The organism is Maricaulis sp. D1M11, assembly GCF_047308265.1.
Taxonomy (GTDB): domain Bacteria; phylum Pseudomonadota; class Alphaproteobacteria; order Caulobacterales; family Maricaulaceae; genus Maricaulis.
This window is the reverse complement of sequence record NZ_JBKQWY010000003.1, coordinates 173,015-228,775: the sequence shown is the minus strand read 5'-3', so window position 1 is coordinate 228,775 and position 55,761 is coordinate 173,015. Positions and strand designations below refer to the sequence as shown.

The window sequence follows — 55,761 nt, the reverse complement described above, 5'->3', positions numbered from 1 at the left end:
ATATCCGCCACGGCGATGTGCGCCTGCTGGTCATCGCCGTCATTTTCGTCGGCATTATCTCCTTTGCGGGCGAATTGATGTTTCGCAGCCTGTTCATGCGCAGCGTGCGTCGCTCCGGCAGCAATAGACAGGGGCGAAATGGTGCGGCTCTGGTCTTCATTGCGCTCGCCATTGTGGCGGTGGCCTATGGCCTGGCAATCCTGATCCGTTTCTCGCTGTCGCGCCGGCGCGAATACATGGCCGATGCCGGTGCCGTCGAGTTGACCCGCAATCCCGATGCGATGATCTCTGCTTTGATGAAGATCTCCGGCCGGTCCGACGTCGACAAGGCGCCTGACGAGGTGCGAGAGATGTTCATCGACAATCCGCGCACGGGTTTCATGGGCTTTTTTGCCACCCATCCCACCATTGACCAGCGGATCGATGCCCTGGTTGACTATGCCGATGGCCAGAGGCCGACAGCCCCCTCGACGACCAGCGTGCCAGAGGTCTAGTCGCTCTTGGGGTCAGGCGTCTCGCCGGCCTGAGTTGCCGTATCCGCACTTGTCTCGCCGGATGCGATGACCGGTTCGGCCTCGTCGGGATCGATCAGGCCCTCGAAGGTCTCTGCAAAGATATACCAGACAGAGGCAAACAGGGCGGCGATCACCGGGCCAAGAATAATGCCCACAGCGCCAAACAGGCTCAGACCGCCCAGGGTCGACAGGAGCACGGTCAAATCCGACATCTTCGCATCCTGACCGACAAAGATCGGACGCAGGATATTGTCCGAGGACGAGATGACGATCATGCCCCAGGCCGCGAGCCCGATCGCGGGTATCGGTTGACCGGTGGCAAACAGCCAGAGGGCAGCCGGTCCCCAGATCAGCGGAGGTCCGATCATCGGGATGATAGAGAGAAGGGCGGCGATGGCGCCCCAGAATATGGCGCCGGGGACACCAGCGACAAGCAGGCCTAATCCCGTTAGTCCGCCCTGCACGAGCGCAATCAGAAAAGAGCCCTTCACCGTGGCGCGTATCGTGGACACCGCACGTTCGATCAGGAGCACGCGATCCTCGCGGGCCATGGGCAGCATGGACATGGCGCGCTGACCGGTCTTGCGGCCACCCTGCAGGAAAAAGAACAGCGCATAGATCAGGATGAAACCGTTTAGAGCGGCCGCCAGAACGCCGCCGGTGCCGGCCTGAAGCCACTGGACCGCAAAATTCGAGACCGCACGCGCGAGATTTCCCGTCTGGGCGACCAGCTCGTCCTGATGGTCGATAATGGCCTGGCGGAAGGGCAGCCAGTCGGGCAGGCCGACTAGTCCCTCCGCGCGGATCAGATTGATCTGCTCCTGCACCCAGGGTGTCATCATGCCGGCAACATCGATGGCCTGGTCTGCGATCACACTCAGAAGAAGGGAGGCCGGCACAAAAAAGGCCATCAGGGTAAAGATCACCAGCAGCGCCGCAGCCAGACCTTTGCGTCCGCCCAGCCAGCGGGTGAGCACGGCCTGTGGCCGGTCGAGAAACAGGGTGATGACCCCGGCCAGGAACAGGGCGGAAAGATAGTGCCGGATCATCCACAGGAAGATGCCTGAAATGAGCACCGCCAGAACGATGATGAAACCGCGTTCCAGGGTGATCTTGTCTCGCTTGATCACGGGGTTTTCCTATCCGTAGAGCCAGTTGGGCAAGGCGGTTGCAAGCCAGGGGAAGAGGGCAATCATCGTGATAGCCAGGATCTGGATGATCACGAAGGGGATGGCGCCGCGATAAATGGCGGCTGTGCTGACCTCGGGTGGTGCGACACCGCGCAGATAGAAGAGAGCAAATCCAAAGGGCGGGGTGAGAAAACTGGTCTGCAGATTCATCGCCATCATCACGCCCAGCCAAACCGGATCCACGCCCATCATCAACAGGATGGGCGCCACAATCGGCACCACCACAAAGGTGATTTCGATGAAATCGAGGAAAAAGCCGAGGATGAACATCACCAGCATCACCACAACCAGGGCGCCCATGGCACCGCCGGGCACGGCCGTCAGCACGGACTGGACTGTGTCATCGCCCCCCAGTTCACGGAAAATCAGAGAGAAGAGCGAGGCGCCGATCAGGATCACGAAGACCATGGCGGATATTGTCGCAGTGGAGCGCATCACGTCATCGAGCACACCGGTGCGTTTGAGTCGCCATAGGGACAGGCCTGCTCCGATCAGGGCGATCGCCACCATCAACCAGGCCAGAAGGCTGGCGGCGCCCAGATCAGAGACATAGAGGCGGCGTTCAGAGCCGGTATTGACCATGACGATCAACAGGATCAATCCCATGACGGCGGCCAGACCGGCATAACTCAGGGCGCGTCCGATCGCAGGGTTATCTGTGCCGCCGGCATTGCGCGCAGCGGCCAGGAAGGTGGCGCCCATGGCCCCTACGGCCGCCGCTTCAGTGGGCGTGGCGAGCCCGGCCAGGATGGAACCGAGCACCGCAAAGATCAGGAAGAGCGGGGGCAGAAGTGCATTGAGCAGACGTCCCGGCTTCAGCGTGCCGGGTTCGGCCGGGGCGGCCGGGGCTTTTTCCGGCGCGGTGATGGCTACAAAAACCTGGTAACCCACATAAAGCAGGACGAGCATCAGGCCGGGAATGAGCGCACCGGCAAACAGATCGCCCACAGACACCACATCGGGTGAGAAAATCCCCTGGGCCCGCTGGGCTTCCTGATAGGCATTGGAGATCTGGTCACCCAGCAGCACGAGCACGATTGAAGGCGGGATGATCTGTCCCAGCGTACCGGAGGCAGCAATCGAACCGGAGGCGAGGGCGGGGTCATAGCCGCGCTTGAGCATGGTCGGCAGTGATAACAAGCCCATGGTGACCACTGTGGCCCCGACAATGCCGGTCGACGCGGCGAGCAAGGCGCCTACCACAACCACGGAAATGCCCAGTCCGCCGCGCAGGGAGCCAAACAGTGCTCCCATGGCTTCCAATAGTTCCTCGGCGACTTTGGACTTTTCCAGCATCACGCCCATGAAGACAAACAGCGGGACAGCGACCAGGATCTGGCGGTCCATCTCCATCAGATTGCCATAGATGCGCTGCGGGAAGGCCCGGAAATGGATGAGATCGAAATGGCCCAGAGCCAGCCCGATTAGGGCAAAGGCCAGCGCCACTCCGGCCAGGGTGAAGGCGACGGGATAACCTCTGAGCAGGGCTGCAAACGCGGCCATGAACATCAGGAAGGGCAGAAACTCGACAAACCACCCCATGATCAAACCTCCGCCTTGTCCGTCTGGCCCGGCAGATCCGGCGCGGCGCGTCCCGACAGCGTCAAGGCTGCCCGGCACGCCAGGGAGACCCCCTGGAGGATCAGCGTGATGGCAAACACCACGATCGCGGTCTTAAGCAGATAGACAAAGGCCAGACCATCGCTTTCCCGGGAGCGTTCGAGAATACGCCAGCTTGAGCTGAGATAACCCCGGGCGGACCAGATGATCAGCACACTCATGGGCACCAGACACAGATACGTGCCCAGCAGTTCGGTCCAGGCGCGCCCTCTCTCGGTGAGCTTGGCGTAGATGATGTCGACACGCACATGCCCATCATGCAGGGCCGTCGAGGCCGAACTCAGCAGGAATAGCAGGGCGTGCATATAGATCACGGATTCCGCCAGCTTGGTCGACGCAAAGCCGAACACATAGCGCTGGATCACGATCGTGACGGTGGCCAGAACCAGGCCCAGGGCAAACCAGCGCGCCGCGCCGCCCAGCTGTTCGCTAATCGCATCTGCAAGACGCACATAGCCGGTCAGTGCGTTTGCCAGGATGTTGGGCAGGCCGGTAAATCGCCCGATTACGCCGGCAAGCAGGGGCGCGAGCGCCAGTACCAGTAGGGCGTGGCCGATCTGATAGCCCCAATGGCCCGCTGTCAGGGCGAGTGTGGGAAGGGTTTGCTGCGCCCAGCTCGATACGCCGCCCGCACTCAATGTGTCGGCGGCAAGCAGGAGGAGGCTGGCGGCGATGACCGCCAGGATCAGGCCATCACCTTTTTGCATGATTATTGCCCGCCCAACACGCGCTCGCGCTGTGCCATATAGGCGGCCTCGGAGATGCGCCCCCAATTCATCATTTTCTCTCGCGCAGTGAGATAGCTCTCATAGACCCGTGCGGTGAACGGATCGGCACGGCCTGTATCCGCAACGACTTGTTCGGAGATCTCGCCGATACGGTCCCACATTTCAGGGGTGAATTGACGCAGTTGGACATCATGCTCATTGCGCAGCACGTCGAGCGCGATTCCGTTCTGATAGGTAAACTCGGCGAGCGACACATTGTTCGCGGCCCGGCAGGCGGCCTGGACGATGGCCTGGTGGTCGGCATCAAGCCCGTCCCAGACCCCGCGATTCATCCCGACAGACAGACACGATCCCGGTTCGTGGAAACCTGGTCCGTAATAATACTGGGCTTCCTGGTAAAAACCGAACGCCAGATCATTCCACGGGCCGACCCATTCGGTCGCATCGATTGTGCCGTTTTGCAGGGCCGGGAAGATCTCGCCACCCGACAGGGTAACGGCCGCACCGCCCAGCTCGCGCAGCACATTGCCGCCTAGTCCGGGGATACGCATACGCAGACCACGGAAGTCGTCCAGCGTATTGATTTCGCGCTTGAACCAGCCGCCCATCTGATGGCCGGAATTGCCCGCCTGGAAAGGCTTGATGTTGAACTGTCCGGCCAGTTCGTCCCACAGCTGCTGGCCGCCGCCGAATTCGCACCAGCCCATGATTTCCGCGGCGGTCATGCCCAGCGGTACGGCTGTGAAGAAGTTGAAGGCCGGCGATTTGCCCTGCCAATAATATTCGGCGCCGTGATATAGGTCGGCCGTGCCATCGGCGACAGCATCAAACACCTCGAATGCCGAGACAATCTCGCCCGCAGCGTAGACCCGCACCTCCAGTGCCCCGCCCGATGCGGCCGTGATGTATTCCGCGACATTATTGGCCGCCGTGCCCAGACCCGGGAAATTGGCGGGCCAGGTGGTGACCATGCGCAGGCGTTTCACACCGCGATTGATATTGGGGGCGGCCGGACTGGTGCTGGAGCCGGACATGTCTCCGCAGGCCGAGGCCACGGTGCCACCGGCGATGGCCAGTCCACTGATAAAGGTACGACGATCCATGATTTTCCCCTTTGATCCCGGGGTGGCGAGCACCCGGTCGCGGCTGTCCCTCCCCGGACGGGCCGTCAGTCTTGATCTGTATCTTCGATATCGGTTTGGTGGAAGGCCTGCCAGCCCCCCGGATTGAGAACCTGCAGTGGTTGATACTGAGCCTTGTACATCATTTTGCGACTGCCCCGGACCCAATAGCCCAGATAGACAAAGGGAAAACCGTGCAATTCCGCTTGCCGAATGGCGTCCAGGATCATGAAGGCGCCCAGTGAGCGGCGTTCCTGATCGGGGTCGAAATAGCTGTAGACCAGCGAGGGGCCGTCCTTGAGCATGTCGGTAAGCGCGGCCGCCACGAGACGTCCGTCGGCATCGCGGTATTCGGTGACGTGCGTACGCTGTGCGCCTTCCTCGACCATGAGGGCATATTCGCCAAACGTCATGCCCACCATGTCGCCATCCTGGTGGCGAGACTGAAGATAACGGTCGAACAGGTCGTACTGTTCATAGGTGGCTTCATTGCGATCGGTGGAGATGGTCAGATCGGCATTGCGATTGACGAGTTTTCGCCAGCGCCGCGACCAGATGAAATGCGTGGCATCGACACGCACCGAGCGACAGGCATCACAGCCTTCACAGGCGGGACGATAGAGCACGGCTTGGGACCGACGAAATCCCGCATGGGTCAAGGCGTCATTGAGGGCAGGGCCTTCGCCCGGATCGATCCGGGTGAACACCTTGCGTTCCATGCGCCCGGGCAGATAGGGGCAGGGCGATTCCGCCGTCAGGAAAAACGGGATCTGGCGTGTCGGCTGACTATGGGTCAAGTGGGCTCCAAATGTGACTCGCGTAAAAAGCCTAACCCAAGCCCAGGAAAATCGCGAGATAGGCTGTGAAGGCGAGCCAGAAGATCAGCACAAGAGGGGCGCCTGCGCGCAAATAATCCCCGAACCTGTAATGTCCCGGGCTCATGACGAGCAAATTGGTCTGATAGCCGATCGGTGTCGCAAAACACGTATTGGCGGCGAACAGGACTGTCAGGGCAAACAGGGTCGGATCCGCCCCCATCTGCTGGGCCGCGCCCACAGCGATAGGGGTGAACAGGATGGCGGTTGCGCTGTTGGAGAGGACATTCGTCAACACCGCCACCAGCAGGAAGAGCGCGGAGAGCAGGGCGACCGGCCCGTAGGGGGCAAAGATACTCACCACTGTGGAGGCCAGAAGTCCGGCTCCGCCCGTGGTCTGCAGGGCCGTGCCCAGCGCGATCGCAGATCCGATCAGCAGATAGACCCTGACATCAAAAGCGCGTGCGGCCTGGCGCAGGTTCAAACAACCCGCGGCGATCATGGCGACAGCGCCCAGGAAAGAGGCGATGACAATCGGCACCAGGCCCGAGGCCGCGAGGGCAACAACACCGCCAAAAATCAGGCGGGCGGCGGTGGTGCGACGCGGATCCGTGATGGCGGTCTTGGACCATTCCAGGAGGAGGAGATCGCGGTCGGCCCGCAGCGCCCGCATCGCGGAGGAGGTACCAAACAGCAAGAGTGTGTCGCCCGCTTCCAGACGGATCTCGCCCATGCGGGCGCGGATCATGCGACTGCGCCGTTGAATACCCAGCACGATACAGCCCGTGGCGTGACGAAAACCGATCTGCGAAATCGTTCGACCGGTCAGCCGGGAGCCCGGCGCCACCACAGCTTCAGACATGGAGAGCGTATCACCGGGGGTGGGGTCCTCACCTTCACCGGACGAGGAGAGCATGCCCCGCAGGAAGTCTGCACGCTTGGACAGCAGATCGCTGAGTGTTTGGCGGGTTGCCGCCACGATGACCAGATCGCCTTCGCGCAGCTGCGCATCATCAAAGGGGGGCAACAGAGCGTGTTCGCCCCTCTGGATCATGCGCACGGTCATGTCGGGCAGATCGGTGAACATGCCGGCCACCGGTTTTTTGCCCAGCAACGGGTGATCACGGGTGACTTCCAGCTGGGCGATATACTGACGCCCGCCCGATCCACCGGTCATCTCTTCTTCAAGACCACCCCGATTGGGCAGGAAACGGGGCAGGACAAAGAAGATATAGACCACACCGATCGCGGCGAGGAACAGGCCCGGCCCGGTCGGTGTGAAAAAGCCCAGTTCTATCTGCGCGGTCGACATCAGGCTGTCCGCCACGAGCAAATTGGTCGAGGAACCGATCAGGGTCGTCATACCGGCCAGGATGCAGACATAGGACAACGGGATCATCAGCTTGGAGGGGCTTTGCTCCATGCGTTTGGCGATTGCTGCGATGATGGGCACAAACATCACCACGACGGGTGTGTTGTTGATGACCGCAGAAATGACGAACACGAAGGCGAAAATCATCCCCATCGTGGCCCTGGGACGCGTGTCATAGGAGCGCAGAAGGAACTGTGTCGGGCCTTCCATCGCCCCGGTCTGGAAAATGCCCTGACCGACAATCAACAAGGCCAGAATGGTTATGAGCGCGGGATTGGCGAAGCCTTCCAGCAAATCCTTGGGCGTGGGTGAGGATTCGGCCAGCGGGAAGGCGTGGAAGAACACCAACAGCCCGGCCACAACCGTGGCGGACACAATTTCGATCGGGAAATGGTCGAGGCAGTAAAACAGGATGGCCACACCGACACCGGCAAGCACCACCCACATCTGCCAGACTTCTACAGACGTCGTTTCTATCATCGCATTGAAGGAGAAGCTGTGATCCGAATGACCGTAACCCATACGCTAGCACGGTGAGAGTTCGGATGCGAAGCCTTTTACTTCAAGTCCGTGGCTGCATGGAAGCCTGCCCGAAACACACGCAAGGCTCCTGCGTGGTGCCTAGCGCAGGCTGTGGCCCGGCGGCAGGACAGGCGCTTCGCGCAGCAAGACGATCGAGATGCGGCGATTGCCGGACATATAGGGATCATCCGGAAAGAGCGGTTCGGAACCGGCCTTGCCACGCACCTCGTACACCCGGTCATCGCGCACACCATTATCCTGCAGGACGCGGCGGGCGGCATTGGCGCGGTCGGCGGACAATTCCCAGTTGGTATAGCCGTTCATGTTGGACGGTCCGCTATCCGTATGGCCAGAGATCGACAGGCGGTTGGGCAATTGCTGGACAATCTCGGCCACAGCCCGCAGCAGGATGAGGGCGCGCTCATTGGGCTCCACCGATCCGGGCTGGAACATCGGGCGACCTTCCTGGTCGACCAGTTGGATCCGCAGGCCTTCCGGGGTCTGGTCCATGATGATGTGGTTGGATAGCTCGGCCAGTTCCGGCATTTCCTGCATCGCCTGGCGCAGCGACATCTCGGCACTGTAAAGCTCGGCATTCTGGCGGCGTGCTCGTGCCTCGGCGATGGCTGCGGCTAGGGGTTCGGGCTGTTCTTCAGCGGCTTCGGGAGAGCCTTCCGGGTTTTCCTGGTCTGAACGGTCGTTTTCCTGCGGTGCAGAGGGCGCCAGACGCTCGATGGTCGAGCTATCACCACTGCCGCGCACACCATCATCACCCAATGCTGTACCGGCCAGGGGCTCACCCGCACCGGAATTGGAGGGGCTCAATGAGGCGGGTGCGAAATAATCCGCGATACCGCGTTTTTGTTCGGGCGTGGTCGTATTGATCAGCCACATCAGCAGGAAGAACGCCATCATGGCGGTCACGAAATCGGCATAGGCGACTTTCCACGCACCCCCATGGTGTCCGTGTCCGCCACCCTTGACGACTTTCTTGATGATAATTGGCTGTTCAGCCGACATCTCACCCACCTTGTTCTTTTTCTCTGACCCTGCTCTACCTCGAACAGGGTTAAGGTCCGGTTTCTTCTGAGTCGGGGGGAGTATTTCGTGTTCGATCAACGCCAATTCCGCGATTGCCTGTCGCAATACCCGACCGGGGTCGCGATCATCTCGACCTGGCATGATGGACTGCCCCTGGGCGTGACGGTGAATTCTTTTGCCTCTGTCTCCCTCGACCCGCCCTTGATCCTGTGGTCCGTCGAGCGCGGGCGGGATCGTCATGCCCTGTTCGTCCAGGCCGAGCAGTTTGCGGTCAATGTGCTGGCAGCGGATCAGAAACACCTCGCCGAGGCTTGCGCGCGTGATGCCGCCCTGGACCAGATCGGGGGGTCATGGAGCGGTGAACACGCGCCTTGCCTCGATGGCGCCGTGGCGGTGATGGATTGCCGACTGCATGCCATCCATCCCGGCGGTGATCACGATATCATTCTGGGCGAAGTCGTGTCTTTGCACACCAGAAGTGAGGCTCCGGCCCTGGTGTTTCACCGGGGTGGTTATGGCGAAGCGGGATAATTCGCCTGAGTGGCGAATTTTGTCTTGAATTTCTAAGATTTTGGTGCATTCTCCCTTGGCTCAACCACAGGGGGAATGCATGCTTTATCTTCTTCGCCTTCTGGCTCAAAACGTCAAAATCTGTCCGCAATGCAAGGGCCGTGGCACCGAGCCGGTGTTTAATGCCCGGTGCACGCGCTGTAATGGTCGCAAAGTGGTTCCGGCCTAGCCAGCCGGGTCCAGTTCCAGAACCCGCATGCCTGTCGGGACTGTATCGAGATCCCAGTCTGCTGGGATCTCGATAAACTCGCCGCGTCCCCATAGCGGGGCCAGATCATCATAATGGCGAGACATGGGATTGCCGGACTGGCCGGTGGTGATCATGTATTGCGAGCGATCCAGGTCCGACAGATCATACAAGGCGCGGTACGAGGCGCCATGTCCGGCCGAATAATCATCCGCTGAAAAACTGTAATGCGCGACATTGACCGTCGAGCCGTCGCCCGGAATCGGGGTTTCGATGGTGAAGAAGCTGTCGAGCACCGGAAAAGCGCTGAACGGCGTATGGGCATGACGGGCCTGGTGTGCCTCGCCCCAGCGCCAGCGATCCATGTCGGATCCAAACTGTGTCATCAGACCGGCGACGGCCCGGTCCAGCGCGGGCCCGGTGATCTGTGCACATGTCTCGGTGGTTTCGGTGGCGATGTCATCGCACCAGTGGCCCAGGTCACCCGCAAAGACGTCTGTCAGGAAGATCCGTCGATCACTGTTCCAGCGGTCAAACAGATCGCCCAGCTCGTCGGCATAGACGGCGCGTGTGAGTTCTTTTTTCCAGGCTGCAAAAATCAGGGGCTCGGCCAGATCCACAGCCATGTCTGAATTCCAGCCTTGCAGACGCGATAGGGCGGCGCGACCGGCCTCGGTCTCCGGCTGGGCTTCCAGCAGGGCGGGCAATATGCGGCGGGTCATGTCGGAGACCGTATCGATTTGCAGCGCGGCCATCGACGCCATATCGTGCCGGTCCTTCGCCTCGATGCCCTCATAGATGCGGCGGATGCGCGACACGCCATACCAGTCCGAGGTCAGATAGTGAGGATAGCCGTCCGGAACGATCTTGTTATTGGCGGTCGCGACAAAGCCGCGTTCGGGATTGCGGGTATGGGGCAGTTCATCGAAGGGGATGGTGGACACCCAGTCTCCCGTCTCGTCGCGCACGGGGATGCGGGCGGGCGCATAAAACCCAATATCACCGTCGACATGGGCAAAGACAATGCTTTGCTGGGGTGCCACAAAATTGCGGATGGAATCGACAAAATCCTGCCAGTCACGGGCCCGCAAAATGTCATACCCCACACCCGGCGTGCCATCATCGGGCTCGTCGAGCATCCATTGCAGGGCCAGCGCGTCCGCACCCTCCGGCACGGGATAGGGGAAATGGTCCGGGTCGAGCACCGGCCCGGTCTGTGTGGCCCGGCGGGTGAGGGTGATGTCCTCGCCGAAGCGCACGCGGATCACTTCTTCTCGGCTGTCTGTGATTGCATCCTCGGTGATCGCATGCAGATCGCCCACATCCGGCCCGGTATTGGTGAAGCCCCAAGCGATGTGGTCATTGCGTCCCAGGGTCAAGAAGGGTGTGCCGGGAATGCCGACCCCCACAGCCGTTCCATCCGGCGTGGTCAGGCGGGCGAGATACCAGATGGCCGGCGCGCGCAGTGCAAGATGCGGGTCATTGGCAAGGATCGGGGATCCGGTGGTCGTGCGCGATCCGTCCAGAACCCAGTTGTTCGATCCATCCCGGCCCTCATCGTCGGGACCCAAGCCGTTATCCACACGTGGCGGCGTGTCCGTGTCCACGCTTTCGGCCAGAGCCGGATCTGTCAGGCCCGGATCTGTCAGGCCCGGATCCGTCAGGCCCAGATCCGCCATGCTGAGTGATCGCGGCGCATCATCGGGATAACGCCCCAGGAATTCGCGCAGCCGGGCCTCACCGAGATGGTCGAGCAATTCGGCCGTGCGCGGTTCGGAAAAGGCATTGCCAAACAGGTCGAGAGCGATGGCCTTGTAGATCAGGACCGTATCGGCGGGGGTCCAGGGTTCCGGATCGATCATCAGGATTTGGAATTCCGGCGGGTTCATGAAGGCGGGAGACTGGGCGACAGAATTCACACCCTGCGCGTAGGCGTCGAGCGCGTCCTGGACATCGGCCGGCAGGGCCTCCACGGCGGAATGAGCGGCGTCGGCCAGGCCCATTGTGCGGAAGAATACATCGGTCTCCACTCCGGGTTGGCCGATGAGTTCAGCGACCCGTCCGCGCATGGCCCGGCGTGTGATCTCCATCTGCCACAGGCGATCCTGGGCATGGGCCACACCCATAGCGAAAAACGCATCGTGATCGCTGGATGCAAAAATATGGGGCACACCATGCGGGTCACGGATGATATGGGCCTGTGCGTTCAGCCCATCCAGGCGCAAAGTGCCCTGGGTCTGGGGCAGTGACGCATAAAGACGCGTGGTGAAGATAATCGCCAGAATCACGATGAGGCCTAGAATGGCCGCGAATCCGGCGAGAATGACCTTTGAAACGGTCTTGATCATGACGCTTGCTCCCCTTTGCTGCGAAGACTAGCAAGGCGGAAAGGTGAAAGGAAAGCGGTAGATGGCACAGTGTACATTTTTGGGTCTGGGTGTGATGGGCTATCCGATGGCCGGACATCTTGTGACGGCAGGCCATGGTGTCACCGTCTGGAACCGCACGGCGCAGAAGGCTCAGGACTGGGCGCAGCAATTTGCCGGACAGGCCGCCGCGACGGCAGAAGACGCGGTGGGTGAAGCAGATATCGTCCTCATGTGTCTGGGAGATGATCCCGATGTCGAGGCCGTCGCCGGGCGTATTATCCCGAAAATGAAACCGGGCGCTCTGCTGGTCGATCACACAACGGCGTCGGCCGAGCTGGCCCGTCGCCTTGCGGGTATTTGCCAGGCGGCGGGGCTGGGCTTTCTCGATGCACCGGTGTCGGGCGGGCAGGCTGGCGCGGAAAATGGACAGCTTTCGGTCATGTGTGGTGGATCTCAGACCGATTTTGACCGGGCTGAGCCGGTGATGAGCGCCTATTCCAAAGCCATGACACTGATCGGCGTGGCGGGGTCCGGGCAGACCGCAAAAATGGTCAACCAGATCTGTATCGCGGGTGTGGTTCAGGGCCTGTCGGAAGGGCTCTATTTTGCGCAGCAATCCGGACTTGACCCCGAAAAGGTCATCCAGGCTATCTCCAAGGGTGCGGCCCAGTCCTGGCAGATGGAAAATCGTTGGCAGACGATGGTGAAGAACGAGTTTGAATTCGGTTTTGCTGTCGACTGGATGCGCAAGGACCTTCGCATCGCGCTTGATGAGGCGCGCAACCAGGATGCCGTCCTGCCGGTGACCGCCCTGGTGGATCAGTTTTATGCCGAGGTCCAGGCTATGGGCGGATCCCGTTGGGATACATCCAGCCTGATTGCCCGGTTGAATCGTAGCGCGGACCGGCTGAACCATGACGATTGATGGCCGTCTGATCGAAACCGACCGCATGGTCATGGCACTCTGGCCGCGCATTCGCAACCAGTTTGCGATCTGGAAACTGCTGGTGTTTGCCCCGTTTACGCGGCGCGCTGTCCTGCAATTCACCAATGACCAGGTGTCGCCGCTTCTGCGGTCACGTCACTGGAAAATCACGTTGGGCATGCTGGGGGGGCTGACCGATGCCCAGATTGATTTCCTCACGGCCTTTGCCGACCTCAATGCGCGCAAGTCGGAACGGATTTTTCGGACGACCGCATTATTGATGATCTCCCTGCCGGTCGGTTTTGTGCTGGCGGTGAATGAGGCCTATCCCCAGTTCTGGGACGAGATCGGCATGGATGGTGCGTCCTTCTTCCCGGTGATCATTATCGCCTATGCGGTGCTGGTGGGATATTTGATGGCCGGCGCCTGGCGCGCACGGGAGATCGCGGATTGCTGTGAGTTCGAACAGATGCGCCGTCGCCATGCTCGGGCGCTCGACGAGGAGGCGGCCCGTCAGGACGCGTTTCGCGCGCCGGGTGAACCGGGCCCTCCTGAGGCCAGAAAATGAGCGTCGCGGCGCTTTTCACTCTGCTGGACTATCTGGGGGTGGGCCTGTTCGCCTTTTCAGGCGGCATGCTTGCGGCCCGCAAATCGCTCGACCCGTTCGGGGCAGCGATACTGGGCGCTGTGGCTGGCATGGGTGGAGGCACGCTGCGCGATGTCCTGCTGGGCCGTTTGCCGGTTTACTGGATCGAGGACCCGCAATTTCTGGCCATGGCTCTGGGCGGGGCCTTGCTGGGATATTTCCTGTCACCCTGGGCACAGGCCGTGGCGACACGCCGGGCCTTTCTGATCTGGGCGGATGCAGCCGGGCTGGCCGTCTTTTGTGTCCTGGGCACACAGGCGGGGTTGGGCGCAGGCGCACACTGGTCCATCGCCCTGCTGACCGGGGTGATGAGTGCGGCCTTTGGCGGGCTGATCCGGGACATCATTGTCAATGATGTACCCCTGGTTCTGCGCGAAGACATTTATGCCCTTGCGGCCCTGGCTGGCGCCGGCGTGTATGTCGGCGGGCTGGCTTTGGGCGGGCCCCAGGAATGGGTGACGCTGGGCGCGGCTGCGCTGGCGCTGGGACTGCGCGGTTGCGCGATCATTTTCAAATGGTCCTTGCCGGCGATGAAGATTGGCGACTAGCCCGCGCGGCTCAGATCCGGCGCATTACACCTCAACCGGCCGTCATTCCTGCGGACCTGGCAGGTCGGCTGATCCTCGCGCGATGGACCAGACTTCCAGCGGTTGCAAAGGGCTTTCGCGATCCAGCGCCGGGTGGATGAAATTACCATCCTCAACGCGGCTCATTCCGACAGATCGCATCACCGCGATCGAGGGGCGGTTGATCGTGGGCGCAAATGCCACAATGCGAGAAAGCCCATGATCTGTGAGACCATGATTCAGCACGGCGCGTGCGGCTTCGCGTGCATAGCCTTGCCCCCAGCTGGCCCGCGACAAGCGCCATCCGATCTCGACCTCATCCTTGACCCAGGCGTCGAACGCGACACGGGACAGGCCGACAAAACCGATGAAGGCCCCTGTCTCTTTCACTTGCACGGCATGGGGTGACAGACCGGTGCGCGCGTGGCGGTCGGCAAAACTTGTGATGATCTTTCGGCTGTCCGCTTCATCCAGCGGCGCGGGGAAGAAACGCATGACCTCGGGGTCGGCATTGAGGGCGGCAAAGGGCGCGACATCGTCGTCCCGCCAGGCGCGCAGGATCAGGCGGTCGGTTTCCAGGGTGGGAAGGGGGGCATGTTCGATCATCACGGTCTCCGGGGCAGGGCGCGCGGTGATACGCGATTTTGAGCGCGGGTCAAGCGAGGCAGAGCGCCAGGCAAGAGGACGGGGCCGCCCTGAATTCACAGTCCACGCGGCCCCGACCCGTTATCGTTGCTTGCGCATGCGCACCATGGGAATACCCACATCGGGCATGGGATACTCCGACACGGGTGACCAGCCATTTTTCTTGTAGAAGTTCACGGCCTGGAGATTGTCCCGGAAGCTTTCCAGCTCAATCGTGTCATACCGGGCAAACAGCAGCTCTTCACCCAGGGTCAGCAAAGCCTTGCCGATGCCCTGGCGATGATGCTCCACCGTGACCATCATCAGGTGGATTTCATTATCCTTGATGGCGACTGCGCCGACCGGTTCGCCGACTCGTTCGGCGACCCAGAGGAACGCATTGCGCTCGCGATAGTATTGGGGCACCTCGCCGGACGCGATATAGCCCTCGACCGCATCCGACCCGATCACGTCGGGATATTTCTTCCGGATGGTCTTGTAGGAGAGCGCCGTGAGCGCATCGACATCATCGAGCGTTGCCGGGCGAATAGAAATTTCAGATTTAGCTTGGGTATTCAATGTCTTGTTCCTGACATGAGACAACAGGGCGCTCGCAGGGCGAGCGCGTTCAGCAGTTCTCGAAAAGCCCGCCTCAAAGGCGGGCACGTCAGGACTCAAAGGTCATAAAATCTCCGTTGATCGCGTCTATCGCACGGCGGGGACGGACAGGCAATGGGCTCCAGGAGCGGTCTTCCGCGCCAGTGGCAGGCTGATCAGGACAGCGCCCGCGCGGCTCTTGGCGCGAAATAGGTGATGATCCCGCTGGCACCCGCGCGTTTGAAGCTCATCAGGCTTTCCAGCATGACACGCTCGCCATCGATCCAGCCGTTCTGGGCGGCGGCCTGGATCATCGCGTATTCGCCCGAGACCTGGAAGGCATAGACAGGCACGGCGAAGTTATCGGCCAGGGCGTGCACGATATCCAGATAGGGCAGGCCGGGTTTGACCATCACCATGTCCGCGCCTTCGGCAATGTCCAGCTCCACTTCACGCAGGGCTTCGGCCGCATTGCCCGGATCCATTTGATAGGTCTTCTTGTCACCCGTCAGCGCAGCCGCCGACCCGATCGCCTCGCGATAGGGGCCGTAAAAGCCCGAGGCATATTTGGCGGCATAGGACAGGATCATTGTGTTGTGATGACCCTCGTCTTCCAGGGCTTCGCGAAGGGCGCCGATCCGTCCGTCCATCATGTCGGACGGCGCGATCACATCACATCCGGCCTCGGCCTGCATGCGGGCCTGGTCCACCAGCCGGGCAACCGTCGCGTCATTGGTGACATAATCCCCGTCCAGCAGACCGTCATGACCATGGGTGGTGAACGGGTCGAGCGCGACATCACAGATCACGCCGACATTGGGCGCGGCATCCTTGATGGTCTTGATCGCCCGGGGCACCAGCCCGTCCGGATTAATGGCCTCACTGCCCATATCGTCCTTTTTCGCCGGATCGATATGGGGGAAGAGGGCGATGGCGGGAATACCCAGGGCGTCCGCCTCCTTGGCTGCCTTTGCCAGCGCGCCGAGCGACAGGCGCTCCACGCCCGGCATGGCCGCCACGGGCTCGACCGGATCGGCTGTTTCCGAGACCACCACAGACCAAATGAGATCGTCCGGCGTCAGGGTCTTTTCACGCACAAGGCGGCGGGACCAGTCAGCCTGGCGGGTGCGGCGCAGTCGGGTGGCAGGAAACATGGGGCGATCTCATTCTTCTGACGGGTGAGGGGGCGAGGCAGTGGGGGATAAATCCTCGCACCGACTCTGGCCCTTGGGTCAAACGCTTACATATCAGACTTGCCGCAAGGGCCAAGCCGCGTTAGGCCTCGGCCAATACGTGGTAAATTCGTGTTCGATCCCGCTCATAACCGACAGGATATCTGCTGTGCATTTCAATCTTTCAGAAGATCAGACCCTCATCCGCGATATGGCGCGCAAATTCGCCGATGACCGCCTGAAGCCCAATGCGGCGCGGTGGGACGAGGAAAAAATCTTTCCGGTCGATGTCATGCGCGAGGCGGCCGAGCTTGGTTTTGCAGGCATTTACACGCGCGATGATGTGGGCGGTTCGGCGCTGTCGCGTCTGGATGCCGCGATCATTTTTGAAGAATTATCGCGCGGATGTGTCGCAACCGCCGCCTTCATGTCGATCCATAATATGTGCGCCTGGATGATCGATAGCTGGGGTACTGAGGAACAGCGCCAGCGTTTCCTGCCGCCCATGATGACGATGGACAAGATCGCGTCCTATTGCCTGACCGAGCCGGGGGCAGGGTCCGATGCGGCATCGCTGAAGACCCGTGCCGTGCGCGATGGCGATGATTACGTCCTCAACGGTGCCAAGGCCTTTATCTCGGGTGCGGGGACGTCGGATTATTACGTGGTCATGTGCCGCACCGGTGAGGATGGCCCGAAAGGCATTTCCACCCTCATTGTCGAGAAGGATACGCCCGGCCTGTCCTTTGGTGCCAATGAGAAGAAAATGGGCTGGAACGCCCAGCCGACCCGCATTGTGACGTTCGAGGATTGCCGCGTCCCGGTTGCCAATCGCCTGGCCGATGAAGGCATGGGGTTCACCCTGGCGATGAATGGTCTCAATGGCGGCCGCATCAATATCGGCGCCTGCTCCCTGGGCGGGGCCAGCGAAGCGTTTGATGTTGCAAAAGACTATGTGGGAACACGCAAACAGTTCGGGCGGGAGATCGGTCAGTTCCAGGTGTCGCAGTTCAAACTGGCCGACATGGCGACCGAGCTGGAGGCCTCCCGGCTGATGCTCTATCGCGCAGCCGCCGCGCTGGATGCCAAGGACCCGTCGGCGGCAAAATACTGTGCCATGGCCAAGCGGTTTGCCACGGACACGTGTTTTGATGTGGCCAACCAGGCGCTGCAATTGCATGGTGGATATGGCTATCTGAAAGACTACCCGCTCGAGCGCATTGTGCGCGATCTGCGTGTGCACCAGATCCTGGAAGGCACGAATGAGATCATGCGGGTGATCATCGCCAAAGACGTGATGCGGTAAGGGAGTGAACCATGTCTGAACCCGAAATCATCGCCCGCAAAGTGGGCCAGTTGGGCCGGATCACGCTCAATCGTCCCAAAGCGCTCAACGCGCTGACGCATGGCATGTGTCTGTCCATGATCGATGCGCTGGAGACCTGGCGCGACGATGACGACGTCAGTGCGATCGTCGTTGATGGTGCGGGCGAAAAGGGCTTTTGTGCCGGTGGCGATATTCTCAAACTGCATAATTCCGGCAAGGCGGGCGACAACGCGGCCTGGCTGTTCTGGCGCGATGAATACCGTCTCAACACGCTGATCCATCACTATCCCAAACCCTATGTGGCGCTGATCGACGGCATCACCATGGGCGGCGGTGTGGGTGTGTCCGTGCACGGCTCCCACCGTGTGGCCGGTGACCGGACGATGTTTGCCATGCCCGAGACGGGTATCGGTTTCCATCCCGATGTGGGCGGCGCCTATGTGCTGCCGCGTCTGGCAGGCGAGATCGGCACATGGATGGGGCTCACCGGCGCGCGGCTGAAGGCGGCCGACGCCCTGGCTTCGGGCCTGGCGACGCATTACTGCCCGTCCGGCCAGAATGACGCTCTGGTTGAGGCGTTGGAAGAGGCCGACCTGACGGATGAGGAGGCGCTTGATGTCTTGCTCGAAGAGTTTTCGGGTGACCCAGGTGATGCCTCGCTGGCGCACACACGGGGGCTGATCGACGCGGCGTTTGCGGGACAACGGGTCGAGGAAATCGTGTCGCGTATTGCCGGAGCGGGAGATAGCTGGTCGCAGAAACAGGCGTCCATCCTGGCGTCCAAATCGCCGACCGCGCTTAAACTCACCCTGGCGGCCCTGCGCAAGGGGGCCAGCCTCTCCTTTGAGGACGTGATGCGCCAGGATCTGCGCCTGTCGGCCTGGTGTCTGACGGGTCAGGATTTCTACGAAGGCGTTCGCGCCGTCATCATCGACAAGGATAACAGCCCGGTCTGGTCGCCGACGGATCTGGAGGCGGTCAGCGATAATGATATCGCCTCGGCGTTTGATCCCTTGCCGCAGGACCAGGAAATGAGCTTTCTGGACCCTGCACACCCGGCCTGATCCACTCAGACCAGCTGTTTCAACACCAATACCAAACGGGGAGCGCCGACATGGCCACAATCGCATTCATCGGTCTGGGCAATATGGGGTCTGGCATGGCCGCCAATTTGGTCAAGGCAGGCCATGACGTGGCGGCGTTTGATCTCAACCCGCAAGCGGTCGCCCTCGCTGTCGAGGCGGGCGCACGGGCGGCCCAAGATACAGAGGGCGCTGTGGCGGAGGCCGAGGTCGTTGTCACCATGCTGCCCGCGGGCAAGCATGTGCGCGCGGTGTATGAAAACGCTGTCTTTCCCTCAGCCCGGCCCGGCACGCTGTTCATCGATTGCTCGACCATTGATGTCGACAGCGCGCGTCATGTCGGCAATGCGGCACTGGGTGCCGGTTTCCGCTTTGTCGACGCCCCCGTATCCGGCGGTGTTGCGGCAGCCCAGGGCGGCACGCTGACCTTCATGGTCGGCGGTGCGGCGGCTGATTTCGCGGATGCTGAGCGTGTGCTCGACGCGATGGGCAAGGCGGTGATCCATGCGGGCGATCTGGGCGCGGGGCAGGCGGCCAAGATCTGTAACAACATGCTGCTGGCCATTACCATGATCGGCACGTGCGAAGCCTTCGCGCTGGCGGAGAAGCTGGGGCTCGACCAGCAGAAATTCTTTGATATCTCGTCCAAGGCCTCGGGTCAGAGCTGGTCGATGACCAGTTATTGCCCGGTGCCCGGGCCGGTGGAGACCTCGCCCGCCAATGCTGATTATCAACCCGGTTTTGGTGCGGCACTGATGCTCAAGGATCTCAAACTGGCCATGGATGCCGCGCAAAGCGCCGGCGCCACCACGCCGCTGGGCGGCCAGGCCGAGGCGCTTTATGCCATGTTCGCCAATCTGGGCGGGTCCGAAATGGATTTTTCTGCCATCTACAAACTGCTTGACGGAAGCTGGCAGGGGTCGTCTCGAGGGCCTGTCGTCGCCCATTAAACTTTTTTTTGCCGTTTGCCCGTAATGTCTCTGCAAAGATCGCTAAAAGATCGGGTGGAGTGTTGATTATGGCAATGGCCGAAAACGTGGCGCCGCAAGGGGCGCCGGCGACGGATTATCTGGAACTTCTGCAGCTCATCGAGCGTCTGCATCGTCAATTGCTTGACGTTGTGAAGGACGAGCTCGACCGTGAGGGAACGGACGATTTGAACAGTGTGCAGGCCCTGCTGCTGTTCAATATCGGCGATCAGGAGCTGACTGCGGGCGAATTGCGCACACGCGGTCATTACCTGGGCTCGAACGTGTCCTACAATCTCAAGAAACTGGTCGATGCCGGCTATATCCGTCACGAACGGTCGGCTTCGGATCGTCGGTCCGTGAAGGTTTCGCTGACCGAAAGCGGCCATGCCATCCGCTCCAAGCTGGGCTCGCTGTTTGAGCGTCAGGGCTCGTCGCTCTCGCCGGTTGGCGGTGTTGATGATGGCAAATTGCCGGATATCAACCAGTCCCTCGCGCGGATCGAGCGCTTCTGGGCGGACCATATCCGCTTTCGCATGTAGCTCGCGCTCCACACGCAATCATCTTCGAACGACCCGGTCTGCTATAGGCCGGGTCGATTGTTTTTATGCAGAAAATCACGGGGTGCGACGGTCTGTCCGGGTCGCAGCCGGGGCGTTAACGGTCTATACGTGGAATCAAGAATTGACTGAACGGACCTCGCGGGGATCGTTCACGCATATATAAAGGCCGCGTCATGGACTATAACACCGCATTCGAATCCGCCGTTCGTCGGGTCAAGGCCGAGGGCCGCTACCGGGTCTTTGCGGATCTTTTGCGGCACAAGGGCCGTTTCCCGCACGCCCGCTGGCGCAATCCCGAAGGCCAGGTGCGTGACGTCGTGGTCTGGTGTTCCAATGATTATCTGGGCATGGGCCAGATCCCCTGTGTGGTGGAGTCCATGAAAGGGGCCATCGACCAGGTCGGGGCAGGCGCAGGTGGAACGCGCAATATTTCCGGGACGACGCATTACCATGTCGAGCTGGAGCGCTCACTGGCCGATCTGCACCGCAAGGATGGCGCGCTGCTGTTCACATCGGGATACATCGCTAACGAAGCGACGCTCGCAACCCTGGGCAAGATCCTGCCCGGTCTGATTATTTTCTCCGACGAGCTGAACCACGCCTCGATGATCGAGGGTGTGAAGGGGGCCAAGTGCGAGAAACACATCTGGCGCCATAATGATCTCGAGCATCTTGAAAGCCTGCTGGCTGCTGCGCCGATCGATGCACCCAAGGTGATCGCCTTTGAGAGTGTCTACTCCATGGATGGCGATATCGGCCCGATCGCCGAGGTGTGTGATCTGGCAGAAAAATACAATGCGCTGACCTATCTCGATGAAGTGCACGCTGTTGGCCTCTATGGCCTGCGCGGTGCAGGCATCGCCGAGCGTGACGGACAGATGCACCGGGTCGATATCATCGAGGGCACGCTGGGCAAGGCCTATGGTGTCATGGGCGGATACATCGCTGCTGACGGTGCGATTGTGGACGCGATCCGATCAATGGCGCCGGGCTTTATCTTCACGACGGCCCTGCCGCCGGCGCTCGCCGCAGGGGCTCGGGCCTCTGTTGAATATCTCAAACAGGCGCATCATCTGCGTGAACAACACCAGGAACGGGCCGCAACGCTGAAATCCCGGCTCAACGCGGCTGGCTTCCCGGTTCTCGAGAGCTCGGTCACCCATATCGTCCCGGTCCATGTCGGCGATCCGGTGCTGTGCAAGCGCATCACGGACATGCTGCTCGACGAGCACGGCATTTATGTTCAGCCGATCAATTATCCCACGGTTCCCAAGGGCACAGAACGTCTGCGCCTGACGCCGACCCCGCTCCATGATGATGCCCTGTTCGATCAGCTGATCGATGCGCTGGGTGATGTCTGGGCGCGCGCGGCGGACCAGAACGCGCAAACGGCCTGATGGGTGATACTCCGGTCTATCTGGAGATTATCGAGGCTGGCAATGCCCTGCGCATTGCGGCGGTGGACGGCATCACGGCCGATGAGGTCGTGTTCCAGGTTCCACTCAAGACCAGCCGGTCCGAGATCGAACACCTTGCCATCCAGAAACTACGATGGGTCCAGGCCAAACAGGCCGGATCCGGCAAGACACAGCCTCGGGACGCAACGGACCAAAAGAAACGGCCGGGTGGAAAACCCGGCCGTGGTATCTATGTCTAAGACAAGCAAGTTGTCGTGAAATAAAGTTATGCGTCCTTGCCGGCGCGGCCCAGACCGATGTCCTTGGCAAATTGCGAGCGCTTGCGGGAATAGGCCGGAGCGACCATCGGATAATCCGACGGCAGGTTCCATTTGCGGCGATACTCTTCCGGCGACATGTCGTATTGCGAGCGCAGATAGCGTTTCAGCATTTTCAGCTTCTTGCCGTCTTCCAGACAGACAATGTGCTCATCCGACACGGATTTGGACACGGGAACCGCCGGTTTGGCCTTGGTTTCCACCTTCACGGTCGGCGCGCAGATCTCACTCATCGTGGCGTGCACGGACTTGATAAGATCCGGAACATTCTCTGCCGGCACGGAATTGTGCGAAAGGAAGGACGAGACGACACTGGTCGTCATGCGCAGGAGTTCTTCCTTCTCGATGTTGGGGAGGGTTTCATCAGACATTTTCAAATCCTTCACACTTCGAGGCAGTTTAATTGGGCTTTTTGACGTCATTTCGTCTTGAGCCGGTATTTCTTTGTTATTGGACTACATAGTCCCTCATGAATCAGCCTTCAACTATCATATTTGTATTTAGTGTGCGCGGATGGAGTTCTGTTTTGGGCTTAAAAAAATGTAATCTCGACATTCGGGAGCGAAGCAGGGCTATGCGGAGCATTCCTGTTGTCACTCTACGCAACGCGCCGTATCAATCCGGGCACTAGTGTGAGGATCCAGCCATGGCAGAGACAATGACAGAACAAAACACGGCAGACTTCTTCTCCCGTTCAGTGGTGCAGGGCGACACGGATGTGGCGCGCGCCATTCATGACGAGATCCAGCGCCAGCAACAGCAGATCGAGCTGATCGCCTCTGAAAACATTGTGTCGCGGGCCGTACTGGAAGCCCAGGGCTCTCCGCTGACCAATAAATATGCCGAAGGATATCCGGGGCGCCGGTATTATGGCGGGTGTGAGCATGTCGATGTCGTCGAACAGCTGGCCATTGACCGTGCAAAGGAATTGTTCGGTGCGGCCTATGCCAATGTTCAGCCCAATTCCGGCAGCCAGGCCAATCAGGGCGTGTTCCTGGCACTGTTGAAGCCGGGTGATAAAATCCTCGGCATGAGCCTGGACGCAGGGGGGCACCTTACACACGGCGCACGTCCGAACCAGTCGGGCAAATGGTTTGAGGCGCATGCCTATGGTGTGCGCGAAGCCGATGCGCTGATCGATTACGACGCGCTGCGGGCCCAGGCCCATGAGGTCAAGCCGCAGCTGATCATCGCCGGTGGTTCGGCCTATCCGCGCGAGATCGATTTCGCCGAATTCCGCAAGATCGCCGATGAGGTCGGGGCGTATCTTCTGGTCGACATGGCTCACTTTGCCGGGCTTGTCGCGGGCGGGGTGTATCCCAATCCGGTTCCGCACGCGCATGTCTGCACGACCACGACGCACAAGACCCTGCGCGGCCCGCGCGGCGGCATGATCATTTCCAACGATCCCGATCTGGGCAAAAAGTTCAATTCAGCTATTTTCCCGGGCCTTCAGGGCGGACCGTTGATGCATGTCATCGCCGGCAAGGCCGTCGCCTTTGGCGAAGCCCTGCAACCGAACTTCAAGGCGTACACCGCCCAGGTGATTGCCAACTGCAAGGCGATGGCCCAGGCCGTGATCGACGGGGGGTATGCCATCGTGTCCGGCGGGACTGACAGCCATCTGGCGCTCATCGATCTGCGTCCCAAAGGCCTCAAGGGCAATAGTGCGGAAGAGGCGCTCGAGCGTGCCTACATCACCTGCAACAAGAATGGTGTGCCGTTTGATCCGGAAAAACCGACCGTGACGTCGGGCCTTCGTGTTGGCTCGCCTGCGGGCACGACCCGAGGATTTGGCGAGGCGGAGTTCAAGCGCGTCGGCGAGCTCATGGTGGAAGTGCTTGATGCGCTAGTGGAATCTCCGGAAGGCGATGCAGAAGTCGAAGCCCGGGTCCGCGAGGAAGTGATGAGCATGACAGCACGCTTCCCCATTTATCCCGAACTGGCCTAAACTGGGCTCATTATGCGTTGCCCTTTTTGCGGAAATCCTGACACACAGGTCAAAGACTCCCGTCCGGCGGAGGATGGCAATGCCATCCGCCGCCGTCGCCAGTGCCCCGGTTGCGCGGCCCGTTTCACCACGTTTGAACGGGTCCAGCTGCGTGAGCTCACCGTTGTCAAAAAGTCCGGTCGTCGGACACCGTTCAATCGGGAAAAGCTCAACCGGTCGATCCAGCTTTCCGTGCAAAAGCGCAATATCGAGACTGATCGTATCGAACAGATGATCTCGGGCATTGTTCGACAGCTTGAAAGCTCCGGTGAAACCGATGTGACGTCGGACCGGGTCGGTGAACTGGTGATGGAAGCGCTCAAGGAGCTCGATTCCGTGGCCTATGTCCGCTACGCCTCGGTGTACAAGGACTTCCACCGGGTCGAGGATTTCCGGGAGTTCATCAAGGACGAACATCTCGGCGCCAAGAAGGGCGGGTCAGGCGAACCGTCAGCATGACGACGCCCGTGCGTCCGATCGTCACGCTAAAACTCGCGACATCTCTGGATGGAAAGATCGCGCTGGCCAATGGTCTGTCGAAATGGATCACCGGGCCGGACAGCCGGGCCGAGGTTCATCGTCTGCGCGCCGCTCATGCCGCTATCCTGACGGGGGTCGGGACGATTCTGGCCGATGACCCCGAACTGACCGCACGCACCGACCCGGCACCCTCGGTCCAGCCCGATTTGATTGTGATGGACAGCACGCTGCGATGCCCGCTCGATGCCCGGATTGTCGAGACGACAGACCGGCGGCGGGTGACGCTCGTGAACGCCGACACGCCGGGTGCGCCCCTTGATCGTGATCGGGTCAGGGCCTTTGTGGACAAACACGTGCAGATGAGACGAGTGGCGGCTGTTGGTGGGCGTCCCGATCTGGCAGCTGCCATGGATGAATATGCCAGTGTGATGATCGAAGCGGGCGCACAGATCGCGGCCTCTGCCTTGCGCTCAGGGCTGGTCGATCGCATTGAATGGTTCCGTGCGCCGGTCATTCTGGGGGGCGACGGATTGTCCGTGCTGGCAGGTCTGGGCCTTGAGAGTCTCGATCGCGCGCCCATGTTCACTCGCACAGCCGTCACTGAAAGAGGGGCGGACATCCAGGAAAGCTATCAACGGGTTCGCTGATGTTTACAGGCATTGTATCCGACAAGGGCCGTATCCGGTCCATTTCAGGTGACGCGGTCAAGCGCTTCGAGATCGAGGCCGGCTATGACGCGTCCGGCATTGAGCTCGGCGCGTCCATCGCCCATGCGGGCGCCTGCCTGACGGTTGTCGAAAAGGGCGATCACGGGCAAGGCTGCTGGTTTGCCGTCGAGGTGTCACCGGAAACCCTGCGCCTGACGACGCTGGGCGACTGGGCCGAAGGGGATGCGGTCAATCTGGAACGCGCCCTGGCCATGGGAGATGAGCTGGGTGGACACCTCGTCACCGGTCATGTGGACGGGCTGGGCGAGGTGGTGGAGCGCCGTGATGAAGGCGAATGGATCGTGTTCACCGTCCGGCCACCAAGCGAACTCAATAAATTCATTGCCAAAAAGGGCTCGATCACAGTTGATGGCGTGTCTTTGACGGTCAATGCTGTCACCGCAAACACGTTTGATTTGATGATTATTCCACACACGGCGGAGGTGACGACCCTGGGCGAATTGCAGGCCGGAGCGCGCGTAAACCTTGAGATTGACCTCATGGCGCGCTACGCCGCACGACTTGCAGAGTTTGCGGAGGCTGGACATGAGTGATCTTCCCCTGTCCCCTATCGAAGACATTATTGAAGACGCGCGAAATGGTCGGATGTTTATCCTGGTCGATGCGGAGGATCGGGAAAATGAGGGCGACCTTGTTATTCCGGGCAAGTTCGCGACACCCGATGCCATCAATTTCATGGCCAAGCACGGGCGTGGATTGATCTGTCTGGCGCTGACCGAAGAGCGCAGCCGCGATCTGGGTCTCGAATCCATGTCCAAGGACAATGGAACCCAGCATCAGACCGCCTTCACCGTGTCGATTGAGGCGCGCGAAGGCGTAACGACCGGGATTTCCGCTCATGACCGGGCGCGCACGATCGAGGTGGCGACGGATCCGGCACGCGGTGTGGATGACATCGTGACACCGGGCCATGTCTTCCCGCTGGTGGCGCGCGATGGTGGCGTGCTGGTTCGCGCGGGCCATACCGAGGCGTCGGTGGATGTGGCGCGTCTGGCCGGTGCCGGCGCATCGGGTGTGATCTGCGAGATCATGAATGAAGACGGCACAATGTCCCGTCTGCCGGATCTGATCGCCTTTGCTCAGCTGCACGGGCTGAAGATCGGGACGATCGAGGATCTGATCGCCTATCGGCGCAAGAATGACCGCTTCATCGAACGCCGCATGGAAAGCGATTTCGAAAGCGATTGGGGTGGGCCGTTCAAGCTGTATACCTTCCGCAATCGCCTCGACGGATCCGAGCATGTCGCTCTGGTCAAGGGCACGCCGAACCAGGACACGCCGACCCTGGTGCGTATGCACAAGGTCAGTTTTTTCGACGATGTTCTGCATCGCACGGGGCCGCGTGGTGATCTGGTGGAAGCGGGAATCCGGGCCCTGGCGGCGTCGGATGAACCCGGTGTGATGGTCTTTATCCGAGAGACCAGCCAGTCGGCGATCGAGGAACGTCTGGGCGCACGACCGCGCCTGGCCGAAGGCGAGCGCGAAGCGCGACGTCTTCGTGAATATGGTGTCGGGGCGCAGATTTTGCTGGACCTGGGGGTGCGCGAGATGGTCTTGCTCACCACAACACCGCAAACCATTGTGGGCCTGGAAGGCTATGGGCTCAGCGTTCGTGACGAACGCCTCTTTCCGGAGACTTGATATGGCGCAAACGCGCGTGCTGCTGATCGCGGCAGATTTTTATGATGACCTCGCTGCGGCGATGATCGAGGGCGCGAGCGCCTGGCTGGACGAACAGGGTGTGGCGCACGAGACCGTGCGTGTTCCCGGAGCGCTGGAGATCCCTGGCGCGATTGTCCAGGCCGAGCTGGGCGAGGCCGGATTTGACGGTTATGTCGCTCTGGGCTGTGTGATCCGCGGTGAGACCACTCATTATGACTATGTGTGCGGTGAAAGCGCCCGCGGGCTCATGGAGCTCAGCCTGGCCGGTGTCGCTGTAGGCAATGGTATCCTGACGACCGAGAACCGTGACCAGGCCTGGGTCCGTGCGAAGGACAAGAACAAGGGCAAGGATGCAGCGCAAGCCTGCCTGTCCATCATCAATTTGCGCAAACGGTTCGAGGGCGAGGCATGAGCAATCCCACCGAGGACCGTGCGCGCCTGCGCCGCGCTGCCCGGCTAGCCGCTGTCCAGGCGCTCTATCAGATGGAAATTTCCGGTCGCGGCGCCAAATCCGTGATCAGTGAGTTTCGCGATCACCGTTTTGGAGATGCCGCGGAAGAGGTCCAGGCCGGTAGCGAATACATCGAAGCCGATGAGGACTTCTTCGAAAACCTTGTGGCCGGCGTGGTGGAGAAACAGTCGGTGGTCGATCCCGCTGTCAATGATCTCCTGTCGGATGGCTGGCGCATGGAACGGCTGGATGCGACGGTGCGGGCCATCCTGCGCTGCGCCGGGTTCGAGCTCTTTCATCGCAAGGATGTGCCGGCCAAGGTCGTCATCAATGAGTATGTCGACATCGCCAACGCCTTCTTTGAAGGGTCTGAACCCAAATTCGTCAATGCTGCGCTCGACAAGTGTGCGCGCCAGGCGCGTCAAGACGAGTTCTAGGGGCGTGAATGTCGGGCGAGTTTTCTTTCATTCGCTCGCACCTGGCGCCTTTGAGCGCCGGCTTTCCCGGTGCGCTCACACTCACCGATGATGCTGCCATTTTGCCCGGACCGTCCGGGCTGGATTATGTGATCGCCTCGGACATGCTGGTTGAGGAGGTGCATTTTCACGCCGATACGCCGCCCGAAATCATCGCCGCGCGCGCTCTGGGCACAAATCTGTCGGACCTGGCGGCCATGGGCGCCGAGCCCGTGGCCTGGTTGTCCAGCTTGGCACTGGGCGAGGCCTGTGACACAGCGTGGCAAGGTGCGTTTGCATCGGCCTGCCAGGATATCCAGCACGAACACGGCCTTCATCTGATTGGCGGCGATACGACACGGACGCCAGGTCCGCTCACGGTTTCGCTGACCCTGATCGGGCAGATGCCCCAGGGCACAGCGATCACCCGGTCGGGTGGTCAGGTGGGAGACGAAGTCTGGGTGAGCGGTGAGCTGGGCGAGGGGGTTTTGGGGCGTATCGCGTACGAAACTCACGGGGTTGGCAGCGCCCCCAACCGTTTCACACATCCCACGGCGCGTCTGTCGCTTGGCCAGGCCCTGCGGGGGATCGCCACGGCGCTGATCGATATCTCCGATGGTCTGGTGGCCGATCTGGATCATCTCGCCCGGGCCAGCGGCGTAGCTCTTGATATCGGTGCAGAACTTGTCCCCCTGAGCGAAACAGGGCGGAGCGAGGCCGGTGAGCCGGACACAAGACCCTGGCGGCGTCTGGTGTGTGGCGGGGATGATTACGAATTAGCGTTTCTGGCACCGGTTGATCATCGCGAAGCGATCATGGCGATCTCCGCTGCGCTGGATGTGCGCCTCACTCCCATCGGTCAGGCCCGAACAGGCCAGGGCGTGCGTGTCCACAATGCGGCCGGACATTTGATTAAATTTGAAACAACCGGTTTCACCCACTTTTGAACCGTCTCTGTCAGTATGCCTCCCAGACAAGAGAGGCCCGGCATGAACACCGCCCCGCAAACGCTGACGACACTGAACGCCATTCTGCACGCCCTGGGGGCTGGCTTGGCGGCACTGATGATTCTCGTCTCAGCGCCGGCCCACGCCGCCGGTGGGGGCGGAGATGAAGACAAACCCTCCGAGGGCGGGGTAAGCAATCGCTTCCTGGCAGGTTTCACCCTTGAGAGCGGAGATGAAGACGAGGAGGATGATGGTCATCCCGGCGAGCTGGATGCGGACCATCCCCGTGTCGTGGAGATGCCGGCCATGGTTGTTCCGCTTGTCTCGCAAAACCGTTTGCAGGGCTATGCGTTTGTGCGCGTGCGAATTCGCATCGCGGAAGGGTCAAGCGTATGGGAAATCAGAGAAAACCAGCACCGCGCACTTCATGTATTGGTGCAGGCTTCGCACCGGCACACATTGTCTCTGGATGACGGTTCGGCTGTGAATCACGTGCATGCCGCAGAGGTTCTGCGCGATGCGCTAAATGAATACTACGGATCTGAAAGAGTAGATGCCGTCTCCGTCTATGGTAATGACCGGAGCCTGATCCTGGGCTGAAACAGGATTTATTCCACAGGCTGTTTTATTCGCTTGTTGCGCCGCGATACTCCCTTGTGCATAGTTTTTCGTGCCTTCGGGGAGGGGCGTATAATATGAAATCACAGGGTCAACCGACCGCACCCCTTCCTGTCACTACGTGATCCGGCGCAACGACGACGGATCGCTCACAAAACAGAGAAAACGGGGCGGAATTCCATGAACATGATCATTTTGGCGATCGCGGCTGCCGTGCTTGCCATATTGTACGGGGTCGTACAGACCCGTCGCCTGCTCGGCATGAATGCCGGATCGGAGAAAATGCAGGAGATTGCGTCGGCGATCCAGGAGGGGGCCAACGCCTATCTGCGACGCCAGTATACGACCATCGCCATTGTCGGGGTGGTCGTTTTTATTGCGACCTTCCTCTTGCTGGGCTGGCAGGTAGCCATCGGGTTTGCCATCGGCGCCATCCTGTCGGGCCTTGCGGGGTTCACGGGCATGCTGATTTCCGTGCGCGCCAATGTTCGCACCACACAGGCGGCCAGTGAAAGCCTGGGCGCGGGTCTCGCCGTGGCGTTCAATTCCGGAGCCATTACGGGCATGCTGGTTGCAGGTTTCGCTCTGCTGGGTGTGGCCGGTTATTTCGGCCTGCTGACAGCGGGCATGGGTCTGGATGCGACCGATCGTGTGGTGATCAACGCGCTCGTGGCTCTGGGTTTCGGGGCCTCCCTGATTTCCATCTTCGCGCGTCTGGGTGGGGGTATCTTCACCAAGGGTGCGGATGTCGGCGGTGATATGGTCGGCAAGATCGAGGCCGGTATCCCCGAGGATGATCCACGCAATGCGGCGACGATCGCGGACAATGTCGGCGATAATGTCGGTGACTGTGCCGGCATGGCGGCAGACCTCTTCGAGACCTATGCCGTGACGGTGGTCGCGACGATGGTTCTGGGCTCCATCTTTTTTGTGGGCGCGGACAGCATCGCCATGATGACCTATCCACTCGCAATCGCGGCGGTGTGTATTGTCACCTCGATTATCGGGACGTTTTTCGTCCGTCTGGGCAAGAGCAATAACGTCATGGGCGCGCTCTACAAGGGTCTGATCGTGGCGGGCGTGCTCTCGGTTGCGGGGCTTTACGGCATTACACATTTCACCATCGGCATGGGCGTCGTGGGTGAAACGGGTCTGACGGGCATGAGCCTGTTCTATTCAGGACTTGTGGGTCTTGTCGTGACCGCAGCGATCATCTGGGTGACGGAATACTATACCGGGACTGATTATCGCCCGGTGAAATCCGTCGCGCGAGCATCAGAGTCCGGGCATGGCACGAATGTGATCCAGGGTCTGGCCGTGTCGCTGGAGTCGACGGCCCTGCCGGCGCTGATCATTATTTTCGGCATTCTCTCTACCTATAATCTGGCGGGTTTGTATGGCGTTGCCATCTCCGTGACCACCATGCTGGCGCTGGCAGGCATGATCGTGGCGCTCGATGCCTTCGGTCCGGTCACCGATAATGCGGGTGGTATTGCTGAAATGGCCGGTCTGGACGAGAGCGTGCGGGATACCACCGATACGCTCGACGCCGTGGGCAATACGACCAAGGCTGTGACCAAGGGCTATGCCATCGGTTCCGCGGGTCTTGGGGCATTGGTGCTCTTTGCCGCATACACGACCGATGTTGAGCACTTGCTCCATATCGAGCCGGACTTCTCGCTGGAAAATCCCTATGTCATCGTGGGGCTCTTGTTCGGCGGTCTCCTGCCCAACCTCTTTGGCGGCATGTCGATGATGGCCGTGGGCCGGGCTGCCACCGAAGTGGTCGCCGAGGTGCGTCGCCAGTTCAAGGAAATCCCGGGCATTATGGAGTTCAAGGCTAAGCCCGATTACGGTCAGGCCGTGGATATTCTGACCAAGGCTGCTATCCGCGAGATGATCGTGCCCTCGCTCCTGCCAGTGCTGTCGCCGATCGTGCTCTACGTCATCGTCGATCGTATTGCCGGTCAGGAACAGGCGCTTGCAGCGGTCGGGGCCATGCTGCTGGGTGTGATCGTCACGGGCCTGTTTGTCGCCATCTCCATGACCGTGGGTGGCGGAGCCTGGGACAATGCCAAGAAATACATCGAGGACGGCCATCATGGTGGCAAGGGATCAGAGGCGCACAAGGCCGCTGTGACCGGTGATACCGTGGGGGATCCCTACAAGGATACGTCCGGTCCTGCAGTGAACCCGATGATCAAGATCACCAATATCGTGGCGCTCTTGATGCTGGCGGTGCTGGAGCGTTTCGCCGGCTAGGCGAGGGCGTTTCATCCTGACATGAAAACCCCCGGAGTTTCGGCTCCGGGGGTTTTTGATTCTGTCTTGAAGGGCCGGATCAGTTGCGGCGCGGTCCGCCTGCACCGCCCGGCAGATTGTCTTCATCAGAGAACTGGTCAGTGGGCAGGCGGCCCACAGTGCCGATTAACTGTTCGAGGAAGGAGAGTTCGCGACCACGCGTCGGTGTCTCGCGGTCATTGTAGGCAACCACCCGGCCGTCCTCGAGCGAGTACTCGTTCACTTCGCTGACGACACCGTCTTCATTGAAGCTCACGGCAATAATGCGGCGGTCGCGCGTCACCGGACGCAGATAGGCCAAGCTCTCGCGGGTCGCGGAGATGTAATACCAGGTGTCGTCCTCAAATGTGCCACGCGTCGACGGATTGCCCAGCTGACGCACAACCGAGGCCCGTGTGTCTTCCATCGGGACGATGTTCGGCTCTTCGCCCACCGTATAGCGGTGACCGTGAGACCGAAGGGTCGGATTACAGGCCGAAACGCCGAGGGCGCAGGCAATCAGAACCAGAGACAGACGCAGACGCGGGGCCATGAAACACTCCTTGGGCTGAGAGATCAGCCTGAATACCTCTCTTGACCTACCCAAGTGGGCGCTTAGCTTCAAGCTCCAAGTGTTCGAAGAGATGATTTCAATGCTGCAATCCTGGTTCCGCAAGCCGCCGGAAAAAGCTTTCGCTCGTGATATTTATGACCAGCTGGTGCGCCAGGCCCGCTCGCCGGACCTCTATGAGCATGCCGGTATCCCCGATACGATCGAGGGGCGGTTCGAGGCCATCATCCTGCATGCCAGCCTGGTTTTCCATCGGCTGCGGGCGCTGGGTGAGCGCGCAGATGTGTTGAGGCAGTCCGTGTTCGACACCATGTTTGACGATTTTGACGCGGCGATGCGCGAGCTGGGCGTGGGTGATTCCGGTGTCGGAAAGAAGATCCGGTTTATGGCCGAAGGCTTCTACGGACGCGCGCAAGTCTATGTGGATGCTATCCAGGGTGAGGATGATGCCGCGTTGAACCAAGCCCTGGCCCGCAATGTTCTGGGAGGAGATACACCGGCTGCAGAGGCGGTTCCGCTTGCCCTATACGTAAAGCGCTACAGTGAATTCCTTGAAAATCAAGATGATGAGGCTTTGCTCACGGGTGAACTCGCGGCCATGCCGACCCAGCTCTGACCGTCCTCTCTGCTTGCATCTGGCCCTTCATCGGCTAATGTCCGCCCGCATCCAGCGGCCCGGCGGCCGCGCGAAGAGGACCTGCGGCACAATTCATGACAGGTATTCCCACGATTTCAGTCGACGCCATGGGCGGGGATCTCGGCCCCCGTGCGGTTGTCGAGGGTATCCAGAATTCATTCCGGCGCTGGCCGGATCGCCAGGCGCGCTATCTGATCCACGGTGATGAGACACTGCTCCAGCCCTTGCTGGACGAGTTTCCCGATGTCGCGGCGGTCAGTGAGCTGCGCCACACCGACAGCCTCGTTCAGATGACGGATAAGCCGTCCGAAGCCGTGCGTCGTTCGCGCGGCTCGTCCATGTGGAATGCCATTCAGTGCGTCAAATCCGGTGAGGCCGATGCGATCGTGTCCTCGGGTAATACCGGCGCCCTGATGGCGATCTCCAAAGTCATCCTGCGCATGAAAAAGGGCGTGCACCGTCCGGCAATCTCCGCCAACTGGCCCACGCCCAAAGGGCACACAGTGGTGCTGGATGTCGGGGCGAATGTGGAGTGCAGCGCAACCCAGCTCGTAGAGTTCGCCATTCTGGGTGAAGCCTATCACCGGGCCGTGTTCGGCGGGCAGAACCCCAAAGTGGGGCTGTTGAATGTCGGCCAGGAAGAGCTCAAGGGCAATGATACAGTCCGCGAGGCCGACGGCCTGATCCGCAATACGGGTCTGGAGATCAATTATACCGGTTTTATAGAGGGTAATGACATCTCTGCTGGTGAGATCGATGTGGTCGTCACAGACGGTTTCACCGGTAATGTCGCCCTGAAAACGGCAGAGGGCACGGCCCGTCTCGTCGCCGGCTGGGTCCGTGAGGCGCTGACTAGTTCGGTCATTGCTAAGCTGGCCGCCGGACTATTGTCGATGGGCGCGCTGGACAAGCTGCGCCAGCGCATGGACCCGCGCTATATCAATGGGGGCGTCTTCCTGGGATTGAAGGGCATTGTGGTGAAAAGCCATGGCGGGGCAGATGGTGAAGGTTTCGCCTCGGCCCTGGGACTGGCCATCACGATGGGACAGAGCGACTTCCTCGATGAGATTCGTCGCAATCTCGACCGCATGGCCGAGCTGACTGCACATAATGAGGCCGAGGCCCCACAAGAGGAGGCGACGGCCTCCTGACGGGCTCGCCGCTGCGTGTACACATGAGTGAATTTCGCACCCGTTTTGCCGGGATCGGGGCCTGTCTGCCCGACCGCATTCTCACCAATGACGAATTGTCCAGCATGGTAGATACCAGTGATTCCTGGATCCGCGAGCGCACCGGTATTCGTCAGCGCCATCTGGCGGCTGAGGGTGAAACCACGTCCGATCTGGCCGAACGGGCCGCTCGGCGGGCGCTCGATCAGGCCGGTCTGACCCCCGATGATGTCGATCTGATTATTGTCGCGACCACGACGCCCGATTTCACCTTCCCGTCGGTTGCCAGCATGATCCAGGGCCGTCTGGGTATCACACGCGGCGCGGCCTTTGATGTTCAGGCTGTGTGTACCGGCTTTATCTACGCGCTCACTACGGCGGATAACTTCCTGGCGCGTGGCCAGGCCAAGTGCGCGCTGGTGATCGGTGCTGAAACCATGTCGCGTATTCTCGACTGGACGGACCGGACCACCTGCGTACTGTTTGGTGATGGTGCCGGGGCCATGGTGTTGACGGCCGAGCCGCCGGCTGATGAGGGCATTGAGGATCGGGGCGTTCTGGCGACCTATCTGCGGTCGGATGGGCGCTACAAAGATCTTCTTCACGTTGATGGCGGCCCGTCCTCTACCGGGACTGTGGGACATTTGCGCATGGCGGGTAATCAGGTTTTCCGCCATGCCGTCACCAATATCGCCGAATCAATGAGTACACTGGCGACACAGGCCGGCGTCGATATTGCCGATATCAACTGGTTCGTTCCGCACCAGGCCAATCAGCGCATTCTTGAAGGTGTGGCCCGCAAACTTTCGATTCCGACCGAGAAAGTCATCTCCACGGTGGCTGATCACGGCAATACGTCTGCGGCCTCCGTGCCCTTGGCCTTTGACCGGGCGATGCAGGACGGGCGGATCAAGTCTGGCGATCTGGTCCTCATGGAAGCGCTCGGTGGCGGCTTTACCTGGGGTGCTGCACTGCTGCGTGTCTAGAGTGCGGCCCGTCTTTGCCCTCATGAGTTGAAGAAGGCGAGTTTTCTGCTGCAATCCAACGTCTTGGCGTTGACGACATCCCGGGGGGCGCGTAGCCTCATCTTGTCATTCGGGGGAATGCAATGTCAGAGAAAACATTGACTCGGGCCGATCTGGCCGAGGCCGTCTACAAAGAAGTGGGACTGTCCCGGCAGGAATCAGCCGACCTGGTCCAGTCTGTCCTGGGGATGATGGCAGACACATTGGCCGAAGGTGAGTCCGTCAAACTCTCCTCTTTTGGATCCTTCCTTCTGCGCGACAAGCGCAGTCGTGTGGGGCGTAATCCGAAAACCGGAGTGGAAGTTCCGATCGAAGCCCGGCGTGTTCTGGTCTTCAAACCGTCGCAAGTTCTCAAGGAGCGCGTCGACTCGGCCTTGTCGAAAGACTAGGGGGAAGGTCGCAGACTGACGCGATTATCGCATGTCGGTCCGTGAAAAATCGCCAGATGCCTTTCGTACCATCAGTGAGGCCGCCGAGGCCCTTGATGTACCCGCTCATGTATTGCGTTTTTGGGAAAGCAAATTTCCCCAGATCAGTCCGCTGAAGCGGGCAGGCGGACGCCGTTTCTATCGGCCCCAGGATCTTGATCTTCTCAGGGGGATCAAGCGATTGCTCTATGAAGATGGGTATACCATCAAGGGCGCACGCAAATTCATCAAGGAACAGGGTGTGGCCCAGGTCGTGGAGATCGGTCGCGGCGCGCCGCTGGATGCGGATACACCCGCAGCCGAACCCGGAGCCAATCCCGCGACACTCAAGACCCAGCCGCGTGCCGTGGATCTCAACGATCTGGAGGCGCCGGCCTCTTCCGCGCCGTCCACAGCACCTGTTGCGCCGGGACAGCCGGGGCGGGATATCCAGGATATTCTGGCGGATCTGGAACACGCCCGAGCCCGGTTGCGCGGTGCCCTGGAGCCTGACAACTAGACCCCGCCCGACAACTAGACCCCGACTGCAAGTGACGGCCCGAGTACTGAACTCGCGCTTGCGAGGCGTCACGGGCTTGCCTATAAGCAATTTCCCCTAAGCGGGCTTGCCCGCTTGAAATACCAGTAAGTCGGAGCGTGGCGCAGCCCGGTTAGCGCACCGGTCTGGGGGACCGGGGGTCGCGAGTTCAAATCTCGCCGCTCCGACCATACTGTTTAGCAATTCTGTTCAGCATTCCAGTCTGTTTTGAAAGCGACCCAATCCTGGTCTACCTAAGAGGCACCTGTGCAAACAGGGTCTGGGCGTGGCCTGAATTGCACAATGGATCGGGACACTTATCCTGAAAGCGTTGCCTTCATAATCTCCTTGATGCTCCGGTCCTGGTCGTCCAGCTCATCGGGATCAGGGGATTTGCCCTGGCTGATCATCATCTTGGCCGCCATGAAGCTGGCCGGGTCATTGACCGCATCTGCTGCAACAAGGCGCGGGCCCGCATAATGGAACAGGGCGAAACGTTCTGCATCCAGCGAGCCGCGAATGATCGTGCGGTCCACATCGAAAATGAGGCCGGCCGTCTGGATCTTGAGGTCGAACTGATCGGACCAAAACCAGGGCAGTTCGGCTTTTGGTGCGGGCCGTCCCGTCAGAGCCGCGGCAGCATGCTTGGCCTGTTCCAAGGCGTTGGGCACGGATTCCAAGCGCAACTCACGGTCATAAAACACGTTATGCTGTCGGGTGCAGTCGCCGATCGCCAATACATCGAGATCAGACGTCTGACACCAGGCATTGATTTTGATGCCATTCTCAACATCCAGACCGGCTTGCTGGGCCAGTTCCTGATTGGGCAAAATGCCGATCCCGACCAGAACCGTGTCACATTCAATCTTGCGACCATCGGCCAGTTTGACACCCTTGGCCGCACCGAACAGACCGGTGATCTCGGCAACCTGGCTGTCGAGCAGGATATCGACCCCGCGCTTTTCATGGGCCTGGCGAACAAATTCGGACAATTCCGGCGTTGCGACCCGGGCCAGCAAACGGTCCATGGCCTCGATAACAACCGGTTGCGCGCCGAGTTTTTTCGCAACCGCAGCGGCCTCCAGACCAATATATCCACCCCCGATAATCGCGATTCGCTTGCCCGGGGTGATGGCGGCCTTGAGGCGGTCCACATCGGCGATATTGCGCAGATAGAGAACACCATCCTTGTCAGCACCGGGCACCGGCAGGGGGCGGACCCGTGAGCCGGTTGCAATGACCAGACGGTCATAACTCTCGGAATCACCCTCGGCGAATGTGACTCTTTTACTCGTCCGCTCAATAGCGGTCGCGGCCTGGCCAAGGCGCAGTTCGACTTTCTGCTCGGCCCAGGTTTCCAGGCTTTGCACCCACAGACGGTCGGCATCGATCTCGCCGGAGAGATAAGCCTTGGAGAGTGGCGGGCGCTGGTAAGGCGGATGGTCTTCCTCGCCCGCCAGAATCAACCGGCCATCAAAGCCGTTCTGGCGCAGGCTTGCGGCACATTGCCCGGCTGCCTGTCCCGCGCCCAGGATCAGGACCGTATCGTCTGTGTTGAGCGGGGTGAGGGGCGATGTCTCGTCCGTCATGTCGACCTCCCGTATCGTGTGTTCTTTGCGTCCAGACTGGCACGGCCTGGCGGTCGAGGTGAAGCGGTTTTGATGCGGGTTTGCCTCTGGGTGGCAGTCTTGGTGCGACCGGCCGCCACACCGTGTCGCAGTCGCCATGGCTTGCGTCGGGCGGGAATTGCGCTAGTTAGCGGCCTCACCATGAGACATTCCAATCAAACTGACCGCTTCGTTGCCTATTGGCTCTTTATTGTTGCCGGATTTGTCTGCGCCATGATCCTCGTCGGCGGCGCGACCCGGCTGACCGATAGCGGTCTGTCGATCACCGAGTGGAAGCCGATATCCGGCGCCTTGCCGCCGCTCAGCCAGGACGCCTGGCAGGCGGATTTTGATCTCTATCGCCAAAGTTCCGAATATCAGCTGCAAAATCGCGGCATGACCCTGGATGAGTTCAAATTCATCTTCTGGTGGGAGTGGGGGCATCGCCAGCTCGGTCGGCTGATCGGCCTGGTGTATGGCGTGCCGCTCCTGATTTTCTGGCTGACCGGACGCATTTCCGGACGTCTCAAGCCGCGCCTTCTGGTGCTTCTGGCCCTGGGCGGGCTGCAGGGATTTATCGGATGGTGGATGGTGTCATCCGGTCTCGTGGATCGCACAGATGTCAGCCATTATCGACTGGCAACCCATCTGGGCATGGCCTTTGTGATCCTTGGCTTGTCGGTGTGGTATGGCATGGAAGCGCTGCACGGGCCGCCGCCAGTGCGCAAGGGACGCCTGTTGGGCTGGTCTCACGCTGTGTGGGCCGCCATTTTCGTGCAGATCCTGTTGGGGGCCCTGGTGGCCGGGCTTGATGCGGGCCTGATCTACAACACATGGCCGGGCATGAATGGCGAGGTGGTACCCAGTGCCTATTTCGGCAATTTGCCGTGGTGGCAGGCACCGTTCGAGAGCATTGCCGCTGTGCAGTATCACCACCGTCTGATGGCCTACGCCGTCACAATCCTGGTTGGTGTCTTCACTTGGAAGCTGTACAAGGAACCGCAGGCCGCGCTGAAACCCTTCATGATCGCCCTGCCGGTTGTCGTTCTGGGTCAGGTCGTGCTGGGCATCACCACATTGGTGCATGTTGCGCCGCTGAGCCTGTCCCTTTTGCATCAGGGCGGTGCGATCATCCTCTTCATCACGGCCGGGCTGGCCTGCTGGACAGCCCGGCGCGCGATCTGAGTTCGATCAGTTGGTCGGGCCTGTTTCGGGCGTCAAACCCTCGGCCTCCAGAATGCTGACCAGTGTGCTGCGCACAAAGGTGTCGCGTGCGATCACCTTGATGCGGTCGTCAGCGCGGTCATACACTGCGATCAGACCGGTGGAATAGGCGGTGAAGCCGTAGGAGGCATCCGTCGCGACCAGGGGACCGGCATTGCCCAGCCCCGGTGTCGACAAGCCGTCCATAATGGACACTTCGGCCAAGGGGGCCAGGGTGTCTGCATCCAGAACCTGGATATCGAAACTGTCTTCGGAGCCAGCCCGGGTCATCAACACAGCCGGGGTGCCGCCCATCTGCATGGTAGTCAGCTGGTGGCCATTGAAATCGCCTCGGGCAAGCTGTTCACCTTCGGTCGATGTCCGCGCGACGCCGTTTCCATCACCCAGGGTGTAGATATTGTCGTTCAATGTCGCGCAGCGACGGGCCGGGAAGGGCAAGGAGAGCGAGGACTGGATGTCGACACTCAGCAGCTGGTCGCCCGTGTCCCGCACCCGCACAATATCGGCCTGGGTTCCGGTGCTCAAGAGGACCAGATCGACAAAACCCGGTCCCTCGGACAAGAAACACAGGCCTGTATAGCGGGTCTCGCTGGCAATGGGGGTCAGAGGCAGCGGGAACATGTCTCCACGCTCACGCACAATCGCATAGCCGCTCAGCGTGCCGGTGGCCGGATCGACACCGAAGGCCAGGGGCAGGTCTTCGCCGCGCAGCTGGAAGCGCGGTGCGGTTGCCAGACCATTAAGCGCAGGTCCGGCCAGTTCGCCAATGCGCACGCCGTCGATGTCATACAGGTCCAGCCCGCCTTCCTGACGGGATGCGATGACATGGCCATAGGCTTCGACATCGAAATTTGGAAGGAAGGCCAGGGCGGAGATCCGCCCTGAGCTGGCTGAAAAGGCTGCGGTCACCGGAAGTTCGGCCACAGCCTCTTCGGTCTCACTGACAGGTTGTGGCCGGTCCGGCGCCTCTTCAGGCGCCGAACACGCAGCGACAAGCGCCAGGGCCGAGACTAGGCCGAGCGATTGGCCCAGGGACCGCGCACGGCGAAGGTACGGCCGGGGCGATTCTGGACACTGAAGAACAGGGTTGAACCATCGGGACTGAAACATGGACCACAAATCTCTCTTGTATCGCCGTTTTCATCGGCGTCAGCATTGCGACCGATGGTATACACTTCGCCCGCAGGCGTCACGCCGCGGATGTACTGGTCACGCGGTCCATCTTCCACCACGATGACATCGCCCCAGGGCGCGACACACAGATTGTCGCAATACTCCATGACTTCATCATTCTGGCTTTCCACGAACAGCTGGAGACGGCCCGGTTCGTCGGCTTCACCCGGCTGTCCTTCAAAGCGTGACGGGACATACCGCCAGACCTGGCCGATGCGCTCTGGGCCGCCATCCGTGCAGGTGAAATAGCATTCGCCATTGCCCCACCACAGACCTTCCCCACGGGTAAAGCGGGCCGCACCTGCCGCATGGCCGCGATCGGCCAGATCGGCATCGGGGGCCTCGACATTGTCGAGATCGACCCATTCCACTTCCACCCAGTCGCCCTGGCTCATATTGGAGGTCGTCCAGTTGGTGAGATCGACACCCGGCTGGCCTTTGACGACGAGGGCCTGCAGACGTCCGCCCCGGATCAGCTCCCCCGGCGCATCCGGCAGATAGCGATAGAAGAGGCACAGCTCGCGGCGGTCCTCGGTCTGATACACAGCGCCCGACGCCGGATCGACGGCAATCGCCTCGTGACGGAAGCGCCCCATCGCCTTGATCGGTTGCGGGACGATCAGGCCGGTGGCGGAGGCGGGAACTTCAAAACAATAGCCATGTTCGACCAGAGCGGTGGGGCCTGCATTGTCCTCGGTCTCCTCACACGTCACCCAGCTGCCCCAGGGCGTCGGGCCCCCGGCACAATTGTTCAGCGTGCCGGCGAGGGACATATAGCTCTGTTCAACCTGCAGGGTTTGTGGATTGACGATGAGATGGGTGGTTCCACCCAGATGCGGTTTGCCGTCCGCAGTCCAGTCAAAAATACGATCCCGATTGATGCGGTCGATACGCTCCATATTCGGGCCAAAGGCGGATTTCTCGACTTCATGGGATTTGAGTTCATGGTTACGCACCAGGGTGATGCGTCCATCCTCGCGCGGGAAGGCGGCCATGCCGTCCAGATCACCGGGGGTGATGAGGCCGTCATCCATCTCGTCACCGACCGTGGAGATCACCTCATAGGCGAAACCCGGCGGCAGATCGAACAGGCGATTGGGATCGGATTGCAGTGCGCCATAGCCTTCAACTTGGTTGAAATAGCCTTGCATGCCACCGCTCTGGCTGGCACGGGCGCAGCTGGTCAGGCCGGCAAAGGCGATGGATGTGGCAGCAGCATTCTGCAAAAACACTCGACGAGACAAGGACATGGACGATAGCTCCCAAAACTGGCGTGGCCCTCTCCATACAGGCACTTCACGACAGTGTTATAAAGTTACGCAGATGGATGGCAAGAGATGCGGTATCATATAACCGTATAGCTAGGTGTATAAAAACAGGAAGAAATTTCGACAGGTGCTTGACCAAAGTGAAATTCAGCCGTACATGGCGCGCTCACTTTATCGCCCGCACGGGCAATAGGCAGGATTCACATGAAGACTTATTCCGCAAAACCGGCGGACGTCGAACACAAATGGATTGTGATTGATGCAGAAGGCGCCGTTGTTGGCCGCCTGGCATCTTTCATCGCCATGCGTCTTCGCGGCAAGCACCGTCCGGACTTCACCCCGCATATCGACACCGGTGACCACGTCATTGTCATCAATGCCGAGAAAGTGGTTTTCACGGGCAATAAACGCGACGACAAGCGTTACTACCGTCACACGGGTCACCCGGGCGGTATCAAGGAAACCAGCCCGGCCAAGCTGCTGGACGGTCGTTTCCCTGAGCGTGTCATCGAGAACGCCGTCAAGCGCATGCTGCCGAAAGAAAGCCCGCTGGCCCGCCAGCAGTTTTCCAAGCTGCGCGTCTATGCCGGTTCCGAGCACAAACACGAAGCCCAGCAGCCTGAAGTGATCGACTTCAAGGCGCTTAACCCCAAGAATTCGCGAGGCTGATCATGAGCGAACAAGCCCGCTCCCTTGAAGATATCAAGGACGTGATGTCCGAGGCCGGCGAGACGCCGATCTCTGAAGAGTCCACGGTTCCGACCGAGCCGGTGATCGACGAGCATGGCCGTGCTTACGCCACCGGCAAGCGTAAGAACGCTGTGGCCCGTGTGTGGATCAAGCGCGGTTCTGGCAAGATCACGGTCAACGGTCGTGACCAGGAAGTCTTTTTCGCCCGCCCGGTTCTGCGCATGCTGCTTCAGCAGCCGTTGGAAACTGTTGAGCGCGTGGACGAGTTTGACATCATCGCCACCGTCAAGGGCGGTGGTCTGTCCGGCCAGGCCGGTGCTGTGCGTCACGGCATCTCCAAGGCTCTGACCTATTTCGAGCCGGGCCTGCGTCCGGCTCTGAAAGCCGGTGGCTTCCTGACCCGCGACAGCCGCGTTGTGGAACGTAAGAAATACGGTAAGGCCAAGGCCCGCCGTTCCTTCCAGTTCTCCAAGCGTTAATCGCGCACCGATATTCGGTATTCAAGCGGGCGGCCCTTCGGGTCGCCCGTTTTTTATGGTCTGGACCGGGACTTAAGGATCGCGGTGAGTTCTTCCGCCAGCAGATCGAAGACCAGCCGGATCCGCCGACTGGTCTTGAGTTCCTGATGCGTGACCAGCCAGACGGGGACGTCGAGCGATTTGAGCTGATCCGGCAGGACGATTTCCAGCTCAGGATACAGGCCGGCGATATCATGGGTCAGCGGGGTGATGCCCAGCCCTTCCAGGACATAGGCCATGATGGCCGGGCCACGATTGGCACTGATCCGAAAACAATCCAGACCGATCTCAAATCCCATCTCCCGGAAATAGGGCAGGGCGTCTTCATTTCGGTCGAAGCCGATGAAGGGATAGGTCTTCAGGTCATCCGGACTGTCCGGTCGCCCCCATTCGTCGAGAAAGGCCTTGGAGGCATACAGCGCCCCTTTTGTCTCTCCAATGAGCTTGCAATAGAGATCGGACTGATCCGGTCGGGCATGACGAATGGCGATATCCGCCTCGCGTTTGCGCAAATCCCGGATTTCCGACGCTGCAACAATTTCGATGGAAATGTTGGGAGCTTGCTGCCGCAGTTTCCGAAGAATCTTGGGCAGAAACACCGCCGCCATGGTGTCGGTGGAGGTTATGGTGACCTGGCCATCCACGGTCGAGGCTTGTCCGGACGCTGTGAGTGAGATCCGGCTGGCCGCTTCACCCATGGCTCGGACATGTTCCAGCAATTCGATGCCCGACTGGGTCAGGTCCGTGGAGCGATGTCCGCGCTGGAACAGTGTGACACCCAGCTCGTCTTCCAGAGCGGTGATTTGACGGCTCAGGGTCGGCTGAGTCTGTCCTAGCGCGCGTGCGGCGCCGGACAGAGAGCCTTCTTCCGCGGTCGCCAGGAAGGCGCGGATATGGTTCCAGTCGAAATTGATAGCCTGCCAGTTCATGGATTTTTGTATATCAGAAATGGGTATATCAGCAATTTCTATAGTGCATGCGTATGTCTAGATAGGGCAGACATCAATTGGAGAGCCCGACATGGCGGCGTCAGCCCGTTTCTGGAACCGAATCGCGAACAAATATGCGGCGAGCCCGATCGCCGACGAAGCGGCGTATCAGCACAAGCTGGAGAAGACCCGAACCTATCTCACGCCAGACAGCCATGTGTTAGAACTGGGGTGTGGCACGGGATCCACAGCCCTTCTGCACGCGCCGCATGTGAAAGAGATCCGGGCGACAGATATTTCGCCGGCCATGATCGATATTGCCCAGGCCAAGGCGGCCGAGGCCGGAATCGAGAATGTGCATTTCGAAGTGTCGAGCCTGGAAGATCTCGATTGTGAGGGCGAAAGCCAGGATGTGGTTCTGACCCTCTCGCTGCTGCATCTGCTGGAGGATCGCCATGCGGCGCTGGAGGAGATCCGCCACTGGCTCAAACCGGGCGGTGTGTTTGTCTCTTCAACGGCCTGTGTCGGTGACAAGCTGTGGTTTATGTGGCCCTTCTTGAAGGTGGCCCGCCTGTTCGGCGCCGTCCCCATGGTCAAACTCTTCGGACGCACCCGCCTGGTGCGCGATATCGAGGCGGCGGGCTTTCAAATCGAATATGACTGGCGGCCAGACAAAGCTGTTGCGGTTTTCATTATTGCCCGACGTCCCTAAGTGAAGGGCATGTCCCAGCCCTTTACGCCCAGGAGCCACGATCTTGACGACTGAAGCCTCCCCCCGGTCACGCCAGGTCGATCTCGATCGTGGCTCCTCCTTTGCCTCCGAGCTTGAACGTGATGCTGAACATCGCGAAAAGGCGCGCTCGGCCAAACCCCTGCGCAGACTGATCCCTTACGTCCTGGCATATCCGGGGCTGATCATCGCCTTTGCCTTTTTCCTGATCGCGGCGTCGGCGCTGACCCTGGTCCTGCCGGCGGCGTTCCGTCTGGTCGTGGATTGCGGTTTTGGCGGCGCTTCTGGTGATGCCGTGTGTTCGGCCCTGCCGTCTGATGACGGGCTGGGCATCTATTTTATCATCGGTATGGGCGTCGCGGCCCTGCTCGGGCTGACCGCGGCCCTGCGGTTCTACTTCATCACGCGCCTGGGCGAACGGGTCGTGACGGATCTGCGTCGCGCCGTGTTTGATCACCTCATGTCACTGGATGTGACCTTTTACGAACACACCCGGACAGGCGAAGTACTTTCCCGCCTGACGACGGATACGACACTCATCCAGACCGTCGTCGGCTCGTCTGTCTCCGTGGCCTTGCGGACGGTCGCCACAACGGTCGGCGCCTTGGCCCTGATGGTGGTAGTGAACTGGCAATTGGCCGTAATGGTGCTGGCACTCGGGCCGGTCATTCTGGGGCCGATCCTGCTGTTCGGACGACGGGTCCAGCGCCTCTCGCGCACCTCGCAGGATACGCTGGCGGCCTCGTCTGCTCGCGCCAGTGAAAGCCTGCGCGGGATCCAGGCGGTCCAGGCCTTTACCCGGGAAGCCGATGAACGCGCGCGTTTTGCCGATGTGGCGGAGGAAACCTATCAGGTCGCGCTGCGCCGGATCCGGGTGCGCGCTGTGATGACCGCCGTGATCTTCGCCGTCATTCTGACCGGCCTGATTGCAGTCCTCTGGTATGGTGCCGTGCAGGTTCAAAGTGGCGCGATTACGCCCGGAGCCATGACGCAATTCGTCATGTATGCCTTTGTGGCCGTGTCCGGTGTCGGCATGCTGACGGAGACCTATGCCGAAGTCATGCGCGCGGCGGGCGCCACGGAGCGCTTGATGGAATTGCTCGCGGCCCGACCCGACATCCAGGCCCCGGTCCGGCCGACCCATTTCATCGCTCCGGTCGAGGGCGCGATCGCGTTCGAAGAGGTGGGGTTTGCCTATCCCTCGCGTCCAGAAAGTCCGGTGCTTCGCGATGTGAACCTTGCGATTGCGCCGGGGGAGACCGTGGCGCTGGTCGGCCCGTCCGGTGCGGGCAAGTCGACCCTGTTTCAGCTGATCCTGCGTTTTTATGATCCGCAAACCGGCCGGGTGACCCTCGATGGTGTGGATGTGCGCGACCTGGATATGCAGGATCTACGCAGCCAGATGGCCATTGTGCAGCAAAACGCGGTGCTCTTCTCGGGCACGGTTGCTGAGAATATCGGTTTTGGCCGCTCCGGTGCCAGCCGTGACGAGATCGAGGCCGCGGCCCGTGCGGCGCATGCCCATGATTTTATCATGGCGCTGCCGGAGGGTTATGACACGGAACTGGGTGAAAACGCCGAAACCCTGTCGGGAGGTCAGCGTCAGCGTCTGGCGATTGCCCGCGCCATATTGCGTGATGCCCCGGTCCTGTTGCTGGATGAGGCCACGAGTGCGCTGGACAGTGAAAGCGAACACTTGATCCAGGCCGCGGTGGAGGCGTTGAGCGCAGACCGGACCACGCTGGTTATCGCACACCGCCTGGCGACCATTCGCGATGCGGACCGCATCCTGGTCATGGAAGAGGGACAGATCGTCGACAGCGGTACGCATGAGGAGTTGCTGGCCCGTGGCGGTTTGTATGCTCGCTATATCGATCTGCAGTTTGGCGGACAGGAGTCGGAGCAGGCCTGAGCCTGCTCCGCCAGGGTGTGCCTGGGCCTATTCGGCCTCGACACGCTGATAAAACGACTGACGTCCCGTGATGTGGAATGTCATGGCGTGCGCGGTCCCATCGGCGTTTCGATGCAGTTCGAGCTCCGCCACGCCCTCACGCGGCATGAAGGCCGGGATCAGAAAGCGATGGGGGGCGACCGGGATCAGGGGAGAGCTCTCATCGGGGGACGAGGTGTAGATCCGCAGTTCTCCGTTCTGGACGATCAGGTTGAGGTCGGACTCAAAGATCCAGCGCACCATGTTGCGGCGATGTTCGAGCGGAAATGTATCAGAGACCCGATACCGGCCCTCATATCCGGCCAGGATGTCTGCCGGCACGGTGATCTCGGGAACCTCGACGCGGGCATTGATCGACCAGCCCATGGCGTCGGCGACCGCATTGCGGATCTCGACATAGATATCATCGCCATTGCTGCCATTGGTCAAAACGACAAGCCCATCACCCGTCGCCAGATGTCCCTCCATCCAGGCCTTGTAGGAATTATTGGCACCGCCATGGTGGAAGAAGAAGCTCTCGCCCGAGCCGTCCAGCCGGGGACCCAGACCATGTTCACTCGGAGCGACCGGGGTCATCATGTCGATCGCCAGATCCTGGGAGAGAAAATCATCATGTCCCTGATAGGCTTGGATCAATGTGCGGGTGAGCCGGGCCAGATCATGAGCGCTGACCCACAGACCTGACGCGGCGGTTTCGGGGAAGCTTTCATAACCGCGAACTCCGGCAGCGGGCTGACCGTCACGGCCATGGGCATAGGCGATATTGCCATAGTCTTCCGGCAGAGGCTGGGCGAAGGTCGAGCGATCCATCCCGAGCGGGGAGAACAGTACGTCATCGGCCAGGTCTGCGAAGGGTTCTCCGGCAATATCGGTGAGCACGAGCTGGGCCAGGGTATAACCGCCGCCGGAGTATTTGTATTGCGTGCCCGGAGCGAACAACAGGCTCAACGCATCATTTCCGGCCGCGCCCGTCCCGTTCAAGGTATCGAGCGTGGAAGGCAGGCTTTCACCCGGCTGGAAATCGCGAAATCCGTGCGTGTTGAACCCGGCCGTGTGCGAGAGGATCGTGCGCAGCGTGACAGTGTCCTCGTCATACGCGGCTTGGTCCGGCAGGGACCAGCTTTCAAGATAGCGGCTTACGGGGAGGTCCAGGTCCAGTTGGCCGTTCTCGGCCATGGCCAGTGCCAGGCTCGCCGTTGCCACCTTGCTGACCGAACCTGCGGAGAACACCGTATCGCCATCAACAGGCAGGGACTGACCCGCCCGGCGGGTGCCAAAACCCTGCACATAAACGATTTCACCGTCCTCAAGGATGGCGATCGCCACGCCGGGAACAGAGTGCTCGGCCATGCGTTCGGCCAGCGTCCAGGTCTGGGCTGTAGCGCCCACCTGCACCCTGTCCCGCAGCAAGGTGGTGAAGGTCTCGGGCTGGGCCAGGGCGGAATTCAGGCAAGGGGAGAGCGTCAGGCCCGTGCTAAGCAGCAGGCCAACAAGAAGATGTTGCATGATTATAGGTCCTTAGGGGGCTGAAGGAGAGGTTTGCAGAGGGGAGGCGCCACGCGCGATCAACCAGTCGACCATGGCGGTCTGGCCGTATCGGTCTGCCATGATAAGCGCGGACACATCCTCCATCTTACCCGAACGGGTACGGGCTGCGTTGATGAGGGCGGTTTCATCGTCCGGCACATACTGGTTGGGATCACTCCCGGCAGCCAGCAGTCGCAGGACAATCTCCTCCTGTCCCAAGTGTGAGGCGGCGATCAGCGGCGTTCCATTAAAGCGCACGGGCATATCAGGACGGGCACCTGCGGCCAGCAGGCGGTCGACCATGTCGATCTGGCCGGACCGCGCGGCCTGGATCAAGGCAGAACCGTCACGACCATTGGCACCGTTCGGATTGCGTCCATTTTCCAGAAGTCGCTCAAGTTCGGCCATGTCGCGAGCTCGAATAGCCTCGACGAAAGCTGTTGCATCGCGGCTTCCCTCGTTACCAAATACGCTGGACCGGGGGGTGTCCCGCCAGTGTTCTGGAACCGCATCCGCGCGCGGCAACACGGTGAGCGTGGTCACGACAAGACCGAGGGTCAGGGTGAGGCCCAGAATGCGGGTCCGCAATTGTTCTCGTCCATGCGGCAGGGTGAGCAGATCCAGACGCTGTTTTAGTGCGTGGCGATCGGGCAAAGCAGCGGGCGCCAGGCTGTGCCGGGCAGGGCGGGCCTGGTCGAGCAGGGCGTGGGCGAGGGTCATGGGCGCGGTCGTGCGCCGGGCCGCGATCTGGTCACAAATCTGTTCACGGATCGGATCGAGGTGACGGATCAGTGCCTTGAGCGGGAGGTTCCACCACATCGCCAAGTCCAGAATACGCAATGCCAGGACGACCCAGACATCGCCGCGCCGGATGTGTGCGATCTCGTGTTCCAGAATAGCCTGGCCGCGAGCGTCCAGTTCCAGATCCTGGGGCAGAAGGATGATGGGCCTGAAATAGCCGGCGGTCATGGGCCCTGCAATCTCGGGATGCCGGGCGAGGCGCACGGGATGAGAGAGTTTGATCTGCGGTCCGGGAATCAGCGGGTGTGCCTGACGGATCAGGGCGTTGAGGCTGATGAAATCCGTCGCCAGTGCCCATCCGCGTGTCAGAGCCCCCACCAGAACGAGGACCAGAGCGACCATCCCAAGGATTTCCAACACTGGGAGCAGCGCTGTTACACCACGGGTTTGCAGGACGTCGTTGTCGAGGGGCGTCGCCAGCGCTGGCGCGGCGGGCGTGAGGTTAGAGCTCGAAAGGCCAGGGGGCTTGGTCGTCACAGCCGGTTGATCAAGCGGCACAGCCAGGAGAAAGACCGGGATCACGATCAGCGTTGCTACGATGAACAGGCCCAGCACGTCTTGACGCAGGTGGATCCAGTGTCGGGGCAGGCGGGTATCCAGCACGCGCCAGACGACCAGAAATAGTCCACCGACCAGAGCGGACACAACACAGGAGAAAAACAGCGTGATCATGTCGGATCTCCCGACGGGTCAGACTTGGAGGCGGCTGTTTCGCGTTCGATTAGCAAGGCGCGCAGCTCGTCGATATCGTCCAGGCTCAGCTGGTTGTCCTCAACCAGGTGCTGGGCGAGTGATTTACTGGATCCGCCAAACAGGGTTCTCGCGATCTGTCCCAGCGCATCGGTTCGGGCACGCTGAGGGCTCAGAACCGGGCGGTAGATATGGGCGCGGCCTTCTTTGCGAAAGTCCAGATATCCCTTGTCGGCCATGATGCGCACCGTCGTGAGCACGGTGGTGTAGGCAAGATTGTAACGCGGGGACAGGGCATCGGTGAGCGCGCGGACGCTGGCTTCTCCAAGACGCCAGAGTTCGGTCATGATGCGTTGTTCCGCTTCGGTGAGGTTTTCAGTCTGGGGACGTGCCATCTATTAATTCCTTAGTTGAACAACAGATAGGACGGGCCTGGCTTATCTACTAATAAATTAGTTGTAATGTTTGGGGAAGCGTGGTCCCGGCCCGTGAGGTCTGCGTGAAGTCAGCATACCAAATGACTGAACTTATTCGTTTTCCGGTGAAGAGCCTGTCTTGGCTCGGTCAGACCGTACAAGCACATATTCACCGGGTGCATCGACGAGCGCCTTGCGCGTCTTGCCACCCGGACGGCGGGCCGGCACGTCTTCACCAGACAAGTCATACAGCCAGTCGCGCCAGTTCTCCCACCAGGATCCGGGGTGTTCCGTCGCACCTGCCATCCAGGCGTCGAGGGTTTCGGGCAGATCCGTATTGATCCAGTGCTGGTATTTATCGGCACCGGGATGATTGATGATGCCGGCGATATGGCCCGAGCCGGACAGCATGTAGCGGACAGGACCGCCAAAACACCGCGCGCCTCGATAGACCGAGGTATGGGGCGCGATATGGTCGTCGCGCGTGGCCACCATATAGACCGGTGTTGTCACAGCACCCAGATCGAGGGTGTGGCCCTGCATCTCCAGCTCGCCCGTGGCCAGACGATTGGCGCGATACATATTGTCCAGATACCACAAATGCAGGGTCTTGGGCATGCGCGTCTGGTCGGCATTCCAGAACAACAGGTCAAACGCCTGGGGTTGGCGACCCAGAAGATAATTCTTCACCACAAAGGACCAGACGAGATCATTGGAGCGCAACAGGTTGAACGTGTCGGCCATGGTCCGACCGTCCAGCAGACCGTCATGCGCATCCATCACGCGCTCGATCTCGCGACGCCATTTATCGTCGACAAACAGGAGTAGATCACCGGCCAGGGAAAAATCGGTCTGGGCGGCAAAAAACGTGGCTGAGCTGACCTTGTCCGCCTCTCCGCGGGCGGCGAGCAGGGCCAGGCCGGTTGCGAGCAGTGTTCCGCCGACACAATAGCCCACCGTGTGTGGGGCGCTCTCCCCGGTGACGTTTTCCACGGCGTCGATGGCCGCCATCATACCCTGTTCGATATAATCCTCGAAACCGACATCTTTCAGCGCGGGGCCCGGATTGACCCAGGACACGAGAAACACGGTCAGCCCCTGATCGACCAGCCAGCGGATCATGGAATTCTTGGCGCGCAGATCGAGGATGTAGAATTTATTGATCCAGGGCGGGAAGAAGAGGATGGGTTTGGCCTTCACCGTCTTCGTACTGGGCGCGTACTGGATCAGTTCGATGATATCATTCTTGAACACGACCTTGCCGGGTGTGGTCGCCAGGTCCTGACCGACGCGGAAGCCTTCCATATCGGTCTGGGTGAGGGCCAGCCGACCGTCGCCGCGCTCCAGATCCCGAATCAGGTTTTCCAGGCCTCGGGTCAGGTTTTCGCCTTTTGTCGCAATGGTTTCGCGCAAGACATCCGGATTGGTGATGGCGAAATTGGTGGGCGCAAGAGCATCGGTGATTTGCCGAGTGAGAAACTCGACCTTGCGCTGGGCTTTTTCGTCAACGCCCTTCACCTGGCTCACCAGATTCATGAAGAAACGCTGATTGAGCAGGTAGGATTGTTTCATGGCGTCAAAGACCGGATTTTCCTGCCAGTCCGTGCTGCGCCAGCGTTTGTCGCCCGGCTCCGGTGTGATAGCCGGTTCCGGCGGTGTCTCGCCCATCATGCGTCGCGAGGTATTGGTCCACAGGTCCAGATAGCCTTTGAACAGATCAGCCTGGGCCTGCATGATCAGTTCGGGTTCCGTGAGGATAGAGTTCCAGACGGTGCCTACTTCCTCGGCAGAATGGAACGGGTCGGTCTGGGGCAGAGGGGCGTTCTGGTCCAGCGACCGGGAAATGACGTCGGTCACAAGTTTCTGGGATTGCAGGCTCGCCTGCATCAGATTGCGGGAAAACTCCTCAACAAGTTCGAGCTCGGCCTCAGTAAATCCGTCCAGAACATCATTGGCCTGGTTGAAGGCATTTGTGCCGTCAGTTTTCCCGTCTGTGCTCATTATCGGCTTTCCCCGGTAAAAAACGTGACTTGTTCACCCAAGAGCGTATAGAAAGCCATGACCGATCCGTCCAGACAGAGCTGAGCCATGCGACGTCTTATTTCTATTACCGCCCTGCCTATTCTCCTGTCCGCCTGTGCCGTGGTGCAAGCCCCCGACACGGTGGCCGACAATCCAGATTGGGTGAATGATCGCCTCGATCAGGAATTGGCCACACGGGCCGCTCCGGAGTTCATTCCCGACACGCGGCTGCCCCATCATGAGGCGCGCTCGCTCGATGTATCAGCAGGGCGTCTGGCGCGTCTGGCCCGTCGGGCGGAGATTGACGCTGCTCAAACCGCGGGCCGGCAGGACTCTGACACCGATATCAATGCCATGATAGAACGGGCTCGGGACTTGACGTCAGAGCCGGACTAGTGTTGGCAAGCTACTGAAACGTTTTCTTTCCTGATCGGCATCCTGCCGGTTTGAACCTTCACGGCCCAAAATATTTCGCATGCGAAGGGCCTATCCCTGGCGGAGAAACTGGAATGAGCGATAGTCGCGCCCTGTCTCAACTTGCATATGACATCGTCCGTGCGGCGGAAAATGCTGCCATTGCGGCCTCCGGCTGGATTGGCCGTGGTGAAAAGGAATCGGCCGACCAGGCGGCGGTTGACGCCCTGCGTACAGCCATGAACGCCATGGACATGAAAGGCCGCATCGTGATCGGCGAAGGCGAGCGCGATGAAGCACCTATGCTCTATATCGGTGAGGAAGTGGGTACCGGTGAAGGTCCCGAGATTGATATCGCGCTGGACCCGCTGGAAGGCACATCCTTGACGGCCAAGGGCATGCCCAATGCCCTGGCGGTCGTCTCTCTGTCCCTGCGCGGCGGTCTGTTGCATGCGCCGGACACCTATATGGACAAGATCGCGATTGGACCGGGTTATCCCGAAGGCGTGATCGATCTCGATGCCAGCCCGGCCGATAATGTGGTCAACCTGGCCAAGGCTAAAGGTGTCGACCCGTCAGAAATCACCGTATGTGTGCTCGAACGTCCGCGTCACGACTATATCGTTGATGGTGTGAAATCCGTCGGTGGTCGTGTCCGTATGATCCCGGACGGCGATGTGGCCGGCGCCATGGGGGCGGCAGGCCTGGGTACGGGCGTGGACATGTATATCGGTCGCGGCGGTGCCCCGGAAGGTGTGCTGGCGGCCTCCGCTCTGCGCTGTATCGGGGGGCAGATGCAGGCCCGCCTGCATTTCCGCAATGATGACGAGCGGGCCCGAGCCACGCGGGTCGGTGTGACCGATCTCGACAAGAAATATGACCTGGCTGAACTGGCCGCCGAGCACTGCCTCTTCATCGCGACCGGCGTGACCGATGGTGATTTGGTGACCGGTGTGACCACCGGTGAGGATTATGTCGAGACCCAGACCCTTCTGCTCGACAGCGCCGATCTGTCTATTCGTCGTATTACCAATCGCCGTCCGCGCTAATGCCGGACGACACCGCTGTCTCAGCCGAGGTGTCCGCCCTCTTGGGGGTGGAGGCCTCGCTGAGTGGCAAAAAATGGCGCGCCCGCCCGGCTGACGAGCGCGCCATTGCAGAGATTACACGGCAATGCCGCTTGCCCGAGGCTCTGGCGCGCGTTCTGGCGGCCCGGGGGCTTGAAGCGCAGGAGGTCGCGGGATTTCTTGCACCGCGCCTGCGCGACACCTTTCCCGACCCCTCCCGATTTCAGGACATGGACAAGGCCGCCGGTCTGATCTGGGATGCGGTTGAGGCCGGACGGCAGATTGCCATTTTTGCCGATTATGATGTGGACGGTGCCACGAGTGCCGCCCAGCTATGCGCCTGGCTGCGTGATGTGGGCCAGGAACCCTTGCTCTATGTTCCCGACCGGATCGAGGAAGGGTATGGGCCCACGCGAATGGCCTTTGAGCGTCTGAAGGCGCGCGGTGCCGAGCTGGTGATCACGGTGGATTGCGGCGCGGCCGCTCGTCAGCCAATCGAGGATGCCGTCGAGCTGGGGCTGGACGTGATCGTTATTGATCACCACCTCATGGATGAGACGGCCCCGCCCGCGCTTGCGCTCGTCAATCCGAACCGGCCCGATGACACATCGGGATGCGGCCATCTGGCTGCGGCCGGGGTAACATTTGTCTGTCTGGCGGCCTTGAACCGCGAAGGCCGCCGTCGCGGACGCTTTGATGAGAGCCGAGCCGAACCGAATATCATGGCCCTGAGCGATCTGGCCGCATTGGGGACGGTGTGTGATGTGGTTTCGCTGACTGGGTTCAATAGGGCTCTGGTGGCGCAGGGTCTGAAAATCATGTCGGGCTGGAGCCGACCGGGGCTCAAAGCTCTGGCTGAAACCGCGGGTATAGAGGGTGAGGCCAGCGCCTATCATGCCGGTTTCCTTCTGGGCCCGCGGATCAATGCCGGTGGCCGGATCGGACAGCCGGATCTGGGTGTGCAGCTATTGACGGCGCTGGATCTGGACACGGCCATGCCCAAGGCTCAGGCCCTGGATCGATACAATGCCGAGCGCCGCGATATCGAGGCTGATGTGCTCGATCAGGCGCTGGCTCAGGTGTCCCAGTCCGACGTCGAGGCGCCGATCCTGATCGCGGCAGGGGATGACTGGCATGCCGGAGTGATCGGCATCGTGGCGGGGCGCCTGAAGGAACGGTTCGGTCGCCCCAGCCTTGTCATTGGTATTGATCGCCAGCGCGAACCTGTCGTGGGCAAGGGGTCTGGCCGTTCCGTGCCAGGCGTCAATCTGGGTGGCGCGATCGCGCGAGCCAAAGAGGCGGGGCTTCTCGAGGCCGGCGGGGGTCATGCCATGGCCGGCGGGCTGACGGTCAAGGTCGAACAGATCCAAGCTCTCTACGCTTTTCTTCAAGACTCGTTGTCTGACGAATGGGCGGCGGCGAAACCTCTCCAGGGGCTCGATGCAGACGCGGTTATCTCGGCCGGTGGGGCGACACTGGACCTGATCGATCTTCTGGAACAGGCCGCGCCGTTTGGTCAGGGTAACCCGCAACCTCGCTTTGTTGTCGCGGATGTTCGTATTCAGTTTGCCAAACGCGTCGGTGCGGATCATGTGCGCTTCACGCTGGAGGATTCCGGGGGCGCTCGGCTGGGCGGAATAGCCTTTCGCTGCGCGGATGAACCCCTGGGTGAAGCGCTCCTGGCGGTCGATGGAACGCGCTTTCATGCCCTGGGGAAACTGCAGCGCGACACCTGGAATGGTCGAAACCAGGTCCAGTTCCAGCTCGAAGACATGTCTCATGTCATTGAATAAATTGAATAAATATCCAGTTCCTGCATCCTTCTGCAGTTTTTGCTGACACGGCGCTTGCCACCCCGGTCGGGTTTTTATAGAAAGCGGACCTCACATCGACGCGCTCCCTTCGTCTATCGGTTAGGACGCCAGGTTTTCAACCTGGAAAGAGGGGTTCGATTCCCCTAGGGAGTGCCATCGATGCCTACCGGTCCAGCCCCGGACGACGCCTCCCCAAGTGGGAGGCGATGTTGTATAAGCCTCTACGCGAACACGATAATCACGGCGAGACTGATGGCCCACCTGTCGACCAAAACCTATGGAAATGATCGCGGATTGTCCTGCACCTCACGCCAGTGGGCGGCAGACAGTGACTGCCATCTCCTGCATGGCTATTCGCTGGGTTTCCATTTTGTCTTCGCGGCGGACCAACTCGATACACGGGGCTGGGTGCTGGATTTTGGCAAGGGTGGTTTTGGCAAGATCCGTGACTGGCTTCACTTCATGTTCGACCACACACTCCTGATCGCTGAAGACGATCCGGCCCGTGCCGACCTCGAAGTACTCGGCGAGAAAGGTATTGCCCGTGTCCGGATTGTGAAGGGCACGTCGTGCGAGCGGGTGGCGGAACTGACGTTTCATGAAGCGAACCGCATTGTCAGCACTCTGACCAAGGGCCGCGTCTGGGTTGAGTCTGTGGAGTGCAGTGAGCACGGCTCCAATAGCGGGATTTACAGATCCCATGCCGC

The 55,761-nt window shown here is 60.6% G+C and carries 57 protein-coding genes and 2 tRNA genes (2 of these 59 only partly in view); 38 read left to right on the top strand and 21 right to left on the bottom strand.

Features of this window, described 5'->3' with window-relative positions:
* A protein-coding gene (locus RMQ97_RS07460; RefSeq protein ID WP_413660228.1) for a M48 family metallopeptidase crosses the window boundary here: on the top strand, positions 1-494 show its end. It extends 550 nt beyond the left edge of the window; the window shows 494 of its 1,044 coding nt (coding positions 551-1,044); the start codon falls outside the window, past its left edge; the stop codon is at positions 492-494.
* Here the strand turns inward: RMQ97_RS07460 and RMQ97_RS07455 are convergent.
* The 7 genes from RMQ97_RS07455 to RMQ97_RS07425 form a co-directional block, all read right to left on the bottom strand.
* The gene (locus RMQ97_RS07455) at positions 491-1,645 is read right to left on the bottom strand and encodes an AI-2E family transporter (RefSeq protein ID WP_413660227.1); all 1,155 of its coding nucleotides are present in this window, start codon (positions 1,643-1,645) and stop codon (positions 491-493) included. The genes RMQ97_RS07460 and RMQ97_RS07455 overlap by 4 nt on opposite strands.
* Positions 1,646-1,654: 9 nt before the next feature.
* Positions 1,655-3,247 carry a TRAP transporter large permease gene (locus RMQ97_RS07450; protein WP_413660226.1) on the bottom strand — a complete coding sequence of 531 codons (1,593 nt, stop codon included), beginning with the start codon at positions 3,245-3,247 and terminating at the stop codon, positions 1,655-1,657.
* Between the two features lie 2 nt (positions 3,248-3,249).
* On the bottom strand, positions 3,250-4,032 hold the full coding sequence (locus tag RMQ97_RS07445) for a TRAP transporter small permease subunit (RefSeq protein ID WP_413660225.1): 783 nt from the start codon (positions 4,030-4,032) through the stop codon (positions 3,250-3,252).
* 2 nt (positions 4,033-4,034) lie between these two features.
* Positions 4,035-5,156 (bottom strand): TRAP transporter substrate-binding protein, encoded by a 1,122-nt coding sequence (locus RMQ97_RS07440; RefSeq protein WP_413660224.1) that lies wholly within the window; start codon positions 5,154-5,156, stop codon positions 4,035-4,037.
* A 65-nt stretch (positions 5,157-5,221) separates the two neighbouring features.
* The gene (locus RMQ97_RS07435; RefSeq protein ID WP_413660223.1) at positions 5,222-5,971 is read right to left on the bottom strand and encodes an arginyltransferase; all 750 of its coding nucleotides are present in this window, start codon (positions 5,969-5,971) and stop codon (positions 5,222-5,224) included.
* A 31-nt stretch (positions 5,972-6,002) separates the two neighbouring features.
* Positions 6,003-7,883: an SLC13 family permease gene (locus RMQ97_RS07430; RefSeq protein ID WP_413660222.1), complete on the bottom strand. Its 1,881-nt coding sequence runs from the start codon at positions 7,881-7,883 to the stop codon at positions 6,003-6,005.
* 99 nt (positions 7,884-7,982) lie between these two features.
* Positions 7,983-8,903 carry a flagellar motor protein MotB gene (locus RMQ97_RS07425; RefSeq protein ID WP_413660221.1) on the bottom strand — a complete coding sequence of 307 codons (921 nt, stop codon included), beginning with the start codon at positions 8,901-8,903 and terminating at the stop codon, positions 7,983-7,985.
* A gap of 87 nt (positions 8,904-8,990) precedes the next feature.
* Here RMQ97_RS07425 and RMQ97_RS07420 point away from each other — a divergent pair, with 87 nt between their 5' ends.
* Together RMQ97_RS07420 and RMQ97_RS07415 are read left to right on the top strand one after the other, a co-directional pair.
* Entirely contained in the window at positions 8,991-9,455 is a 465-nt protein-coding gene (locus RMQ97_RS07420; protein ID WP_413660220.1) for a flavin reductase family protein, read from the top strand.
* Positions 9,456-9,534: 79 nt separating this feature from the next.
* Complete coding sequence (locus tag RMQ97_RS07415; RefSeq protein WP_413660219.1) at positions 9,535-9,663, top strand: hypothetical protein; 129 nt, start codon at positions 9,535-9,537, stop codon at positions 9,661-9,663.
* Here RMQ97_RS07415 and RMQ97_RS07410 read toward each other — a convergent pair.
* Positions 9,660-12,029 carry a penicillin acylase family protein gene (locus RMQ97_RS07410; RefSeq protein WP_413660218.1) on the bottom strand — a complete coding sequence of 790 codons (2,370 nt, stop codon included), beginning with the start codon at positions 12,027-12,029 and terminating at the stop codon, positions 9,660-9,662. The two genes, RMQ97_RS07415 and RMQ97_RS07410, sit on opposite strands and share 4 nt — an antisense overlap.
* A gap of 61 nt (positions 12,030-12,090) precedes the next feature.
* Here RMQ97_RS07410 and RMQ97_RS07405 point away from each other — a divergent pair, with 61 nt between their 5' ends.
* The 3 genes from RMQ97_RS07405 to RMQ97_RS07395 are packed head-to-tail and all read left to right on the top strand — an operon-like array spanning position 12,091 to position 14,169.
* Positions 12,091-12,975 (top strand): NAD(P)-dependent oxidoreductase, encoded by an 885-nt coding sequence (locus tag RMQ97_RS07405; RefSeq protein ID WP_413660217.1) that lies wholly within the window; start codon positions 12,091-12,093, stop codon positions 12,973-12,975.
* Positions 12,965-13,543, top strand: coding sequence for a hypothetical protein (locus RMQ97_RS07400; protein ID WP_413660216.1), 579 nt, complete (start codon positions 12,965-12,967; stop codon positions 13,541-13,543). Before RMQ97_RS07405 ends, RMQ97_RS07400 begins: the two co-directional genes overlap by 11 nt.
* Complete coding sequence (locus RMQ97_RS07395; RefSeq protein WP_413660215.1) at positions 13,540-14,169, top strand: trimeric intracellular cation channel family protein; 630 nt, start codon at positions 13,540-13,542, stop codon at positions 14,167-14,169. Before RMQ97_RS07400 ends, RMQ97_RS07395 begins: the two co-directional genes overlap by 4 nt.
* Positions 14,170-14,211: 42 nt before the next feature.
* Here RMQ97_RS07395 and RMQ97_RS07390 read toward each other — a convergent pair whose 3' ends face one another.
* The 3 genes from RMQ97_RS07390 to hemB all read right to left on the bottom strand — a co-directional run bounded on the left by RMQ97_RS07390 (position 14,212) and on the right by hemB (position 16,562).
* Complete coding sequence (locus tag RMQ97_RS07390) at positions 14,212-14,793, bottom strand: GNAT family N-acetyltransferase (RefSeq protein WP_413660214.1); 582 nt, start codon at positions 14,791-14,793, stop codon at positions 14,212-14,214.
* 120 nt (positions 14,794-14,913) lie between these two features.
* Positions 14,914-15,390, bottom strand: a complete 477-nt coding sequence (locus RMQ97_RS07385; protein ID WP_413660213.1) for a GNAT family N-acetyltransferase — start codon at positions 15,388-15,390, stop codon at positions 14,914-14,916.
* A gap of 194 nt (positions 15,391-15,584) precedes the next feature.
* Positions 15,585-16,562 (bottom strand): porphobilinogen synthase, encoded by a 978-nt coding sequence (gene hemB / locus RMQ97_RS07380; protein WP_413660212.1) that lies wholly within the window; start codon positions 16,560-16,562, stop codon positions 15,585-15,587.
* Between the two features lie 187 nt (positions 16,563-16,749).
* Here hemB and RMQ97_RS07375 point away from each other — a divergent pair, with 187 nt between their 5' ends.
* The 6 genes from RMQ97_RS07375 (at position 16,750) to RMQ97_RS07350 (ending at position 22,177) form a co-directional block, all read left to right on the top strand.
* Positions 16,750-17,886: an isobutyryl-CoA dehydrogenase gene (locus RMQ97_RS07375; RefSeq protein WP_413660211.1), complete on the top strand. Its 1,137-nt coding sequence runs from the start codon at positions 16,750-16,752 to the stop codon at positions 17,884-17,886.
* Positions 17,887-17,897: 11 nt separating this feature from the next.
* Positions 17,898-18,971 carry an enoyl-CoA hydratase/isomerase family protein gene (locus RMQ97_RS07370; RefSeq protein WP_413660210.1) on the top strand — a complete coding sequence of 358 codons (1,074 nt, stop codon included), beginning with the start codon at positions 17,898-17,900 and terminating at the stop codon, positions 18,969-18,971.
* A 14-nt stretch (positions 18,972-18,985) separates the two neighbouring features.
* Entirely contained in the window at positions 18,986-19,939 is a 954-nt protein-coding gene (mmsB, locus tag RMQ97_RS07365) for a 3-hydroxyisobutyrate dehydrogenase (RefSeq protein WP_413660445.1), read from the top strand.
* Between the two features lie 68 nt (positions 19,940-20,007).
* The gene (locus tag RMQ97_RS07360) at positions 20,008-20,499 is read left to right on the top strand and encodes a MarR family winged helix-turn-helix transcriptional regulator (protein ID WP_413660209.1); all 492 of its coding nucleotides are present in this window, start codon (positions 20,008-20,010) and stop codon (positions 20,497-20,499) included.
* Between the two features lie 194 nt (positions 20,500-20,693).
* Entirely contained in the window at positions 20,694-21,917 is a 1,224-nt protein-coding gene (hemA, locus tag RMQ97_RS07355) for a 5-aminolevulinate synthase (protein ID WP_413660208.1), read from the top strand.
* Entirely contained in the window at positions 21,917-22,177 is a 261-nt protein-coding gene (locus RMQ97_RS07350) for a DUF6898 family protein (RefSeq protein WP_413660207.1), read from the top strand. Before hemA ends, RMQ97_RS07350 begins: the two co-directional genes overlap by 1 nt.
* 26 nt (positions 22,178-22,203) lie before the next feature.
* Here the strand turns inward: RMQ97_RS07350 and RMQ97_RS07345 are convergent, their stop codons facing one another.
* Entirely contained in the window at positions 22,204-22,626 is a 423-nt protein-coding gene (locus RMQ97_RS07345; RefSeq protein ID WP_413660206.1) for a MucR family transcriptional regulator, read from the bottom strand.
* A gap of 287 nt (positions 22,627-22,913) precedes the next feature.
* Here RMQ97_RS07345 and glyA point away from each other — a divergent pair, with 287 nt between their 5' ends.
* From glyA to RMQ97_RS07295, 10 genes are all read left to right on the top strand, one after another.
* On the top strand, positions 22,914-24,206 hold the full coding sequence (glyA, locus tag RMQ97_RS07340) for a serine hydroxymethyltransferase (RefSeq protein ID WP_413660444.1): 1,293 nt from the start codon (positions 22,914-22,916) through the stop codon (positions 24,204-24,206).
* A gap of 12 nt (positions 24,207-24,218) precedes the next feature.
* Positions 24,219-24,704: a transcriptional regulator NrdR gene (gene nrdR, locus RMQ97_RS07335; protein ID WP_413660205.1), complete on the top strand. Its 486-nt coding sequence runs from the start codon at positions 24,219-24,221 to the stop codon at positions 24,702-24,704.
* Positions 24,701-25,372 (top strand): RibD family protein, encoded by a 672-nt coding sequence (locus RMQ97_RS07330; RefSeq protein WP_413660204.1) that lies wholly within the window; start codon positions 24,701-24,703, stop codon positions 25,370-25,372. Before nrdR ends, RMQ97_RS07330 begins: the two co-directional genes overlap by 4 nt.
* Positions 25,372-25,986 carry a riboflavin synthase gene (locus RMQ97_RS07325; protein ID WP_413660203.1) on the top strand — a complete coding sequence of 205 codons (615 nt, stop codon included), beginning with the start codon at positions 25,372-25,374 and terminating at the stop codon, positions 25,984-25,986. Before RMQ97_RS07330 ends, RMQ97_RS07325 begins: the two co-directional genes overlap by 1 nt.
* Positions 25,979-27,094: a 3,4-dihydroxy-2-butanone-4-phosphate synthase gene (ribB, locus tag RMQ97_RS07320; RefSeq protein WP_413660202.1), complete on the top strand. Its 1,116-nt coding sequence runs from the start codon at positions 25,979-25,981 to the stop codon at positions 27,092-27,094. The genes RMQ97_RS07325 and ribB overlap by 8 nt, the downstream gene beginning before the upstream one ends.
* A 1-nt stretch (position 27,095) precedes the next feature.
* Entirely contained in the window at positions 27,096-27,527 is a 432-nt protein-coding gene (gene ribH, locus RMQ97_RS07315; protein ID WP_413660201.1) for a 6,7-dimethyl-8-ribityllumazine synthase, read from the top strand.
* Complete coding sequence (gene nusB / locus RMQ97_RS07310; protein WP_413660200.1) at positions 27,524-28,003, top strand: transcription antitermination factor NusB; 480 nt, start codon at positions 27,524-27,526, stop codon at positions 28,001-28,003. Before ribH ends, nusB begins: the two co-directional genes overlap by 4 nt.
* A gap of 8 nt (positions 28,004-28,011) precedes the next feature.
* Positions 28,012-28,968, top strand: coding sequence for a thiamine-phosphate kinase (thiL, locus tag RMQ97_RS07305; RefSeq protein WP_413660199.1), 957 nt, complete (start codon positions 28,012-28,014; stop codon positions 28,966-28,968).
* 42 nt (positions 28,969-29,010) lie between these two features.
* Positions 29,011-29,568: a hypothetical protein gene (locus RMQ97_RS07300; protein WP_413660198.1), complete on the top strand. Its 558-nt coding sequence runs from the start codon at positions 29,011-29,013 to the stop codon at positions 29,566-29,568.
* 198 nt (positions 29,569-29,766) lie between these two features.
* Positions 29,767-31,848, top strand: coding sequence for a sodium-translocating pyrophosphatase (locus RMQ97_RS07295; RefSeq protein WP_413660197.1), 2,082 nt, complete (start codon positions 29,767-29,769; stop codon positions 31,846-31,848).
* A 79-nt stretch (positions 31,849-31,927) separates the two neighbouring features.
* Here the strand turns inward: RMQ97_RS07295 and RMQ97_RS07290 are convergent, their stop codons facing one another.
* Positions 31,928-32,419, bottom strand: coding sequence for an outer membrane protein assembly factor BamE (locus tag RMQ97_RS07290; protein WP_413660196.1), 492 nt, complete (start codon positions 32,417-32,419; stop codon positions 31,928-31,930).
* 100 nt (positions 32,420-32,519) lie between these two features.
* On the opposite strand from RMQ97_RS07290, the gene RMQ97_RS07285 reads away from it, so the two are divergent.
* The 6 genes from RMQ97_RS07285 (at position 32,520) to RMQ97_RS07260 (ending at position 36,404) form a co-directional block, all read left to right on the top strand.
* Entirely contained in the window at positions 32,520-33,053 is a 534-nt protein-coding gene (locus tag RMQ97_RS07285; protein ID WP_413660195.1) for a ubiquinol-cytochrome C chaperone family protein, read from the top strand.
* 95 nt (positions 33,054-33,148) lie between these two features.
* On the top strand, positions 33,149-34,225 hold the full coding sequence (gene plsX, locus RMQ97_RS07280) for a phosphate acyltransferase PlsX (protein WP_413660194.1): 1,077 nt from the start codon (positions 33,149-33,151) through the stop codon (positions 34,223-34,225).
* A gap of 23 nt (positions 34,226-34,248) precedes the next feature.
* Positions 34,249-35,229, top strand: a complete 981-nt coding sequence (locus tag RMQ97_RS07275) for a beta-ketoacyl-ACP synthase III (RefSeq protein ID WP_413660193.1) — start codon at positions 34,249-34,251, stop codon at positions 35,227-35,229.
* 122 nt (positions 35,230-35,351) lie between these two features.
* Positions 35,352-35,657: an integration host factor subunit alpha gene (locus RMQ97_RS07270; RefSeq protein ID WP_413660192.1), complete on the top strand. Its 306-nt coding sequence runs from the start codon at positions 35,352-35,354 to the stop codon at positions 35,655-35,657.
* Between the two features lie 31 nt (positions 35,658-35,688).
* On the top strand, positions 35,689-36,195 hold the full coding sequence (locus tag RMQ97_RS07265; protein WP_413660191.1) for a MerR family transcriptional regulator: 507 nt from the start codon (positions 35,689-35,691) through the stop codon (positions 36,193-36,195).
* 131 nt (positions 36,196-36,326) lie between these two features.
* Positions 36,327-36,404, top strand: a tRNA-Pro gene (locus RMQ97_RS07260).
* Positions 36,405-36,530: 126 nt separating this feature from the next.
* On the opposite strand, the gene RMQ97_RS07255 is transcribed toward RMQ97_RS07260, so the two are convergent.
* Positions 36,531-37,802 (bottom strand): NAD(P)/FAD-dependent oxidoreductase, encoded by a 1,272-nt coding sequence (locus tag RMQ97_RS07255; protein ID WP_413660190.1) that lies wholly within the window; start codon positions 37,800-37,802, stop codon positions 36,531-36,533.
* Between the two features lie 180 nt (positions 37,803-37,982).
* Here RMQ97_RS07255 and RMQ97_RS07250 point away from each other — a divergent pair, with 180 nt between their 5' ends.
* On the top strand, positions 37,983-39,005 hold the full coding sequence (locus tag RMQ97_RS07250; RefSeq protein WP_413660189.1) for a COX15/CtaA family protein: 1,023 nt from the start codon (positions 37,983-37,985) through the stop codon (positions 39,003-39,005).
* 6 nt (positions 39,006-39,011) lie between these two features.
* Here RMQ97_RS07250 and RMQ97_RS07245 read toward each other — a convergent pair whose 3' ends face one another.
* The gene (locus tag RMQ97_RS07245; RefSeq protein ID WP_413660188.1) at positions 39,012-39,968 is read right to left on the bottom strand and encodes a hypothetical protein; all 957 of its coding nucleotides are present in this window, start codon (positions 39,966-39,968) and stop codon (positions 39,012-39,014) included.
* Between the two features lie 86 nt (positions 39,969-40,054).
* Positions 40,055-41,467: an alkaline phosphatase PhoX gene (locus tag RMQ97_RS07240; protein WP_413660187.1), complete on the bottom strand. Its 1,413-nt coding sequence runs from the start codon at positions 41,465-41,467 to the stop codon at positions 40,055-40,057.
* Positions 41,468-41,689: 222 nt separating this feature from the next.
* Here RMQ97_RS07240 and rplM point away from each other — a divergent pair, with 222 nt between their 5' ends.
* Both rplM and rpsI read left to right on the top strand, forming a co-directional pair.
* Positions 41,690-42,154, top strand: a complete 465-nt coding sequence (gene rplM, locus RMQ97_RS07235) for a 50S ribosomal protein L13 (RefSeq protein ID WP_413660186.1) — start codon at positions 41,690-41,692, stop codon at positions 42,152-42,154.
* Positions 42,155-42,156: 2 nt separating this feature from the next.
* Positions 42,157-42,654 (top strand): 30S ribosomal protein S9, encoded by a 498-nt coding sequence (gene rpsI / locus RMQ97_RS07230; protein ID WP_413660185.1) that lies wholly within the window; start codon positions 42,157-42,159, stop codon positions 42,652-42,654.
* Between the two features lie 53 nt (positions 42,655-42,707).
* Here rpsI and RMQ97_RS07225 read toward each other — a convergent pair whose 3' ends face one another.
* Complete coding sequence (locus RMQ97_RS07225) at positions 42,708-43,622, bottom strand: LysR family transcriptional regulator (RefSeq protein ID WP_413660184.1); 915 nt, start codon at positions 43,620-43,622, stop codon at positions 42,708-42,710.
* Positions 43,623-43,713: 91 nt separating this feature from the next.
* Between RMQ97_RS07225 and RMQ97_RS07220 the strand changes: the two genes are divergently transcribed.
* Both RMQ97_RS07220 and RMQ97_RS07215 read left to right on the top strand, forming a co-directional pair.
* Entirely contained in the window at positions 43,714-44,334 is a 621-nt protein-coding gene (locus RMQ97_RS07220) for a class I SAM-dependent methyltransferase (RefSeq protein ID WP_413660183.1), read from the top strand.
* A gap of 43 nt (positions 44,335-44,377) precedes the next feature.
* The gene (locus RMQ97_RS07215) at positions 44,378-46,264 is read left to right on the top strand and encodes an ABC transporter transmembrane domain-containing protein (RefSeq protein WP_413660182.1); all 1,887 of its coding nucleotides are present in this window, start codon (positions 44,378-44,380) and stop codon (positions 46,262-46,264) included.
* 27 nt (positions 46,265-46,291) lie between these two features.
* Here the strand turns inward: RMQ97_RS07215 and RMQ97_RS07210 are convergent, their stop codons facing one another.
* The 4 genes from RMQ97_RS07210 to phaC form a co-directional block, all read right to left on the bottom strand.
* Positions 46,292-47,809 (bottom strand): serine hydrolase domain-containing protein, encoded by a 1,518-nt coding sequence (locus tag RMQ97_RS07210; protein ID WP_413660181.1) that lies wholly within the window; start codon positions 47,807-47,809, stop codon positions 46,292-46,294.
* A gap of 12 nt (positions 47,810-47,821) precedes the next feature.
* The gene (locus RMQ97_RS07205; RefSeq protein WP_413660180.1) at positions 47,822-49,303 is read right to left on the bottom strand and encodes an ankyrin repeat domain-containing protein; all 1,482 of its coding nucleotides are present in this window, start codon (positions 49,301-49,303) and stop codon (positions 47,822-47,824) included.
* Positions 49,300-49,716, bottom strand: a complete 417-nt coding sequence (locus RMQ97_RS07200) for a BlaI/MecI/CopY family transcriptional regulator (RefSeq protein WP_413660179.1) — start codon at positions 49,714-49,716, stop codon at positions 49,300-49,302. The genes RMQ97_RS07205 and RMQ97_RS07200 overlap by 4 nt, the downstream gene beginning before the upstream one ends.
* A 132-nt stretch (positions 49,717-49,848) precedes the next feature.
* On the bottom strand, positions 49,849-51,738 hold the full coding sequence (phaC, locus tag RMQ97_RS07195) for a class I poly(R)-hydroxyalkanoic acid synthase (RefSeq protein ID WP_413660178.1): 1,890 nt from the start codon (positions 51,736-51,738) through the stop codon (positions 49,849-49,851).
* Between the two features lie 87 nt (positions 51,739-51,825).
* On the opposite strand from phaC, the gene RMQ97_RS07190 reads away from it, so the two are divergent.
* From RMQ97_RS07190 to RMQ97_RS07170, 5 genes are all read left to right on the top strand, one after another.
* Positions 51,826-52,155 (top strand): hypothetical protein, encoded by a 330-nt coding sequence (locus RMQ97_RS07190; protein WP_413660177.1) that lies wholly within the window; start codon positions 51,826-51,828, stop codon positions 52,153-52,155.
* Positions 52,156-52,268: 113 nt separating this feature from the next.
* Positions 52,269-53,222, top strand: a complete 954-nt coding sequence (glpX, locus tag RMQ97_RS07185) for a class II fructose-bisphosphatase (RefSeq protein WP_413660176.1) — start codon at positions 52,269-52,271, stop codon at positions 53,220-53,222.
* Positions 53,222-55,033 carry a single-stranded-DNA-specific exonuclease RecJ gene (gene recJ, locus RMQ97_RS07180; protein WP_413660175.1) on the top strand — a complete coding sequence of 604 codons (1,812 nt, stop codon included), beginning with the start codon at positions 53,222-53,224 and terminating at the stop codon, positions 55,031-55,033. Before glpX ends, recJ begins: the two co-directional genes overlap by 1 nt.
* A gap of 102 nt (positions 55,034-55,135) precedes the next feature.
* Positions 55,136-55,210: transfer RNA gene (locus tag RMQ97_RS07175), tRNA-Glu, on the top strand.
* A gap of 96 nt (positions 55,211-55,306) precedes the next feature.
* A protein-coding gene (locus RMQ97_RS07170) for a 6-pyruvoyl trahydropterin synthase family protein (protein WP_413660174.1) crosses the window boundary here: on the top strand, positions 55,307-55,761 show its 5' portion. Its footprint extends 58 nt past the window's final position; the window shows 455 of its 513 coding nt (coding positions 1-455); the start codon lies at positions 55,307-55,309; the stop codon falls past the right edge of the window.

What these genes read in the sequence shown, in the direction of transcription:
- RMQ97_RS07450 (WP_413660226.1), bottom strand. Translation starts at nt 3,247, where the DNA reads ATGGGGTGGTTTGTCGAGTTTCTGCCCTTCCTGATGTTCATGGCCGCG.
- RMQ97_RS07445 (WP_413660225.1), bottom strand. Translation starts at nt 4,032, where the DNA reads ATGCAAAAAGGTGATGGCCTGATCCTGGCGGTCATCGCCGCCAGCCTC.
- RMQ97_RS07440 (WP_413660224.1), bottom strand. Translation starts at nt 5,156, where the DNA reads ATGGATCGTCGTACCTTTATCAGTGGACTGGCCATCGCCGGTGGCACC.
- RMQ97_RS07430 (WP_413660222.1), bottom strand. Translation starts at nt 7,883, where the DNA reads ATGGGTTACGGTCATTCGGATCACAGCTTCTCCTTCAATGCGATGATA.
- RMQ97_RS07425 (WP_413660221.1), bottom strand. Translation starts at nt 8,903, where the DNA reads ATGTCGGCTGAACAGCCAATTATCATCAAGAAAGTCGTCAAGGGTGGC.
- RMQ97_RS07415 (WP_413660219.1), top strand. Translation starts at nt 9,535, where the DNA reads ATGCTTTATCTTCTTCGCCTTCTGGCTCAAAACGTCAAAATCTGTCCG.
- RMQ97_RS07410 (WP_413660218.1), bottom strand. Translation starts at nt 12,029, where the DNA reads ATGATCAAGACCGTTTCAAAGGTCATTCTCGCCGGATTCGCGGCCATT.
- RMQ97_RS07405 (WP_413660217.1), top strand. Translation starts at nt 12,091, where the DNA reads ATGGCACAGTGTACATTTTTGGGTCTGGGTGTGATGGGCTATCCGATG.
- RMQ97_RS07400 (WP_413660216.1), top strand. Translation starts at nt 12,965, where the DNA reads ATGACGATTGATGGCCGTCTGATCGAAACCGACCGCATGGTCATGGCA.
- RMQ97_RS07395 (WP_413660215.1), top strand. Translation starts at nt 13,540, where the DNA reads ATGAGCGTCGCGGCGCTTTTCACTCTGCTGGACTATCTGGGGGTGGGC.
- RMQ97_RS07390 (WP_413660214.1), bottom strand. Translation starts at nt 14,793, where the DNA reads ATGATCGAACATGCCCCCCTTCCCACCCTGGAAACCGACCGCCTGATC.
- hemB (WP_413660212.1), bottom strand. Translation starts at nt 16,562, where the DNA reads ATGTTTCCTGCCACCCGACTGCGCCGCACCCGCCAGGCTGACTGGTCC.
- RMQ97_RS07370 (WP_413660210.1), top strand. Translation starts at nt 17,898, where the DNA reads ATGTCTGAACCCGAAATCATCGCCCGCAAAGTGGGCCAGTTGGGCCGG.
- RMQ97_RS07360 (WP_413660209.1), top strand. Translation starts at nt 20,008, where the DNA reads ATGGCAATGGCCGAAAACGTGGCGCCGCAAGGGGCGCCGGCGACGGAT.
- hemA (WP_413660208.1), top strand. Translation starts at nt 20,694, where the DNA reads ATGGACTATAACACCGCATTCGAATCCGCCGTTCGTCGGGTCAAGGCC.
- RMQ97_RS07350 (WP_413660207.1), top strand. Translation starts at nt 21,917, where the DNA reads ATGGGTGATACTCCGGTCTATCTGGAGATTATCGAGGCTGGCAATGCC.
- RMQ97_RS07345 (WP_413660206.1), bottom strand. Translation starts at nt 22,626, where the DNA reads ATGTCTGATGAAACCCTCCCCAACATCGAGAAGGAAGAACTCCTGCGC.
- glyA (WP_413660444.1), top strand. Translation starts at nt 22,914, where the DNA reads ATGACAGAACAAAACACGGCAGACTTCTTCTCCCGTTCAGTGGTGCAG.
- nrdR (WP_413660205.1), top strand. Translation starts at nt 24,219, where the DNA reads ATGCGTTGCCCTTTTTGCGGAAATCCTGACACACAGGTCAAAGACTCC.
- RMQ97_RS07330 (WP_413660204.1), top strand. Translation starts at nt 24,701, where the DNA reads ATGACGACGCCCGTGCGTCCGATCGTCACGCTAAAACTCGCGACATCT.
- RMQ97_RS07325 (WP_413660203.1), top strand. Translation starts at nt 25,372, where the DNA reads ATGTTTACAGGCATTGTATCCGACAAGGGCCGTATCCGGTCCATTTCA.
- ribB (WP_413660202.1), top strand. Translation starts at nt 25,979, where the DNA reads ATGAGTGATCTTCCCCTGTCCCCTATCGAAGACATTATTGAAGACGCG.
- ribH (WP_413660201.1), top strand. Translation starts at nt 27,096, where the DNA reads ATGGCGCAAACGCGCGTGCTGCTGATCGCGGCAGATTTTTATGATGAC.
- nusB (WP_413660200.1), top strand. Translation starts at nt 27,524, where the DNA reads ATGAGCAATCCCACCGAGGACCGTGCGCGCCTGCGCCGCGCTGCCCGG.
- thiL (WP_413660199.1), top strand. Translation starts at nt 28,012, where the DNA reads ATGTCGGGCGAGTTTTCTTTCATTCGCTCGCACCTGGCGCCTTTGAGC.
- RMQ97_RS07300 (WP_413660198.1), top strand. Translation starts at nt 29,011, where the DNA reads ATGAACACCGCCCCGCAAACGCTGACGACACTGAACGCCATTCTGCAC.
- RMQ97_RS07295 (WP_413660197.1), top strand. Translation starts at nt 29,767, where the DNA reads ATGAACATGATCATTTTGGCGATCGCGGCTGCCGTGCTTGCCATATTG.
- RMQ97_RS07290 (WP_413660196.1), bottom strand. Translation starts at nt 32,419, where the DNA reads ATGGCCCCGCGTCTGCGTCTGTCTCTGGTTCTGATTGCCTGCGCCCTC.
- RMQ97_RS07285 (WP_413660195.1), top strand. Translation starts at nt 32,520, where the DNA reads ATGCTGCAATCCTGGTTCCGCAAGCCGCCGGAAAAAGCTTTCGCTCGT.
- plsX (WP_413660194.1), top strand. Translation starts at nt 33,149, where the DNA reads ATGACAGGTATTCCCACGATTTCAGTCGACGCCATGGGCGGGGATCTC.
- RMQ97_RS07275 (WP_413660193.1), top strand. Translation starts at nt 34,249, where the DNA reads ATGAGTGAATTTCGCACCCGTTTTGCCGGGATCGGGGCCTGTCTGCCC.
- RMQ97_RS07270 (WP_413660192.1), top strand. Translation starts at nt 35,352, where the DNA reads ATGTCAGAGAAAACATTGACTCGGGCCGATCTGGCCGAGGCCGTCTAC.
- RMQ97_RS07265 (WP_413660191.1), top strand. Translation starts at nt 35,689, where the DNA reads ATGTCGGTCCGTGAAAAATCGCCAGATGCCTTTCGTACCATCAGTGAG.
- RMQ97_RS07255 (WP_413660190.1), bottom strand. Translation starts at nt 37,802, where the DNA reads ATGACGGACGAGACATCGCCCCTCACCCCGCTCAACACAGACGATACG.
- RMQ97_RS07250 (WP_413660189.1), top strand. Translation starts at nt 37,983, where the DNA reads ATGAGACATTCCAATCAAACTGACCGCTTCGTTGCCTATTGGCTCTTT.
- RMQ97_RS07240 (WP_413660187.1), bottom strand. Translation starts at nt 41,467, where the DNA reads ATGTCCTTGTCTCGTCGAGTGTTTTTGCAGAATGCTGCTGCCACATCC.
- rplM (WP_413660186.1), top strand. Translation starts at nt 41,690, where the DNA reads ATGAAGACTTATTCCGCAAAACCGGCGGACGTCGAACACAAATGGATT.
- rpsI (WP_413660185.1), top strand. Translation starts at nt 42,157, where the DNA reads ATGAGCGAACAAGCCCGCTCCCTTGAAGATATCAAGGACGTGATGTCC.
- RMQ97_RS07225 (WP_413660184.1), bottom strand. Translation starts at nt 43,622, where the DNA reads ATGAACTGGCAGGCTATCAATTTCGACTGGAACCATATCCGCGCCTTC.
- RMQ97_RS07220 (WP_413660183.1), top strand. Translation starts at nt 43,714, where the DNA reads ATGGCGGCGTCAGCCCGTTTCTGGAACCGAATCGCGAACAAATATGCG.
- RMQ97_RS07210 (WP_413660181.1), bottom strand. Translation starts at nt 47,809, where the DNA reads ATGCAACATCTTCTTGTTGGCCTGCTGCTTAGCACGGGCCTGACGCTC.
- RMQ97_RS07205 (WP_413660180.1), bottom strand. Translation starts at nt 49,303, where the DNA reads ATGATCACGCTGTTTTTCTCCTGTGTTGTGTCCGCTCTGGTCGGTGGA.
- RMQ97_RS07200 (WP_413660179.1), bottom strand. Translation starts at nt 49,716, where the DNA reads ATGGCACGTCCCCAGACTGAAAACCTCACCGAAGCGGAACAACGCATC.
- phaC (WP_413660178.1), bottom strand. Translation starts at nt 51,738, where the DNA reads ATGAGCACAGACGGGAAAACTGACGGCACAAATGCCTTCAACCAGGCC.
- RMQ97_RS07190 (WP_413660177.1), top strand. Translation starts at nt 51,826, where the DNA reads ATGCGACGTCTTATTTCTATTACCGCCCTGCCTATTCTCCTGTCCGCC.
- glpX (WP_413660176.1), top strand. Translation starts at nt 52,269, where the DNA reads ATGAGCGATAGTCGCGCCCTGTCTCAACTTGCATATGACATCGTCCGT.
- recJ (WP_413660175.1), top strand. Translation starts at nt 53,222, where the DNA reads ATGCCGGACGACACCGCTGTCTCAGCCGAGGTGTCCGCCCTCTTGGGG.